The following is a 54,722-nucleotide window of genomic DNA, read 5'->3' as shown; positions in this document are numbered from 1 at the left end:
AGAAGACATTTTTTATGTTTTGATTCTTATGACTATCACCATCCCTAATTTCATTGCTTTATGGCAAGAAGATGTCAAAAGAATGCTCGCTTATAGCTCCATTTCGCATTCTGGGTTCGCTTTAGCATGCGTGTTTATCCACACTGAAGATAGCCAACAAGCGATGTTTGTTTATTGGTTCATGTTCGCCTTCACTTACATTGGGGCTTTTGGCCTTTTATGGCTCTTAAAAAGCCGGGAAAAAACATGGGATGAACGCTACGATCACCCCTATTCTAAATTCAACGGCCTTATCAAAACCCACCCTTTAGTGGCGATCTTGGGTGCTATTTTTGTTTTTGGGCTTGCAGGGATTCCGCCTTTTAGCGTGTTTTGGGGGAAATTTTTAGCCGTTGAAAGCGCTTTAGAGAGCAATCACATTCTTTTAGCGGTGGTGATGTTAGTTAATAGCGCGGTGGCTGCGTTTTATTATTTCCGTTGGCTCGTGGCGATGTTTTTCAATAAGCCCTCACAAAGCTACGCTCAAAGCGATATTTACACCCAAAACGCTACCATGCCCATTTATACGGTCATTATTGCCATGGCGTTAGCGTGCTTGTTCTCTGTTTTTATGATGCGAGGGCTTTTAGAGTTTGTGGCTTAAGTCAAAAATCTTTCTTTTAATGGGCTTGCTCTCCCATTCGCTCAACGCCTTAAGCCTCACGCTCACGCAAGGCAAGGAAGGGGGGGAAGATTTTTCTGTTTTAACCTTACGGCACAACAAGGCGTTTTCTTGTTTTTATGCTAATGAAAAACCGCCAAGTGGGATTGAAGCGTCTTTATCCATTATACACGCTAAACGCCCCATAGAATGTGTGATAGACTCCATCCCTAAGGAGGGTTTTACCCCTTTAGAAAACGCTTTTTTCAATATCACCTATTCTATGCGCCAACAACAATTCATTTTACACATCAAACCCAAAGTGATGCGAAGACTCACCCTTTTTTCTTTTGACAGGGATTATAAAAAAGCGATCCCCCTTTTTGTGGAAAACGATCCTAAAGCCAGAATGTGGCAAATCATAGGCTATGATCAAAATATCCCTTTTTTGAGCGAAAAAGACAACGCTCAAAAAGGCTTGAATTTCCCCATTATCATTAAAGACGCTCAAACCCCTATCATTCAAGAGCTAGACATGAATAACAAACCCCTACTCACCACAAAGGGCTATGATTTAAACGCTTATTTAGAGGCTAAAAAACAAATCAATTCGCAAGCCTATTTTGACGCTTTACGCACGATCAGCCGCGCGTTTAAAAACTACCCTCAAACGATGTTTAAAAAAGATTTGTATTTATTAGAAATTATCGCATTAGGCCAATTAGGCATTAAAAAATCCTTGCTCATAGACATTGGCACTAAGTGGATTAAAAATTACCCGACTGATCCCAATATCCCTGAAGCGCTATACTATGTCGCCAAAGCTTTAGACGAGAACAACAATTACAAACAGGCCATGCGTTATTACAAACGCATTCTTTTAGAATACAAAAATTCCCGCTACGCGCCTTTAGCCCAAATGCGTTTAGCCATTGAAGCGGCTGAAGGCTCTGATTTGAGCAGCGCTAACATGCTTTTTAAAGAAGCTTTTTCCAACGCCAAAGACAAAGAGAGCGCGAGTGAAATCGCGCTTAATTGGGCTGAAGCAGAGATAAACTATCAAAACTTTAATAACGCTAAATACCTCATTGATAAGGTGGTCCAATCCAACCCAGATTATATTTCTACGCATAGCGAATCAGCCCTAGACTTGCTCAAGTTATTGAAAAAAAACCAGATGAATGCAAGTGCGATTGAGATCGCTCACTTGCTCCTCAATCAAGATGATGATGTGAAAGCTAAAGAGCAAGCGCTCTATGATTTAGGGGCGTTGTATGCAAGGATCAAGGACTTTAAGAACGCCCACCTTTACAATCTGCAATATTTGCAAGATCATGCGGAATTGGATAAAGCCTCTGTCGTTAGGGCGCGCGATGAAAAAGCCCTTTTTTCCATGGAGGGGAACACGCAAGAAAAAATCGCCCATTATGATAAAATCATTCAAAATTTCCCTAATTCTAATGAAGCCCTAAAAGCTTTAGAATTGAAAGCCCAACTCTTGTTTGAAAATAAGCGTTATGCTGAAGTGTTAGGCATGCAAAAAAATTTGCCTAAAGATTCTCCTTTGATCCAAAAAACGCTCAATGTCCTTGCTAAAACCCCATTAGAGAACCATCGTTGCGAAGAAGCCTTAAAATACTTATCCCAGATCACCGCCTTTGCATTTACCCCCAAAGAAGAAATCCAAGCCTTTGATTGCTTGTATTTCGCATCGCTCAAAGAAAAAGCGCAAATCATTGCCCTAAACGCTTTAAAAGCGGCTAAAACCCCTAGCGAGAAATTGGTATGGCTTTATCGTTTGGGGCGCAATTACTACCGCTTAGGGGATTTTAAAAATTCCACTCTGGCCTCTAAAGACGCCTTAATCCTCGCTCAAAGTTTAAATAAAAAAGAATTTTATGATATTGCTTTTGTTTTATTTTCAGATTACATGCAAAGCAATGAAAAAGAATTGGCTCTCAATTTGTATGCGTTTTTAGAAAAACATTTCAAAGACGATAAACGCATGGCGTTGGTTTATTTTAAATTGCTAGAGAATGAAAAAGACCCTAAAAGCGTCAAAATTTATGCCACAAGCTTGCTCAAACTCCAAGACGCTTACAAAGACTATTCTTACACGCCCTTTAGTGAATTTGCCCTTATTGACGCTTACAGAACCACCAAAGACTATTCAAAAGCGTTAGAAACGCTAGACAAACTTTTAAACCGCAGGCTTTCTTTAGAAGATCACCAAAAAGCCTTGTATTTACAATCAAGCCTACTGGATTTAACCAATCAAAAAGCGAAATCTAAAGCCAGTTTAGAAAAATGCGTTCAATTAAAGCAAAAAGATCAAACAAACGCATGGCAGAATTTATGCGAACAGGGTTTAAATTTATTCAAAAACAAGGAGTCATGACATGGACATTAGCATTTTTAGAGAATACGACATTAGGGGCATTTACCCCACCACTTTAGATGAAAAGAGTGCGTTTAGTATCGGTGTGGAGTTAGGGAAAATCATGCGAGAATACGATAAAAGCGTGTTTGTAGGGCATGATGCGAGAACGCATGGGCGCTTTTTGTTTGAAGCTTTGAGTGCAGGGCTGCAATCAAGCGGCTTGAAAGTGTATGATTTAGGGCTAATCCCTACACCGGTAGCGTATTTTGCGGCCTTTAATGAAATCAATGGTATTCAATGCCCTAATTCCATCATGATCACTGGCTCTCACAACCCCAAAGAATACAACGGCTTTAAAATCACGCTCAACCAAAACCCGTTTTATGGCAAGGAAATTCAGACTTTAAAAGACACGCTTTTAAACGCCAAGCATGAAATAAAACCCCTAAAAGAAACACCAGAGAAAGCCAATGCCCTAGAAGCGTATCAGCGCTATTTGATCAAGGATTTTAAACATTTAAAAAACCTTAAATACAAAATCGCCCTGGATTTTGGTAATGGCGTGGGAGCGTTAGGATTAGAACCTATTTTAAAGGCTTTAAACATTGATTTTAGTAGCCTTTATAGCGATCCTGATGGGAATTTCCCTAACCACCACCCAGACCCTAGCGAAGCGAAAAACTTAAAAGATCTAGAAAAACACATGCAAGAAAACGCTATTTCTATAGGCTTTGCTTTTGATGGCGATGCGGATAGGATTGCGATGCTAAGCTCTCATCATATTTATGCGGGCGATGAATTAGCGATTTTATTCGCTAAACGCTTGCATGCTCAAGGCATCACCCCCTTTGTGATAGGCGAAGTCAAATGCTCCCAAGTGATGTATAACATGATCAATACTTTTGGCAAGACGCTCATGTATAAAACCGGGCACAGCAATTTAAAAATCAAGCTCAAAGAAACCAACGCGCATTTTGCGGCTGAAATGAGCGGGCATATCTTTTTTAAAGAGCGCTATTTTGGCTATGATGACGCTCTTTATGCATGCTTAAGGGCTTTAGAATTATTGCTTGAACAAACCCCAAGCGATTTGGAAAACACCATTAAAAACCTCCCCTATTCCTACACCACGCCTGAAGAAAAAATCGCCGTGAGCGAAGAAGAAAAATTTGAAATCATTCACAACTTACAAGAAGCGCTTAAAAACCCGCCAAGCCATTTCCCTAAAATCAAAGAAATCATCGGTATTGATGGCGTGAGAGTGGTTTTTGAACATGGTTTTGGGCTTATTCGCGCAAGCAACACCACCCCGTATTTAGTCAGCCGTTTTGAAGGCAAGGATGAAACAACGGCGTTAGAGTATAAAAGGGCGTTGCTTGGGTTATTAGAAAAACTTTAAAATAGAGCTTGGGATAATCTCATTTCATATCCCTTGCTCTTAAAAATATTAGATCAATTAAACAAGTTGCTTTTTAAAACCACACATAAAATCTTAAGATCTCAAATTTTTTGCACTATTTAAGCTAAGCCTAAGCTTATTATAATGAAAAGTTTTAAATCAATCGTAAAGGATTTTTATGAATACAAATAATCATAACAATGAGAAAAAGAATACTATTACTCGTAGGATGAAAATCGCTCACAATAGTCTCCCGGAAACAGACATGAAAGCCCACATGGAACCGAAGTGGCGCAAACTAGCTGACATAAGATCTAAAATGCTTGTAGAAAAGGAAAGACAACTTGAAGAAAGAGGTATTCAACTTGAAATAAAAGAAAAAAGCGAGGCGCAAGGACGAGAATTTTTTACACAAGAATGAGAATCTTTTAAGAGAAAAAAAGAATCTGTTGAAAGAGAAAAGAAACTTATGGAAGAAGAATTTCAAGTTCAAAGAGAACTTCTAGAAATCTATTATGGTTACCCAACACAAAAAAATAAACCTGGAATTAAATATGATGACACAATAGACATAGAACCCGAAGACGAAAAGGACTAAACAATCAATAGTTCTGCGATTTTAAGCCGTTATCAACCACACTACAAGGCTATCTCTTGTTGTTAGGCTTATGGCGGTATTTTCTACGCTAACGCCATAATAACGCGCATGCAATAAAGCTTGATGATTGTTAGTCTGTAATCTTTAATTTTTTGACGCAACAGAGCCTAAAAGCCTTAAAGAAGAAATTAGTGGCATAACAAACCAAACCAGCACCATAAAGAGACAAATTGACAACACAAAAAGAGATTTTGTTGCTATTCTTGGGATCTTTACTGCTATCTTTATGGCGTTTGATAGTGGGCTTAAAATTAATTTGGCTATTTTTGATAAGAAAGGGCTAGATGGTTTAATTGCCTTATGCTTATTCATGTTCGCATCGTTTTTCACTCTCATTTTGTTACACTCTCTCTATCGTTTTGTAAAAGATATTGCAAATAGCAATTAAAATCTCAATAAAACCGACTCAAAAGAATATGAGATCTCCATTGTTTTGCTTATCGTAATTTTTATTGCGGTGGTAGTTGTGGGTGTAAAGACTTATAAGAATTAAACCCGCTTATAAGAATTTTTGATACACCAACACCACCGATTTAGGTGTAGAGCTAAGGCTAAAAAAATGATCTGTAGCTTCATTGAGCGAGCCAGAAAAGAGCGTTTTTAAACGCAAGTTTTTTAAGGGGTATTTGAGGTTTTTAGAAGTGAATTGGGCTTTAAGATCCAGGCTAAAAAGCGAGATTTGTTCCCCTTTAAAACTAGGTAAAGTAAAAGGGGTTTCTAACACCCTAAAAAGACCATAGTCGCTTACGGCTTGGATTTTTTTGCAAAATTTAAAATACTCCAACAATAAAAAAGTGTTCGCTAAAGCGTGATCTTCTCGCTTGCCATTCAACCCTAAAAAAATAAAATCATCACAGCCTTTATTCAAAGCATAAAAAAAGGCTTTGGATAAATCGTTGCTGTTTTGTTCGCTCACGCATATAGGGTGATACAAGGCTTTCAAATGCGAATCAATGCTATCTAGATCGCCTATAACAACGCTGGGTTTGAATTGAAGCGCATGCAATGATATAACAGCCCCATCGCATGCGATTAAAAAGGGGGCGTTTTTTAAAATGTCTAAGCATTTTTGAGATTTAGGAAACTCCCCATTCGCTAAAATCACTGCTTGCATGACTTATTCCAGCGGTTAAAATAATACAAGCCAATAAAAAGGTATAGAATCGTTGTGAAGAGTTGCACCAAGCTCTCTGTAGAAATTTGAAAAATACAAAACCACACGATAATGGACACGACATTCCCCAAAGTTACTAGTGCATAATTCTCCACATAGCGCAAAACCTGTAAAATAAAAGCAATAATAAAAATGACGAAATTAAAACTCTCTGCCCATAAAAAATTCGTTTTAATCTCTTTGAAAAACAAAGCGCTCGCATAAGTTAAAACCCCTATGCCTAAAACGAGTATAAAACGCCAATTTTTGGGAAGTTTTTGAGCCTTAATAGCGCCTTCATGCTGCTCTGTCTTTTTCCATGCGAATAGCCCATAAATCGTTACTGGCATATACAAAAAAAGGCATAAAATCACATCAGCGTTTAATTTCCACTGATAAGCGACATAAGCGTAACTCAAATTATAAACAAGACCAAACACAAAGCAAATCGTTTGCCTTTCTCCGGCAAAAAACGCATACAAAACCCCACTAAGCCCCGCTAAAAGATTGATAAACGAGCCTTTGACAAGGATATTAGTAACGATCAAAAACACACAAGAAAGAATGAGCGTGGCGTAAAATCGTCTGGATAGTTGGGTGGTTATTAACATGCTATTCCTTACGCAAGAATTACCTTGACAAGTTCTACGGGTTTGATCTCAGCCTTTTAAAAACTTGAGCGTTTTAAAAAGCACCCCTTAAATGCTCCTTATTGTAACACAAATCAGTGAGAACGCGCTTTAAAGTTTCTTTAATTTTTTACTCCCCCCTCCATTTAATGACATTTGGGTTAAATCACCACCCCCATTTAGCGCAAAGCCTAGAACAAATCCCAAAACACACAAGAAAGCCAAGCATAACCAAACCCTCTATAAGGAGATTGCTAGGATGCCCGCAATACGCTGAAATTTCATGGATAGCGGCAATAAAGGGCATCGTTAAAAGCGCCACATAAAAATCCCTTAGTCTTGATCCTAACACAGCGTCATGAAACGCACCAAAAAACCTAGCCTTAAAAATGGCTTTGAGAAACCTAGGGTATCTTACTTGGAAAGATTTATAACGATCCCTACCTCGTGGGTCAAATAAAAGGTTAGACAACAAAGCCGCTATTAAGAGTGTTAGCCATGCATAATAACTATCTTTAGGGCTAAAAAGTGGATCGACAGCGCCTAGGCTATGAGGAATTGTGGATATACATCCCGCATAGACTATAGCCACTGCCCATTGATATTCCCAATCGCTCAAACGCTTTTTGATGTTCATGCTCTCTCCTTTCTCCCCCAAAACTACCTATCATACACAAAATGACGATCATAGGTGGGTTCTCTTGGAGCTTGCGGCTCTCTATCAACACCACGGATATAATCTTCTACCCTATCGCCTATTTCACGACCAAATTCTCTCCCTATTTCATGACCAAAACTTCTACCTAATCCAATACCCACTGGACCTCCAGGAACCCCAATTGCTCCTCCAATTTTATCACCAACAAAACCCCCAACACCACCCCCTATAAGTTTGCCTAATTCACCCCTTGCCTCTATTCTAGGACCAGCTATAGCCACATTAGACATTGCACCGCATAAAACCACTACACAAGTTCTTAATCCACTCATAACAAATCCTTTCATAAAATTGAGATTCAAAAATTGAGATTCAAGGCATGTTTGGCACACCTTGATAAGAATATTTATACCACAATCGCATTCAAAGCATTGTTACAAATCAGCTAAATATCACAAAAACTCAATAAGCGTTTTGTTTCTACACAAATTACAGGATTAAGGTAAATCATTGGTTTTATGGTTTTAGTATTTTTTAAGCGTTTTAGAGCGTTAAGTTTCAAGCATTAAAGCCTTTAAGTGCGTTTTTACACCAACCGCTTAAAAATTGAACGCCTATTTTGAATATATTAGACGCTTTTTTATTTTTATGCTAAACTATTTTGAGTTTTGGCCGATATGGCTTCATACAGAGGTTAAACCAATCATAAATGGTAAGGTTAATTCCATCTCGCTCTGTAATAGGTTTGAAACCATGCATCTAAGATTGACTCCTATCTTGTAAGTGCCATACTACAAGTTCCCATAATAAAAACTTCTAAAAATCAAAACCTACAGAGCGAGATGGAATTAACCTTTGTATGATTACAAAGGATAGCCAGTCTTAAACAACCAATACAAGCCCTATAATATCATTAATCGCTATTCAAAATCACAGATATTTTAATACAGCGTTCAATTTTTGAAAACAAGAGCCCACTCACAAATCTTTTTAACAACAAATTTTTATACCATATCACAAGCTTTCGTGTTAGAATGCGTTGAATGGATTTTAGGAGTGTAAAAATGCAAGTTTCACAATATCTGTATCAAAATGCACAATCTATTTGGGGGGATTGTATTTCCCATCCGTTCGTTCAAGGCATAGGGCGTGGGACTTTAGAAAGAGATAAATTTCGTTTTTATATCATTCAGGATTATTTGTTTCTTTTAGAATACGCTAAAGTGTTTGCTTTGGGCGTAGTTAAGGCTTGTGATGAAGCGGTGATGAGGGAGTTTTCTAACGCTATACAAGACATTTTAAATAACGAGATGAGTATCCATAACCATTACATTAGAGAACTTCAAATCACTCAAATGGAATTGCAAAACGCGTGCCCCACTCTAGCGAATAAATCCTATACAAGCTACATGCTCGCTGAAGGGTTTAAGGGTTCTATCAAAGAAGTTGCAGCGGCTGTTCTGGCTTGCGCTTGGAGCTATTTAGTGATCGCACAAAATTTAAGCCAAATCCCCAACGCTTTAGAACATGCCTTTTATGGGCATTGGATTAAGGGCTATAGTTCCAAAGAATTTCAAGCGTGCGTAAATTGGAATATCAATTTGCTTGATTTTCTCACCCTCGCTTCTTCAAAACAAGAAATTGAAAAATTAAAGGAGATTTTTATCACTACAAGCGAATATGAATATCTGTTTTGGGATATGGCGTATCAAAGTTGAATAAAAGTTTTTGTGCCATTAGAAAAACGCAAGAGAAGAAAATATCTATCTCTTGCAAAACGATTATTGAGCGTAAGCTTCTAGTTTGAGCTCAATTTTTACCTCATCTCCAACGACAGCATCGCTAAAGGTTTTACCGATACCAAAATCCTTGCGGTTGATTTTGCCTTCAGCTTGTAGCACCATGAATTCTTTTTTATTCATGGGGTTTTGTAAGGGGGCTTGGATTTTGGCTTCCAATACGACAGGTTTGGTTACGCCACGAAGAGTCAAATCCCCATGGATTTTACCATCTTCGTATTTGGTCATTTTAAAGCTCCCTTTGGGGTATTTCATGGCATCAAAAAACTCTGCTGTTTTTAGGTGGTCGTCTCTTTTTTTGTTCCTGGTGTTAATGCTTTTAATATCAATTTTGCCTTCAAAAACATTGAGAGCCTTGGTATTAGGATCGGCATCAATTTTGCCATCAAAACTATCAAACACGCCTCTTGTTTCATTGAATTTGAAGTGTTTGACCTCAAACCACACGCTAGAGTTTGCCTTATCAATCGTATAAGGTTTTGCAAACGCCAGACTAACGCCCAAAAGGGTGAACATTAACGCTTTTTTCATTGTTTCCTCACTTCATTTTGAATTAAAAACGCCAACTATACAACAAATTGGTTAATGGTAAAACACTCCTAATTATCTGTTTTAAGGTATAATACAAAAAATCCCCATTAGGTAGGTGTTGTTATGATAAAAAAGACCCTTGCATCAGTTTTATTAGGATTGAGTTTGATGAGTGTTTTAAATGCCAAAGAATGCGTTTCGCCCCTAACAAGAAGCGTTAAGTATCATCAGCAAAGCGCTGAGATCAGAGCCTTGCAATTGCAAAGTTACAAAATGGCGAAAATGGCGCTAGACAATAATCTCAAGCTCGTTAAAGACAAAAAGCCAGCCGTCATCTTGGATTTAGATGAAACCGTTTTAAACACTTTTGATTATGCGGGCTATTTAGTCAAAAATTGCATTAAATACACCCCAGAAACTTGGGATAAATTTGAAAAAGAAGGCTCTCTCACGCTCGTTCCTGGAGCGCTAGACTTTTTAGAATACGCTAATTCTAAGGGCGTTAAGATTTTTTACATTTCTAACCGCACGCAAAAAAATAAGGCATTCACTTTAAAAACGCTCAAAAGTTTTAAACTCCCCCAAGTGAGTGAAGAATCCGTTTTATTGAAAGAAAAAGGCAAGCCTAAAGCCGTTAGGCGAGAATTAGTCGCTAAGGATTATGCGATTGTTTTACAAGTGGGCGACACTTTGCATGATTTTGACGCACTTTTTGCTAAAGACGCTAAAAACAGCCAAGAACAACGGGCTAAAGTCTTGCAAAACGCTCAAAAATTCGGCACAGAATGGATCATTTTACCCAACTCTCTCTATGGCACATGGGAAGATGAGCCTATAAAAGCATGGCAGAATAAAAAATAAAATTTATCCATCGCATAAGAACGATTTTTGCTAACATGACAAAAAATTTGATCTCTTAGGCGGAGTTATGGATTTTGTAGGGTTTGAAGATTTAAAATGCAAAGATAAAGAAAACTCTCAAAAAGTTTTTGTGATCCGTAACGACAAGTTAGGCGATTTTATTTTAGCCATACCCGCTTTAATCGCTCTAAAGCATGCTTTTTTAGAAAAAGGCAAGGAAGTGTATTTGGGCGTGGTTGTGCCTAGCTATACCACCCCAATCGCTTTAGAATTCCCTTTCATTGATGAAGTCATTATAGAAGATAACCGTTTGAGCGCCACTCTCAAAAATAAACCCATTGACGCTCTTATCTTTTTATTTTCTAATTTTAAAAACGCCAGACTCGCTTTTAGTTTGAGGAAATTTATTCCTTATATCCTAGCCCCAAAGACTAAAATCTATTCTTGGCTGTATCAAAAGAGCGTGCGCCAAAGCCGATCGCTGTGTTTAAAAACCGAATACGAATACAATTTGGACTTAATCCATGCGTTTTGTAAAGATCACAACCTCCCTAACGCTCAATTTAAAAAAATCGCATGGAAGCTTAAAGACAAATCCAAAGAGCGATCCATCATCGCTTCAAAACTCAACGCTGATGTTGGTTTGTTGTGGATTGGCGTGCATATGCATAGCGGAGGCAGTTCGCCCGTATTGCCTACTTCGCATTTCATTGAGCTGATTGATTTTTTATACAAGAATTTGAGTTGTGAGATCATTCTTATTTGCGGGCCAGGCGAGAGGAAAGCCACAGAAGAACTCTTTAAAAAAGTCCCTTTCGCTCACCTCTATGATACGAGTCATAGTTTAGTGGATTTAGCCAAATTGTGCGCGAATTTAAGCGTCTATATCGGGAACGCTTCAGGCCCTTTGCATGTGAACGCTTTATTTGACAACCAATCTATCGGGTTTTATCCTAACGAACTCAGCGCCTCTATTGCCAGATGGCGGCCTTTCAATGAGCGTTTTTTAGGCATCACCCCACCTAATGGCTCAAACGATATGGGTTTGATTGACATCAAAAAAGAAAGCGAGAATATTATTGAATTTATCGCACCCAATCTTTCTTGCACACAAGAAAGATAACGACAACAAGCACCACACAAGTAGCCTTAACAACGCTCAAAAGTTGAATCTGATTAAAGTGGTTTTTCGCATTCCTAATTAAAATTTCTAATTTCCTCATAAATTGAACCTTGAAAAATCCAATTTGAGTTTAAGTTAGATTAGTCCTTGCAGACTCTATAAGGCTATTAATTTATTGCCCATTTATCTATTTCTTGTAGAATACGAGTTTATTTTTAGCGTAAAGAAATTGATGGTTAGTCTCATAGAAAAAGCCCCTTACATTCCCTATCCCCTAGCTCTTTATGAAAAATTAGAGCGCGAGCACACCTTGCTTTTTGAAAGCGCTGAGATTGAGAGCAAAGTGCACACCAAATCCCTATTAATGGCTAAAGCCTGTTTGAAGCTCATTTGCAACCACAATATCGTAACCATCACTAGCCTAACGCCTAATGGCGGGGCGTTTTTGCAAACATTGAGCGCGTTTTTTAAGACGCCTATACAAGACAACGCCCTAACTTTAACCTACACCAAAAATAAAAAAACGCAAGATGAGTTTTTAAAACTCTTTGAACCTAGCCCTTTTGACGCTTTAAGGGGGCTTTTTAAAAGCGTTAAAACAAAACCCAAACACCCCTTTACGCTTTTAAGCGCGGGCGTTTTTTCTTTTGAAATGCTCAATTTTTTTGAAGATTTACCTAACTTAAAAGCACAAGACAACACCGCACATGACTTTATATTTTATGTCGCGCAAAATTTGATCATCATAGACCATAAAGAAAAAAGCGCTGAAATTTTGGGGGCGTGTTTTGATGAACGCTTTAAAACAGAGATAGCTAAAGAATTACAGGATTTAAAAGAGTTGGCCAAAAACATCAAAAGCGATTTTGTCCCTAAAAAATCCAAGCAAAGCACAGAAATTAGCGTTAATTGCGATGATAGCGAGTTTGAAAAAAGAGTGCTATCCTTACAAGAAGAAATCAAAAAAGGCGAGATCTTTCAAGCGGTGTTGTCGCGCAGCTTTTATATGGAGTGCTTGGAGGGTTTGAGTGCGTATTATCATTTAAAGCTCTCTAACCCTAGCCCCTATATGTTTTATATCAAAGACAGCGATTTTATTCTTTTTGGGGCAAGCCCTGAGAGTGCTTTAAAATACAACGCCCTAATGAATACGGCTGAAATTTATCCCATTGCTGGCACTCGTTTAAGAGGTAAGGACAAACAAGGGAATATTGATTACGATTTGGATAGTAAAATGGAATTTGATTTGCAACACGACTATAAAGAAAGGGCTGAACACATCATGCTAGTGGATTTAGCCAGAAACGACATGGCCAGAGTTTCAAAAAAGCGCTATTGCGATAAGCTTTTAAAGGTGGATAAATATTCCAATGTCATGCATTTAGTCTCAAGGGTTGTGGGGGAATTGAAAAAAGGGTGCGATAGTTTGCATGCTTACAGGAGTTTTATGAACGCCGGCACGCTCAGCGGGGCGCCTAAAATCTCTGCGATCAGGCTCATTTACCAATTAGAAAAGCAAAGGAGAGGCTCTTATGGGGGGAGTGTGGGGTATTTAAACAGCGAGGGTTCTATGGATTCTTGCATCACCATCCGTTCATGTTTTGTCAAAAACAATAGGGCGCTGATCCAAGCAGGAGCCGGTATTGTGTTAGACAGCGTGCCGCAAAACGAAGCGAATGAAACGAGAGCCAAAGCGCAAGCCCTTATTGATGCGATCAGGAAAACAAGCTTATGAAAATCTTTTTTATAGATAATTTTGATTCTTTCTCTTATAATTTGGTGTATGAATTAGAGTGTTTGGGTTATGAAGTGGCTGTTTATCAAAACGATATTGATCCGAGTTATCTTATGGGGTTAATGAATGAAGAAATAAAAACGCCTTTATTGTTCATTTCACCCGGGCCTGGTAACCCTAGCAGTTCAGGCAATCTTTTAAAAATCATTGAAATGGCTAAAAAGAAATTCCCCATTTTAGGGGTTTGTTTAGGCTTGCAAGCTTTAGCACAAAGCTATGGGGCTAAAATCATAAGGAGTAAAGAAATCGTGCATGGCAAAGCGACGACTATTGCACTCAAAAAGCATGCCGTTTTTAAAGGATTAGGGGAGAGCATGGTGGTGGGGCGTTACCATTCTTTAATGGCAAGCGGGTTGCCTAAAAATTTAGAAGTGATCGCTGAGCATGACAATATCCCTATGGCCATTATCAATGAAGAAGATAAAATTTTAGCCTATCAATTCCACCCTGAAAGCATCATGACTTTACAAGGGAGAGCGTTGTTAGAGCAAAGCGTGGGGTTTTTAGAAGGGTTATCATGAAAGAGATTTTAAACGCTCTGTATCATCAAAAAGACTTAAACGATGAAGAAGTCAAAAAATTATTCACCCTTATTGTCAACGAAAAAGTAAGCCCGGTGCAACTTGGGGCGGTTTTATGCGCTTTAAAAATCAAGGGCGAGAGCTTTAAGGAGATTAGCGTTGCTGCAACCACGCTTTTAGAGCATGCCCCTAAGCCTTTTGATAGCGGCTTGGATTTGATAGACAATTGCGGCACAGGGGGCGATGGGTTAAAAACGATTAACATCAGCACGATTGCAGCACTCATTGCCAGCTCTATGGGGTTATCTATGGCCAAACACGGATCAAGAAGCGTGTCTAGTCATAGCGGGAGTGCGGATTTGTTGGAAAATTTGGGCGTGAATATTGAAATGAATCCCACGCAATTAGAAAATTGTTTCAAACAAACGCATTTTGGGTTTTTATTCGCACCTTTATACCATCAAAGTTTTAAAAAATCCGCCCCTTTAAGAAAAGAACTTTTCACTAAAACGATTTTCAATTGCTTAGGGCCTTTAATCAACCCCTTAAGGCCCAAAATCCAGCTTTTAGGCGTGTATGACAAATCCTTGTGCAAGACTATGGCGCTAGCATTAAAGGCTTTAGGCGTTAAAAGGGCGATGGTGGTTAATGGAGGGGGGACGGATGAAATCGTGTTGCATGATATTACGCATGCGTGTGAATTGAAAAATAATGAAATTTTAGAGTATGACTTGAGCGCTAAAGATTTTGATTTACCCCCCTATGATTTGAAAGAATTGCAGATTGAAAACGCACAAGAAAGCGTTCAGGCGTGTTTAGATATTTTAGAAAATAGAGGCAAAAATTCGCATACAATGGTGGTTGTGGCGAATGTGGCGAGTTTGTTGTATTTAAGCCATAAAGCTAAAGATTTAAAAGAGGGCGTGAGCATGACTTTAGAGCATTTAAAAACCAAAGCACCTTATACGCATTTGCAAAAAATCATAAGGCTAAGCCATGCCTAGCGTGTTAGAAAACATCCTTAAAGACAAGCTCCTAGAAGTCTCTGATCTCAAAAAAAACCACGCTTTACCGATAAGCATAAACCCAAGCGACAGGGATTTTAAAAAGGCGTTACTAGAAAAAAAAACCAGCTTTATTTTAGAATGCAAAAAAGCATCGCCCTCTAAAGGCCTGATCAGAAAAGATTTTGATTTGCTAAAAATAGCCAAGACTTATGAAAAATTCGCCTCTTGCATTTCGGTTTTAGCGGATTCTAAACATTTTTTAGGCTCTTATGAAAACATTAAGATCGTTTCGCAGCATTCCACTAAGCCCATTTTGTGTAAAGATTTTATCATTGACGCTTTTCAAATCAAACTCGCTAGGGTTATGGGGGCTAATGCGGTGCTTTTAATGTTAAGCGCGTTAGATGATAAGAATTATTTAGAGCTTTTCAACCTCGCCAAATCCTTAAACATGAGTGTGCTAACTGAAGTTTCCAACCAGCAAGAAATCAAGCGCTTGCTCAAACTCCAATACGACATTATCGGCATCAATAACAGGGATTTACACACCCTGACAACCGACATTAACCACACGCTCAAATTACGCCCCCTTTTGCCTAAAGACGCACTCATTATCAGCGAGTCTGGTATTTATTCGCATGCGCAAATCAAAGCCCTAGCCCCTTATGTGAATGGCTTTTTAGTGGGTAGCTCTTTAATGAAAGAAAAGGATTTGAGAAAAGCGTGTATTAAATTGATTTTAGGCGAAAATAAAGTGTGCGGGCTTACAAGAATTAAAGACGCTAAAGCCGTTTATAAAAACCATTTTATTTATGGAGGTTTGATTTTTGAAAAATCTTCGCCAAGATACATCAAGCCTAAAGAAGCCCTAAAAATCACAAAAGCGGTTAAAAAATTGGATTTTGTGGGCGTGTTTGTGAAAGATAGGATTAAAAAAATTCAAAAAATCGCTAAAAAGCTTGATTTAAAAGCGGTGCAGCTTTATGGCTATTCACAACAAGAAATCGCTCAATTAAAAAAATCGCTCCCTAAAACTTGCGCGATTTGGCAGGTAGTGAGTGTGATGAGCGCTAACGATTTAGCGCCTAAAGTTAAAGAAGCTTCTCTAATCTTATACGACACTAAGGAGGATAAAATGGGAGGCAATGGCGTGAGTTTTGATTGGGGTATTTTAGAAAATGTCAAAACGCCTTTCATGTTAGCTGGTGGGCTTAATTTGGATAATATTCAAAAAGCCTTGAAAGTTAAAGCGTTGGGTTTGGATTTCAATTCAGGTTTAGAAACAAGCCCTGGGATTAAAAATAAGGATAAAATCAAGCGGTTAGCCCGAATTTTAAGAGAGTATTAAAATGAATAAAAAAGCGTATTTTGGGGAGTTTGGAGGGAGTTTTGTTTCGGAGTTATTAGTGCCTGCATTAAGAGAATTAGAACAGGCGTTTGATGCGTGTTTGAAAGATGAAAAATTCCAAAAAGAATATTTTCGTCTTTTAAAGGATTTTGTGGGCCGTCCTAGCCCTTTAACCTTGTGTCAAAACATCGTTTCTAACCCTAAAGTTAAGCTTTATCTAAAACGAGAAGATTTAATCCATGGTGGGGCGCACAAGACTAATCAGGCTTTAGGGCAAGCCCTTTTAGCGAAAAAAATGGGTAAAACAAGGATTATTGCTGAAACAGGCGCTGGGCAGCATGGCGTTGCAACGGCTATCGCTTGCGCGTTATTGAATTTAAAATGCGTGATTTTTATGGGAGAAAAAGACATCAAGCGCCAGGAAATGAATGTTTTTAGAATGCGCTTATTAGGCGCTGAAGTGAGAGAAGTTAATTCAGGGAGTGCGACGCTTAAAGACGCCGTGAATGAAGCCTTAAGAGATTGGGCGAGCAGTTACAAGGACACGCATTATTTGCTAGGCACAGCCGCCGGGCCGCACCCTTACCCCACAATGGTTAAAACCTTTCAAAAAATGATAGGCGATGAGGTTAAAAGCCAAATTTTAGAAAAAGAAAACCGCTTGCCTGATTATGTGATCGCATGCGTTGGAGGAGGGTCTAACGCTATAGGGATATTTAGCGCGTTTTTAAACGATAAAGAGGTTAAACTCATAGGCGTAGAACCTGCCGGTTTAGGGCTAGAGACTAATAAACATGGGGCGACTTTGAATAAAGGGCGTGTGGGGATTTTGCATGGGAATAAAACCTATCTTTTACAAGATGATGAAGGCCAGATTGCAGAAAGCCATAGCATTAGTGCCGGGCTTGATTATCCAGGAGTGGGGCCAGAACACAGCTATTTAAAAAAAAGTGGGCGTGCGGTTTATGAAAGCGCAAGCGATGCTGAAGCGCTAGAAGCCTTTAGCTTGTTGTGCCAAAAAGAAGGCATTATCCCAGCACTAGAAAGCTCACACGCCTTAGCGTATACCTTAAAGCTCGCTCAAAAATGCGAAGAAGAAAGCATCATCGTAGTGAATTTAAGCGGTCGGGGGGATAAGGATTTAAGCACCGTTTATAACGCTTTAAAAGGGGGTTTAAAATGAGGTATCAAAACATGTTTGAAACCTTAAAAAAACACAAAAAAATGGCGTTTATCCCGTTTGTAACCTTGGGCGATCCACATTATGAATTGAGTTTTGAAATCATTAAAACCCTAATTATTAGCGGGGTGAGCGCTTTAGAATTGGGTTTTGCTTTTTCTGATCCTGTAGCGGATGGCGTTACCATACAAGCGAGCCATTTAAGAGCGTTAAAACACGCTAGCATGGCTAAAAATTTCCAGCTTTTAAAAAAGATTAGAGGTTACAACCACAATATTCCCATAGGGCTTTTAGCGTATGCGAATCTCATTTTTTCTTATGGCGTTGATGGCTTTTACGCTCAAATCAAAGAATGTGGCGTGGATAGCGTTTTAATAGCGGACATGCCCCTAATAGAAAAAGAATTAGTCATCAAATCCGCTCAAAAACACCAAATCAAACAAATCTTTATCGCCAGCCCTAATGCGAGCAGTAAAGATTTAGAACAAGTCGCTACGCATTCGCAAGGCTATATCTACACTTTAGCCAGGAGTGGGGTTACAGGGATAAGCCATGCTCTAGAGAACGATGCAAGCACGATCATCAAAACCTTAAAAGCCTTTAGCCCCACCCCCGCCTTACTGGGCTTTGGCATTTCTCAAAAAGAACACATCAAAAACGCTAAAGAAATGGGTGCTGATGGCGTGATTTGCGGCTCAGCGTTAGTCAAAATCATAGAAGAAAATTTAAACAATGAAAACGCCATGCTAGAAAAAATTAAAGGGTTTGTGGGAGGAATGATTTTTTAAGGTTTTTAGGCTTTGTTGCGTCAAAAATTAAAGATCACAGATTAACAATCATCATCAGGTTTTATTGCATGCGCGTTATTATTGGGTGTATTTTTCTAAATCTGTGAAAGGCACTGTTCTTGTTGTATTGGGCTTTCCGATTCTAGGCATACCATTCACCAAATGTGTAGCGTAGGAAATACTGCCATAAGCCTAACAACAATATAAAAGTAGCCTTGTAGTGTGGTTGATAGCGGCTAAAATCGCAGGTATTTTGATAATAAAAAGGCTAATTTTAATATACTATGGCCTTTTTAGGGTGTTAGAAACCCCTTTTACTTTGCCCAGTTTTAAAGGGGAACAATTCTCGCTTTTTAGCCTGGATCTTAAAGCCCAATTCACTTCTAAAAACCTCAAATACCCCTTAAAAAACTTGCGTTTAAAAACGCTCTTTTCTGGCTCGCTCAATGAAGCTACAGATCATTTTTTTAGCCTTAGCTCTACACCTAAATCGGTGGTGTTGGTGTATCAGAAATTCTTATAAGCGGGTTTTGTTAGGCAAGTTTTTGTCTGTATATTGCGACAGGTTAAGGAGCATTTGAGTTAGCAAGTAGAGAAAGATTGATTCAGTTTCGCTTTGCGTGGAGGCGGTAGGTTTAGTGTTTTTAATGTGCATTGTGTGACGGACACAATGATAGGAGTTCATAATTTTTTTAACAAAACCACTACAAAGCGAACAAATCAACCCATCACCTACATCGGCTAAAATCCAAAGCAGTTTAGCATAAAGGAATAACCAATATCTAGCATGTCTAAAAAAACAATCCATCTAACTCAATCTTCAGCAGTTGGATTTCTTAAAATCATCAAACCAATTGGAAATCTCAATAAAAATGCAAGAAATACCGCTCAATTAAAGGGTGGGATAGAAGCGAGTTTTGAGTTTATTTTAATTTTTTAAAAAATAGGGTTTTAGTTACTTTATTTTTGCCGTTTTGAGATTGTCGCTTGACTAAGCTCTTTTATATTTTGATCACAGAAAATGTTTTTTAGCATTTTTTAAATTTCATGATCAATAAAACAAAGTCAAAGCTTTTGAGTGCTTCTTTTAAAAAGACAAAATCAAAGCGATAACCACCAACCAAGACTAAATCTTGGCTAGCAGTTCATCAAATTTCATACAAATTCAATGGTGGCCAGAGTGGAAGCGTCCCCTCTTCTAAAAGTGGTGCGTTGGATTCTGGTGTATCCGCCGTTCCTTTGCGCGTATTTGGGCGCAATTTCGGTTACAAGCTTGTGGGTGGCTTCTTTGTTTTGCAAATACGCAAAAACATGGCGGTGTGCATTAAAATCGCCCACACGAGCCGCTGTCGTTAATTTCTCAATGTAACTGCGCAACTCCTTAGCCTTATAAATCCCTGTTTCAATTTTGTTATGCTCAATCAAAGCGATCGCTAAATTCTTTAATAACGCCTTTCTGTGCGAGCTGGTTCTCCCAAGCTTGCGGTATCCGTGTTTGTGTCTCATCAGTCGTTACCTCCTTTATCTTCTAATTTTTCTAATCTTTTCTTTAAACTCTCTCTTTGTTCATGGCTTAATTCTGTGCCTACCGGATAGCCCAAATCATTCAATTTTTCAGCGATTTCATCATAGGATTTTTTACCCATGTTCTTCACGCCCTTAAGCTCTTCTTCGCTCATCAACACGAGTTCGCCCACATACTTGATGCCGATTTTATCCAAGCAATTAAAACACCTAGCGCTCAAATTCATGCTTTCAATCTTAGCGCTCAAATCTTTAGCGTCATCTCTTTGAGCGTAATCGCCTGAATACTCCGTGTTAGCAATGGGTCTTTCGCCAAAAACGCCTAGTTGCTTGCTCATCACTTTCACCGCTGATAAAAACGCTTTATAAGGGTCAATCTGCCCGTCTGTTTCAATATCAAAAATGATTTTTTCATAGTTGGGATCGCCCTCAACCAAAACGTTTTCAATCTCATAAACGACCTTTTTAATCGGCGTGAAAGAGCCGTCTAATGGCATGTAGCCCTCAGGCATCAATTCCCTTGTGTTTTCGCTTGGGACATACCCCATTCCTTTATAGATAATGAGCGAAAAATTCAATTGAGCGTCTTCGTTGATTGTCGCTAGGGGCATTTCCGGATTGACAATTTCTATATGCTCAGAATTCAAATCCCTAGCCCTAAGCTCCATAGGCCCTTTAAAAGAATAATCCACCACAACCGATTGGTTTTCTAAAGAGCTATCCTGCCCCACTAACGCCTTAGCTATAAAGCGGATATTCTTTAAATTCATGATAAAAAGCGACACATCTTCAGTAACCCCCCTTAATGAGTCAAACTCATGATGCACACCTTCAATCTTTAAACCTACAGGAGCATACCCCACAGAGCTTAAAAGCAAGAGTCTTCTAATAGGATGAGCGAGCGTAACAGCGTAACCAAACTCAAATGGAGCCAGAGAAATCTTAACCCGATTGCCCTCTTTCTCTAGCACCTTAATTTCTGATGGGATCAAAGGTGCTGTTTTGATAACTTTCATGCTCTAACCCCTTACTTAGAATACAATTCTACAATGAGTCTTTCTTCAATAGGGACAACCACTTCTTCTCTTTCAGGGTAGCGGGTGAAGATGCCGTATTTTTTATCTTTTTCCACATCAATCCATGGCACAATCCCTGTTTGAGCTGTCAATTCCATCGCGCGCACCACTTGAGGGTTGCTCTTGGTTTTTTCTTTGATCTCAATTTTTTGCCCTGAACGCACGAAATAAGAAGGAATATCCAAACGCTTACCATCCACAAGCACATGCCCATGCGTTACCAATTGCCTAGCAGAGCTTCTAGTGGTCGCAAACCCCATGCGATAGACAACATTGTCCAATCTTCTTTCAATTAAACGGATAAGGTTTTCACCCGTATTGCCGTCCAAGCGATTGGCTTCCACAAAAATACTCCTAAATTGCTTTTCAGAAATGCCATACATCATTTTAGCTTTTTGCTTTTCCTTCAACTGCAACCCGTAATCAGAAGTCTTAGTGCGTCTTTGCCCATGCTGGCCTGGCCCATAAGCCCTTTTATCTAGCGCGCTCTTCCCGCTCAATCGCCTTTCACCTTTTAAAGCTAAAGAAACCCCAAAACGCCTTTCTAGTCTTTCTACTGCACCTCTATATCTTGCCATAAAGCCTCCTTACACTCTTCTTCTTTTAGGGGGTCTGCAACCATTATGAGGGAGCGGGGTGATGTCTTTAATCCAAAGCACTTTAACGCCCTCTGTCGCGCCCACGCTCTTAATGGCGGTCTCACGCCCACTGCCTGGCCCTTGAACCTTAATGCCCACTTCTTTAACGCCATACTCTTTAGCCTTGCTTAGAGCGCTTTCTACAGCTTGTTGGGCCGCATAAGGAGTGGATTTTTTAGAGCCTTTAAACCCTAAACCGCCCGCCGTGCTCCAGCAAATCACATTGCCCATTTCATCAGTGATAGTGATGTTGGTATTATTAAAGGTCGCTGAAATATAAACAACCCCTCTAGCAATATTCTTTTTGACTACTTTCTTTTTAGCCGTTACATTTCTCTTAGCCATTAAATCATCATCTCCTTATCCGCTACTTGCTACCCACGGTTTTTTTCTTACCCTTACGAGTCCTAGCATTATTTTTAGTGGTTTGGCCTCTTACAGGAAGACCCTTACGATGCCTGATCCCACGATAATTCCCTAAGTCCATTAAAGATTTAATATCCATTTGAACTTTTTTACGCAAATCGCCCTCTACTAGGTAGCTTTGTTGGATTTTTTTAGCGATGCTAGACACTTCATCTTCGCTCAATTCATGCACGCGCTTGTCAAAAGAAATGCCTACCGCTTCTAAAATCTCTCTGGAACTCTTAAGCCCAATCCCATAAATATAGGTAAGGGCATACTCCACTCTCTTCTTTTTTGGTAAATCCACACCAGCAATCCTTGCCATGCTTTATCCTTGTCTTTGTTTGTGTTTAGGGGTAGCGCAGATCACTCTAATAACGCCCCTTCTTTTAATGATTTTGCACTTATCGCACATCTTTTTCACTGATGGCCTGACTTTCATGATTTTTCTCCTTTGAAAAAATTAGGCACTACTAAAAACCTTTATACTAACATATTTTCATTGAAATAACCCTTAAATTCATTTATATCTAAAAGTTATCCGACCCTTGTCTAAGCTATAGGGCGTAAGCTCTAGCTTAACCCTATCGCCTAAAGCAATCCTAATATAGTGCATGCGCATCTTTCCAGAAATACGGCACAACACCACATACTTATTGTCTAACTCCACCTTAAAAGTGGCGTTAGGCAACGCCTCAATCACTTTCCCATCCACTTCTATAACATCATCTCTTGCCATTAACGCTCCGTAAGAATCACTGCTTTATTGCCAACTATGGCGATAGTATGCTCATGGTGGCTTGTGTTAAGCCCATCCACTGAAACCACGCTCCACTTATCCGCTAGTATTTTAGGCTCGCCCTGTTTTTGACACACCATAGGCTCTAAGCAAAATACCATGCCCTCTTTGATTTTAGGGCCGCTATTAGCTTTGACGCCTTTTTCTAGGTAGTTGGGGATTTCTGGCTCTTCATGGGGTTTTTTACCAATGCCATGCCCGCAAAATCCCTTCAAAGGCACAAAACCTCTTTCTACAATAGCACCCTCTAAAATCTGGCTCAACTCTTTAAAATGCATGCCCACTCTAATTGAATTAATGGCATGCATCAAACTCTCTTGAGAGCAAGCGAGCAATTTTTCATCTTGCGGGCTTATCGTGCCTATGGGAAGCGTGAGGGCCGAATCGCCATAATAGCCATCCACCTCCACCCCCAAATCCAAGCCTATAATATCCCCTTCTTGTAAAACATAATCCGTAGGAATACCATGAATAACCACCTCATTTAAGGACATGCACACCGAGTTAGGAAATCCATACAGCCCCTTAAAAGCAGGCCTAGCATGCGAGGATTTGATAAAATCTTCAGCCATTTTATCCAGCTCTAAAAGTGAAACCCCAGGCCTTACTTCTCGCTCTAAAAGGGCTAACGCTTGAGCGGTTAATTCCCCAGCTTTTCTTAGAGCTTTGATTTCCTTTGGGCTTTTAATAGAGATCGCCATTAAAAGCCTACCGCGCTTAAAGTTTTATACTTGCTCATATAAATTTGTGCTTCAATCTTTTTCATGGTGTCAATAGCGACCTGAACCACAATCAGCACCGCCGTGCCTCCAAAGTAAAAAGGCACGCCCATAGCCTTAACCAAAATCCAAGGCACGGTAGAAATGAGCGCTAAATACAATGAACCCCACAAAGTGAGCTTGCTCGCTACAGAATTTAAAAACGATGAAGTCCCATCTCCAGGCCTAAGCCCTGGAATATACCCGCCATTACGCCTTAAATTATCCGCAATATCCTTAGAATTGAACACGATAGAAGAATAAAAGTAAGCGAAAAAGATGATGAGTAAGAACATCAAAATATTATACGCATACCCTTGCGGGCTTAAAAAATCCGCAACCGCTTGCAAGGTTTTGTTGCTTGTGGCTTGTTGTAAAATCGTAGAAGGGAACACAAGCAAAGCTGAAGCGAAAATAGGGGGGATCACCCCGCTTAAATTCAACTTAATAGGAATGTAATTCATGATGCGCTTGTTTTGGTTTTGCATCACCACTTTACGCGCATAAGAAATAGGGATTCTGCGCTCGGCTAATTCCACATAGATAATCGCAAAAATAGTCGCCAAAACAATCAGCACAATACCAATGAGCATTAAGATATTAATAACGCCTGTATTGACCAAATTGAATGTGCCTGAAATAGCTGATGGGATCCCTGAAACAATCCCGGCAAAAATAATGAGGCTAATCCCATTCCCCACGCCCCTTTGCGTGATTTGCTCCCCTATCCACATGAGCAGCATCGTCCCTGTAAGCATAGAAAACGCTGAAACGATCATAAAGACTTGCATATCAATCATGATCGCTCCATTGGCTCCTCCGCTAATGCTCCTTAAGCCCACTGAAACGCTCACCGCTTGGATTAGGGTGATTAAAATGGTCAAATAGCGCACGATTTGCATGTATTTTTGCATGCCGTCTCGCTCTTTTTTCATTTTAGCCAGGTTGGGGAAAGTCGCGCTCAAAAGCTCCATGATAATGGAAGAAGTGATATAGGGCATGATGCCCAAAGAGATGATGCTCAAGCGAGAAACCGCATTCCCGCTAAACATGTTAAACAACCCCAAAGCGTTGTTGGAATTGCTGTCAAAAAAAGCCTTGATCGCTGCTAAATCTACGCCAGGAATGGGGATATAAGCTAAGACTCTGTAGAGAAATAAAAAACCCAAAGTGATGAGTATCTTACTAGCAATGGCTTTATTCATAACCTATTCCTCTTAAATCAAGCTGATACAATAGGGGCATTACTTCTGCCCGCTTGTTTTGATTCTCTCATCTTTAATTTTAGAAGCTAGGTTTTTAGCGTCTTTACCGATCAATTTCACGCCTTCAATATAAAGGGGGAAATGGTGTAAAGCGCGCAAGCTTGAAAAAGTGATTTCTTCTAAATTTTTAATCGCTTCATTCTTTTCTACATTGATAGAATAGATATGAGAGTCTTTAGTCCTAAAACCTATTTTAGGCAAACGGCGTTGTAAGGGTTGCTGCCCTCCTTCAAAGCCTCTTTTAGCCTTATAGCCTGTCCTTGCGGTTTGGCCTTTACCACCTCTTGTGGCCGTCTTTCCCATGCCGCTTCCTTGACCACGGCCCACTCGTTTGATTTTTTTAACGCTACCTTTAGCCGGTTTTAAATTTTCTAATCCCATTATCATATCTCCTTTTTAACTACGCCTTGATTTTCGCTAAAGCGTCAAAAGTCGCACGCACCACATTATAGGGGTTGTTGGAGCCTAAAGATTTGGTTAGAATATCCTTAATGCCTGCTAATTCCACGATAGGGCGCGTTGAACCCCCAGCAATCACTCCCGTTCCCTCACTTGCTGGTTTGAGTAAAATACGGCTCGCGTTGTATTTATGCTCAATATCATGAGCGATAGTCGTGCCTTTAATCGTTACATGGATCAGGTTTTTAAACGCATCATCTACCGCTTTTTTGATCGCATCAGGGACTTCCTTAGCCTTGCCCAAGCCAAAGCCTACAAGCCCATTTTTATTGCCCACAACCACTAAAGCGTTAAAACGAAACCGCCTACCGCCCTTAACCACTTTGGTTACACGGCCAATATTCACAACGACTTCTTGAAACTCTTCTCTGTTAATCTCTTCCATACCTTTCCTTTCTGTCATAGAGCGATCCCATTCTCTCTCAAACTTTCAGCAAACGCTGCCACCACGCCATGATAGAGGTAACCATTCCTGTCATAAACCGCTCGCTCAATCCCTGCTTTTTTCAATTCTTCAGCAAAGAGAGCGCCTAATTTTTTAGCGTCTTCTTGCGTGTTTGTAAAGCCCATTTTCCTGCCGTCAATATGCGTTATAGTGCTTTGTTTAACATCATCAATCGCTTGCGCATAGAAATAGCGGTTGGAACGAAAAACGCTCACCCTAGGCCTTAACGCATCGCCTGCGAGTTTGCTTTTAATCCTTAATTTTCGGCGATCTCTTAAGGCTTTCTTTTTATACAATGCTTTTGCGTTCATCACTTCACCTTATTTATTTTTTAGCTGTTTTACCAGCTTTTCTAATAATGACTTCATCGCTGTATTTCACACCCTTGCCCTTGTATGGCTCTGGGGGTCTGAAGCTCCTGATTTCAGCGGCGACTTGCCCTACTTTTTGCTTATCGCTCCCTTTGATCGTGATCGTGTTTTTTTCCACCACCATCTCAATCCCCGCTGGAATAGGGTATTTCACCGGGTGGCTAAAACCCAAACTCAAATCCAAAGTTTTATTGCCCAAAGCCACCTTATAGCCCACACCATTGACTTCTAAAGTCTTAGTGAAACCGGTGCTTAAACCTATTACAATGTTGTTGGCTAACGCCCCATAAGTCCCCCAATAAGCCCTAGATTGCGCATCTTCGCCCACAGGCTGGAAGCTCAATTGGTTGTTTTCAAGCGTGATTTTCACTCGGTTGTGAGTTTCTAACTCATGCTTTTCTTTGCTGTTTTTAAAAAGAAGCTTGCTCCCTTCAACGCTCGCTTGCACAGAGCTTGGAATTTCAATGATTCTTTTCCCAATTCTTGACATTTTCAATCCTTTACCAAATGCTGCAAAGCACTTCGCCACCGACATTTTGTCTGTAAGCTTCTTCGTTGGTGATCACCCCTTTAGAAGTGCTTACCACAATCACGCCATAGCCATTTTTAAAGCGCTTCAACTCGTTTTTTTGTTTATACACACGACGACCGGGCTTGCTTAAGCGCTTCACTTCGCTGATTTTTGAATGCCCTTTTTCATCATAAGCCAATTGCACATAAACCGATTGTTTCTTGTCTTTATCCTTGACATTGAAATCTTTAATGAAACCTTTTTCTTTAAAAATCTCTAAAATAGAAACCACGATCTTTGCGTAATAAAGCTGTGTGAATTCTAAGCGGCGCATAGAAGCGTTTCTCAAACGAGTTAATGAATCTGCAATTATATCATTTACCATATCTTATCCTTACCAACTAGCTTTTCTCAAGCCCGGGATGAGTCCCTCACTGCCCATTTTTCTTAAGCACACCCTACAAAGTCCAAAATCCCTATACACCGAATGAGGTCTCCCACAAATGCGGCATCTGGTATAGGCTCTTACTTGAAATTTTGGTTTCCTTTGAGCCTTTGCTATCATTGATTTTTTAGCCATATTAACCCCTTATCTCACTTTTGCAAAAGGCAATCCAAGCAATTCTAACAACTTGAACGCTTCTTTATCGTTGTCTGTAGAAGTTACCATAGTGATGTTCATGCCATGACTGACCATAATATCATCATAAACCACTTCCGGGAAAATCAACTGCTCATTGATCCCAAAGGTGTAATTCCCACGCCCATCAAAACCATTCCGTGAAATCCCTCTAAAGTCTTTCACTCTGGGTAAAGAAATCACAATCAGCTTTTCTAAGAAATTATACATGCGTTTATTCCTTAAGGTAACTTTCGCCCCTACCGCCATGCCTTCTCTGATCTTAAAGCCTGCAACGGATTTTTTCGCTTTAGTGATAACCGCTTTTTGCCCTACAATCAAAGAAATCGTTTGCGCGATATTTTGCATGATTTTCATGTCTTTTGCATGAGCCCCAGCGCCCACGCTGATAACGATTTTTTCTAGCTTGGGTAAAAGCATGGGGTTTTTGATGTCTAATTCTTGAGCGAGTTTTGCCCTCACTTCATTTTGATAAAATTGTTTCAAACCAAACATGTATCCAACTCCTTAAGCTTTCTTCACATTGGAAATGTGCATGGGCTTTTCTTTATGGATAAAGCCCCCTTTAGGGTTATCATCAGTAGGTTTAATCGCTTTTTTCACCACTTTACACCCTTCAACAACCACTTGAGAAGTCTTAGGCAACACCGCCAAAACCTTAGCGACCTTACCCTTATCGTCTCCTGCAATGACTTTCACCATGTCATTTTTTTTGATTTCGCTTTTCATTATACAACCTCCGGCGCTAGAGAAATAATTTTCATGAAATTAGCGTAACGCACTTCTCGACTCACTGGCCCAAAAATCCTTGTGCCAACCGGATCTTTTTTAGCGTCCAAAATCACTGCTGCATTGTCATCAAAACGCACCAAAGAGCCATTTTTCCTTTGGATTTCTTTTTTCGTTCTCACCACAACGGCTTTGACTACTTGACCGCGCTTCACCTTACCATTAGGGATAGCTTTTTTCACGGAAGCCACGATCACGCTGCCCACGCTCGCATAGCGTTTATGGCTGCCTCCTAACACCTTAATACACATGATTTCTTTAGCGCCGCTATTGTCAGCGACATTCAATCTTGTAAAACTCTGTATCATGTTATACTCCCACTACTAAAATTTCTTTAAGCGTGAAAGACTTGGTTTTAGAAAGCGGTCTGCACTCAATCGCGCTCACAAAATCTCCTACTTTCACCTGATTGTTTTCATCATGGATGGTGTATTTTTTAAACTTTTTAACAATCTTGCGGTATTTTTCATGCACCACTTTTCTTTCCACAAGAATCACAGCGCTTTTTTCAGCAAACTTGCTGATAACCTTGCCTTGCACCAGCCTTTTATGCGGCTTTTTCGTATTCATTGCTTACCCTTTTTTTACTCAACGCTAGAAGAATAATACGCATTAATGGCCGTGTTAATGCGAGCGATATTTCTTCTAGTTTTCTTAATCTCGTTAGGATTACTCAATTGCATGGTCTTTAACTTAACGCGCAACTCAAAAAGCTCCGCTTTTTTAGCATGCAACAACTCTTCTAATTCCTTGATACTCTTATCTTTCAATTCAGTATATTTCATTTTCGCTCTCACAAGTTACAATTTTGGTTTTAAAAGGAAGTTTGCTCTGAGCTAACGCTAAAGCTTCTCTCGCTAGTCCTTCTTCAATGCCTAGCATTTCATAAACGATTCTGCCCGGCTTGATATTCATCACCCATTTTTCCACAGAGCCTTTACCTTTACCCATCCTGGTTTCTAAAGGTTTAGCGGTCAAAGGCTTATCAGGGAACACTCTAATCCACACCTTGCCCGCTCTTTTAATGTGCCTTGTCATGGCCACCCTTGCGGATTCAATCTGGCGTGAATCGATCCTCCCATGCTCTATGGCTTTAATCGCAATATCCCCAAACGCAATAGAGTTACCACGATGGGCTTTCCCACGATTGCGCCCTTTCATTTGCTTTCTGTATTTTGTTCTTTTTGGCATTAACATGATTATTGCCTCCCTCTTCTGCTTCTTCTAGGCTCTCTTTCTTCTTTAGCCTCTTCTTTTTTCTCAAATTGGATACCTTTTTGCAAAACTTCCCCTTTGAAAATCCACACTTTCACGCCAATAATACCATATACCGTCATCGCTTCAGCAAAGCCATAATCAATCTTAGCCCTTAAGGTGTGTAAAGGCACACGCCCTTCCATGTACCATTCGGTGCGAGCGATTTCAGCCCCTGCTAAACGGCCAGAAACACGCACCTTGATCCCTTTAGCGCCGGATTTTAACGCCGCTTGCATGACTTTTTTCATCGCGCGGCGGAAAGCGACCCTTTTTTCTAGCTGGGTGGCTACATTTTCTGCGGCTAATTGGGAGTCAGCTTGGGGGCGTTTGACTTCTTTAATATTAATGGAAACTTCTTTTTTGATGAGCGTTTTTAAGCCTTCTTTAACTTTTTCAATATCCACGCCTTTTTTACCAATGATAAGCCCTGGGCGAGCCGCTACGACCGTAACGCGCAGTTTTTTAGCCGCTCTTTCAATCACAATCTCGCTCACGCCGGCATAATAAAGCTCTTTTTTAAGGAATTTCCTAATCTTATTGTCTTCATCAATATTGCTTGGAGCGGTGCGAGCGCTAGGGAACCATCTGGAAGTCCAATTCCTATTAATACCTAATCTTAAACCTACCGGATTAACTTTTTGTCCCATGCCCTACTTACCTTCTGCTTGATTTTTTTTATGGCTTTTAGAAGATTTCATTTCTTTCCCTTCTGCTACTTCTACGAATACATGAGATGTTGGCTTTCTAATGGCTGTGGCTCTGCCTTTAGCCCTTGGAATGGAGCGCTTAAGCACAGGGCCAGCATCCACTCTGCAAGAAACAATCAGAGCGCTCTTGGCGTCTAAAGAGCCGTTAGCGACCGCAGAAGCCACCACTTTTGAAAGCACTCTAGCCGCTTTATTGGGCGTAAATTCCAAACTAGCGATCGCTAATTCAGCACTCATGCCTTGAATCTGTCTTGCAATCAATCTGGCTTTAGTAGGAGATAACCGCACAAATCTTAATAACGCTTTACTCATTTTACCCCCTTACTTGCCAATCTTTTTTTGGACACTGCCTTTGTGCCCTTTAAAAGTTCTTGTAGGAGCGAATTCCCCTAACTTATAACCCACATGGTTTTCTGTGATATACACAGGGACAAAAACCCTTCCGTTATGCACATTATAAGTAAAACCAATCATTTCAGGCAAAATGGTGCTTCTTCTAGACCATGTTTTAATCGGACGGTTATCCTTGCCCTCTTTTGCCTTGAGCGTTTTTTTCATCAAGTGGTCGTCTATAAAAGGACCCTTTTTAATTGACCTAGACATTCTTTAACCCTTTATTTATGTTTCTTTCTGGAAATGATGAGCTTGTCGCTAGCTTTTTTCTTTCTAGTCTTATAGCCCTTAGCTGGAGTGCCCCAAGGCGATACAGGATGACCGCTTGTCCCTGTTTTACCCTCACCCCCACCATGCGGGTGATCCACTGGGTTCATAGCGCTACCACGAGTTTGTGGGCGAATCCCTCTGTGGCGGTTACGCCCTGCCTTACCGATAGAGACATTGATAAAATCCTCATTCCCTACCACGCCAATACTTGCCATGCATTCGCTTAAAATGTAGCGCATTTCAGAGCTTGGCATCCTAAGAATGGTGTATTTATTTTCTCTACCCATGATTTGAGCGCTCATCCCAGCACTTCTGGCTAATTGCCCGCCAGCCCCTGGATGCATTTCAATATTATGCACCACCGTTCCTATAGGGATATTTTTTAACTTCATCGCAAAGCCCACTTTAATATCCAAACCGCCTTCAGCAGCGATAACGCTATCGCCTACTTTCAAGCCGCTTGGCTGTAAAATGTAGCGTTTGTCCCCATCAGGATAGACTACAAGAGCGATGCGTGCGTTTCTGTAAGGATCATACTCAATCGCAGCCACTTTCCCTTCAATGTTGTATTTGTTGCGTTTGAAATCAATAATGCGGTAGAGTTTTTTAGCCCCTCTCTCTTTGTGGCGGCTGGTGATGCGCCCGTTATTGTTTCTCCCTGCTGTTGCTTTAAGCTTAGTGAGTAAGCCTTTGACACTGCTTTTTGCGGTAATGTCTTTAGAGTCCAACACCGACATGAAGCGTCTGCTTGGGGTGTAGGGCTTATAAGTTTTAATCGCCATAACGCTTTCTCCTTTCTTAAGCGCCAAGGGCGGCAATGCTAGCGCCCTCTGGAACTTTCACATAAAATTTCTTAAACGACTTTCTTTGTCCAAGCTTCCCTCTAAAGCGTTTCACCTTACCTTCTTGTTTCAAAGAATTGATTTTCAAAGGCTCAAAGCCAAAGTAAGTTTTAAACACTTCTTTGAGCTGGTTTTTAGTTACATTTTGAGCCGTTTGGACCACTAAAACGCCTTTTTCTTGCAATCCTAATGACTTTTCAGTGTAAAGAATTGACTTTATATCCATGATGTCTGCCATTTTTTACTCCTCTGTCTTATCTTGCACCACATGCTGAAACGCTGCTTCTTCCATCACTACAGAGCTAAACGCTGCTAAAAGATAAGCGTTTAACTCGCTCACATCAATAATGAGGCATTTTTTAAGGTTACTAAAGGCTAACTCAGTGTATTCGTCCATGTTCATGCACACAAACAAAGTGTCTCGTTGCTCTAAAGCCTGGAACATTTGGTTGGCTTCTTTAGTCAAATGCTTTCTTTTATTGTCTTCAACCACGCCTTCTATAGCGATTTTTTCCACCACAAAAAGCTTATTCGCTTGCGCTTTTTCTTCTAAAGCGTATTCTAAAGCCAAGCGTTTTTGTTTTTTATTGATTTTAAGGTTGTAGTTGCGGTTGTTAGTGGCCCCATGAGAGACACCCCCACCCACAAACACAGGCGAAGTGATGCTCCCTGCTCTGGCCCTTCCGCCCCCTTTTTGCGCCCAAGGCTTCCTACCGCCCCCGCTCACTTCAGCACGGTTTTTACTTTTAGCGGTATTAGCGCGCGCAGAAGATAAATAATGTTTCACATAAAGATAGAGGTTATGGCTGTTGATGCCCTCATATCTTTTAGGTAACTCCACGCTACCCTTTTCTTTCAAATGGCTGTCTAAAACGATGGCCTTACTCATATCAAACCCTTTATATTATATTCAGCGTATGGTTTTATACCGCTCTAACGCGTCCATAAGCCCCAGAAAAGCCGACCACTGAACCCTTTAGCACTAACACCATACTTTCTTTATCAAAAGAGAGCACCTCGTTTTGGCAAGTAACTAGCTCATTGCCATAATGCCCTGCCATTTTCCTACCCTTTTGCACTCTTCCTGGCCATTCTCTGTTACCAATAGAACCAGGACGGCGGTGGAAACGGCTCCCATGAGCGGCAGGCCCGCCTTGGAAATTCCAACGCTTCATCACCCCCGCAAAGCCTCTTCCCTTAGTTTTAAAGCTCGCTTTAACCCTTTTAAGCGTTTCTAAAACGCTCAAATCCAAATCGCCCAACTCTTGTTGTTGGGAAGCTTTTAAGGTAGCGAAATGGTTAAACTCTTTACTGAGTTGGTATTTCTTTTGCTGGCCTTCAATCGCCTTATTGTGTTTTTTATGCATCGCATAGGCCACTAAAGCTCTCCCGTTTTCTAGCTGGCACACTTTCGCTTGCAAAACTTTAAGCAAGGTTACAGGCGTGCTGTTAGCATCAATGGTGCGGCTCATGCCTATCTTTTGAACTAAAAATTCCATATCTAACCCTTATTTTATGATCTCAATGCGTTAGGACTACTTCGTTTCCATAGAGGTTACTTCTACATCCACTTCAGGAGCTAAGTCCAACTTCATCAAGCTATCCACGGTTTCTGGGGTGGCCGAAATAATATCAATCAATCGGCTATAAACCCTAATCTCAAACTGCTCTCTTGAATCCTTATTGACATGCGGGGAGCGTAAAACGGTGTAACGCTTATTCTTAGTCGGTAAAGGGATAGGCCCTCTAATTTCAGAACCTGAGCGCTTTACGGCTTCCACGATAGCCACAACAGAGCGATCCAACACTCTATGGTCATAAGCTTTGAGCTTCAACCTGATTTTTTCCATAAACTCTCCTAAAAGAACTCGTTTCATCCGTTACTAAAAAACAGAATAAAACAATAAAATAAAAACTGAAATACTACTCAAAATGCGCCATTTAGTCAATAACTTTTGCTATTTTTAGGGCTTTTTAGAGATTTTTACTTCCTTTTTATAAGGAAATATAAAAAATGCACTACGATTGCCTTAATCCAATCCCATTTGTAAGGAAGTTCATGCCCCTTTCTTGCTTGCACCCTTTTGGGCCTTTTGAAACCCCTAAAGAGCCGTCTTTAAGCAACCCGCTTTTAAAGGCACCTTCAAGCGATAAAATCTGTCTTTTAGGGCCGATGAAATCCGGTAAAACCACTTTCGCCCTGAAACTAGCGAAGGATTTTAAAAACCCTGTGTATATCAATTACAATGACATGCGTTTGAACCAAAACATTCTAAGCTCATGGCTTTTAAAATGGCATTTAGAAAAGAAAATGGATTTGCTCATTTTAGATCGTATTGATCGCTTGGATTTCAGCCTGCCTAAGCTTCCTAAAATCGTTCTTATCCCTAATTATTTAAGCCCCATAACAGCGCCAGATTGCAGCTTGTGCTATGCGTTAGGGTTGAATTTTAAAGAATATATTAGCTTTTTCAAACCCAACACCCCTAAAAACACCCTGTTTAACCGCTTTTTAAGAGATGGCAACGCTTTAGATTCGCTTTTTATAGAAAATGAGCAAGAAAAAATCCTAAAAAAACAAGAAAATATCCAATTAATCTTTCAAGCTTACGCCCCCTTAATGGCTAAAATCTGCACGCATCAATCTAAGTTTGTGAGCGCTTTTTATCTTTATACGCAACTCAAAAAAGAGCTTAAGATCTCTAAAGACACTCTTTATAAATTGTTACACGCGCTAGAAAACCAGCGCATCATTTTTTTAGTCCCCAGTTTTGAAAACCATAAAACCAAATTGTATCTGTGCGATTTTGCCTTGCCTTATAGCCTGACTCCTAGCCCTTCGCTTTTAAACGTTTTTGAAAACATGGTTTTTTTAGAGCTTTACAAGCAATTCCCAAAATATGAGCTTTACTCCCATGATAATGGGATTTTTATCTTGCGTAAAAATTCTACCAACAAGCTCGCCCTCATCGCCCACGCTTTCCCCACGCCCCATTTTTTAGAAAAGCAGCTTTTATGGTGCCATCAACATGGGTTTTTAAAAATTGCAGTCGTTTCTATCAACGCCCCCATTTCAGCAACCAATACCCCCTACAAACACCTTAATTTCATTGATTTTTCTTTGGATATTCAATCTATTTTGGTATAATAGTTATTATGTATTTATGTATTTATGTATTTATGTATTTATGTATTTATGTATTTATGTATTTATGTATTTATGTATTTATGTATTTATGTATTTATGTATTTAATATTATTACTAAAATTTTTAATTGATTATTTAATATTTTTTATTTTTTCTTAAGCTAATTCACTATAAGCTATCCCAGTATTTCGCCTTTTTGAGAAATACCACCTACCCTAAAAGCGTAGGGCGTTTTCAATATTCTTTTATGGAAAGGAAGTTATAATGAATGCATTGAAAAAATTAAGTTTCTGTGCCTTGTTATCCCTAGGCCTCTTCGCTCAAACAGCGCATGCTGAGAGTTTAAAGGACACGATTAACTGTCCCAATTGGCTTAAAATCAATCTTTTTGACCAAAAGAACCCGCTCAATCAATATGTCGGATCGGCTTCAATTTCTGGTAAAAGGAACGATTTTTACGCCAATTACATCCCCTATGATGACAAATTGTCCTCTGAAGAAAACACTGAAAAAGTGGCTTTTTTAAGGGCTAAAATGAACGCTTACAACACGTTAGAAAGAGTTTTATTCACTAAAATGCACAAATCTATTGCTAAAGCGCTTCAAGTTAAAAATAATGTTATCAGCTATTTATTCGGGTTGGTTGATTTTTTAACGTCTAAATCCATTTTGGCTAAAAGGTTCGTGGATACCACTAACCATCGTGTGTATGTCATGGTGCAATTCCCTTTCATTCAGCCTGAAGACTTAATCGCTTACTTTAAAGCAAAACGCATCGACCTTTCTTCAACGAGTGCTACCAATCTCAGCACCCTTTTAAATAAGGCGTTGTTCCACATCTAAGAGTTTGGGATTTAAGATGCGGTTTTTAAGCGTGAAGCTATGCCGATGAAAAGGCGTAGCCCCTAGCTTAATGATCGCTTCTATATGCTGTTTAGTCCCATACCCGCAATTCTTATCCCAGCCGTATTCCTTAAACAAAGCGTGCAATTGCCGCATTTCTCTATCCTTAAAGGCTTTCGCCAAAACAGACGCCATAGCGATTTGAACGATCTTCTCATCGCCCTTGATGATGGTTTGTATATTGGGGTAGCGTTTATTCAAGCCAAACGCCGTGTTGCCGTCTATTTTTATTTTATTAGCTAAAGAGCAACCATTTTCTAAAATTTCTTGAATAGCGAGTTTCAAACACGCCCCCAAACCTAAGCTATCAATTTCATTCGCGCTTTTTTTAACCACCCAAAACTTGACCTCGCCATGCGTTTTGATCTTATCTTCTAAGAAAAAGCGCTTTTTTGGGCTGAGCTTCTTGCTGTCTTTTAAGCCCATTTCTAAAAACTCTAAGGCCGTTTTTTCATTACACGCCACCCCAGCCACAAAAAGCGACCCAGCCAAACACCCCCTCCCCGCTTCATCAATACCTAGAGTCATTTGCTTGATAAATTTTTTGAGAGATTAGGTTTTTCAGGATTAGGCAAATACTTTTCAAACACTTTCTCACACCCCCTAATAATCTTTTGTTTATACCATGAACCTTGCCCACAAAAATTACAAAACTTTCCATGATGGTCCGCCAAAACTTTCTGAATATCTTCTTGCTTATTTTTTCCAAAATGCAAAAAATGTTTTTCTAAAAATTCCCAAAAACTTTCAATAATGCTGTATTTATATTCATCTTCTTTTCTACGCTCTTCTAGTAACTCAACAGCTTTTTTAAAAAAGCTGAACGTATCCTCTTTGTCTTCAGCATTAGTTCCTTGATAAATGTATAAGCGAGCTTGCTGGTTATCAATATAATCCACATCATAGCTATCTTTTTGATTCGCCTTACCATATGCTTGATCTAAATAATCTTGCGCCTCTTTAAACTTGCCTATTGATATATGACATATTGCATACTGTAACCAAAACTGAGGATTCTCTATAAGAATTGGAATCTCTCTTTTAGCGTCATCATAATAGTTACGCAAAAATGTAAACTTCTTATCCTTATCTCCATCTTTTTCTTTGCCAAATACACGACTCATAGTGCGATAATTCAATAACTTAAGATATGCTTGATAACTTAAATTATGGTAGCTTTTCTCTGTGTTTCTCACCCTTTTTAATATCTCAAAAGCATATCCTGTGATTTCATCATATGAGAACATGTGGTGCAAAATAAATAAAGCTAGAATACTGGAACCAGAATCGTCGTCAATCCATAAGTTTAAAGCTCTGAGCTGTTTGATATGTTGCGATTTAAGATTCCCTAATCCATCATCTCCTAATAAATATGAAAAAAGCGCAATGTCTTTGCTAGTGATATTCGCTACATGCAAAAAACAAATAACAAATAATATCTTTTTTATTTTTTTATCGTTTAAAACATTATTTAAGCTCTTAACTAGCTCGTTATAAATATGTTCAGAATTAAATATATCTAGCAAAATAAGCAACATTTGAGCGTTGCAATTTTTTTGAAGATACTTTTTTTGTTCCTTAAAAGATCTTTCACTCAAGCTCCTTGACCACAAACCAAGATGACTGATAATCTGTACAAAAATACCTAAATCTAAATCGCTCAACTGTCCTATCTCTACTGATGAGTCTTCTGAAATAGACTTGCAACCCTCATCGCCATGCCCATCAACAGCTCTTGTTGCCAATATCAATTTGACACAGCGAGTTTCTCTAACTTTATTAGCAATGTATTGAGAAATTTTTAATTGATTCAAGTAAGAATCTATAAAGATTATAGCTTTCTCATTTCCATCTTTAAGTTGTTTTAGTAGGGTATCTATTTCTTCTTTTTGAGAAATAAAATCCCCATGCCTAACAAAATATACTGATTTACCACTTTCAACAAGCGTTACTGCTAATTGTCTTAAAAATATCGTTTTCCCACTCCCTAATTCGCCAAACACCCCTAAAATCCCTACGCTATCTCGTGCTAATTCGCGTTTAGCTTCATCAATTTCTTCTTTTCTAGGAATTAGTTTAGGAACATAATCTGACTGAATAGGACTTTTCAAGCTATATTTATCCTTTATCCCTTCTGTTATCTTATCTCCTAGAGTGAATCCCTTACCTGAAAAACTTTTTCTAATCTGATGCCCATTTTTTAAATACTGCAAAACCTCATTTCGTAACCATCCATCTTCAAACTTACCTTGCTCAAAAAATAATTTTAAGTCATTGTCTCTAATATTGACATCCAATGAATTAGAAATGATTATTTGTTCTAAATAGTTAAAACCTAAATTAGTATCCTGTGGCCAACATTCTTGTATCTTGTTTACAAAAGACTCCATACCAATTTTAAGCAATTTCCCATACCCTTCAAATTTGTTATCGCCAATAGGATCATCATCGGAATTTTTAGGATCTGCAACCACAAAGATAGTTTTCTTCCGCATACTTTCAGTTTTTGCAAATAAGATTCTCTCAATAGGCATATCCGCTAAAGAATATCCCATAAACACCACCAATGCAGAGTATTGCAAATCATTCATAAATTTATCTTTCCACTTTGAAGAGTTTGCAAAAACATCACTATTAACATAAGAAGAACGACTCAATTTGAAAGAGTTATCTAAATGTTCTGGTTCTAATCTATCCACACAACCATTAATATGCAAACAAAAATTTCTAGATTTACTTGGCAACATGCTTTCAAGCGTTAAAATATCAATATTTTTATTAACCTGCTTGCCAGCATAACAAACCAAGTCATCGTAATTTGTCGTGTAAATGCTCTTCCATGGCCATCCTACAACAACTTTTTGTTCATCCTTTGATTGTTTGACCCTAAAAATATCTTTTAATTTTTCTACAATTTTTTGATGATCTTGTTTTTTTAAGCAATATTCAGCCACATCTTTCAGATCTTTTGTCTCATAATACTTTCTCTCAAGTCCACAAAATTCACCTAATTTATCTCTTAGCTGATTGCCCAAGGGCAATTCGCCATCAAACCCTGTAGCGCCAGCTGAAAAGCCAGCCCCAAAAAACACTACAGCACTCCCTCTCACAATTTCTCTTGCCCACATTTCATAATCTTGATCCTTGATCTTAGCCATGTTTCAAGCCTTAGGCCCGATCATCTTTTCAGGCACCACGAATTGGTCAAAATCTTCAGCGCTCAAGAGTTTCAGTTCCAGCGCGCTTTCTTTTAAAGAAATGCCTTTTTTGTGGGCGTTTTTAGCGATTTTAGCGGCGTTTTCATAGCCTACATGCGGGTTTAGGGCGGTTACTAGCATTAAAGAATGGTGCAAGTAATAATCAATTTTTTCTTTATTAGGCTCAATACCGCTCGCACAATGGGTATTAAAACTTTCCATGCTGTCGCTCAATAGCCTCAAACTCTGCAAGAAATTATAAATGATCACCGGCTTGAACACATTCAATTCAAAATTACCCTGACTGGCCGCAATGCCAATAGCGGTATCATTCCCCATCACTTGCACGGCCACCATTGTCATCGCTTCGCATTGCGTGGGGTTCACTTTACCAGGCATAATAGAACTGCCCGGCTCGTTTTCAGGGATATTAAGCTCGCCCAGACCACAGCGCGGCCCGCTCGCAAGCCATCTAATATCGTTAGCGATTTTCATTAAATTCGCCGCTAAAGCCTTAAAAGCCCCATGTGCATAAGCGATAGCGTCATGGCTAGTGAGTGCATGGAATTTATTGGGCGCAGAAATGAATTTCACGCCGCTAAACTCGCTCAATTCTTCAGCCACTTTTTCACTCAATTCTTTATGAGCGTTTAGACCTGTGCCTACGGCCGTCCCGCCTATGGCTAATTCTCTTAAATGCTCCAAACTCTCTAAAATTTGTTGTTTAGAATGCTCTAGCATGCTCGCATACCCGCTAAATTCTTGCCCCAAAGTTAAAGGCGTAGCGTCTTGCAAATGCGTGCGCCCGATTTTGACAATCTCTTTAAATTGTTGGCTTTTTTCTTTAAAGGTTTTTAACAGATTCTCTAAACTGGGCAGTAGTTTGTGCGTGATTTCTAGCACGCTCACAATGTGCATTGCGGTAGGGAAAGTGTCGTTGGAGCTTTGAGACATGTTCACATCATCGTTAGGGTGGATGAGTTTTTTCTCCCTAAAATTACCCCCTAAAATTTCTGTAGCCTTATTGGCAATGACTTCATTGAGATTCATGTTCGTTTGAGTCCCGCTCCCTGTTTGCCATATCGCTAGGGGAAATTCGCCGCACAACTCGCCTTTTAAAATGCAATCGCACGCTTTGATAATGGCTTGCGATTTTTCCAGGCTTAATTTCCCCAACTTGTGGTTAACTACCGCCAGACTCCTTTTGAGTTTGGCAAACGCGCCAATGAGTTCTTTAGGCATTTTTTCAGTGCCGATCTTAAAGTTTTCAAGACTGCGTTGCGTTTGAGCCCCCCAGTATTGGCTATCATTTACTTTGATTTCGCCCATCGTGTCATGTTCGATTCTAAATTGCATGCTAATCCTTTGAAATTTGATTTTAAAACCTTAAAAAAATAGCATAAACTCTTATACCTTCTACTTAAAAACCCTAATTTTTTAAACACCATTTCCACAATTTTTACACAAAAGAGGGTTATCATTCGTCCGCAACAAGAATTTTCTTGTTATCTTAATGTAAAGGTCAAAACGATGAAAAAGTTAGCCGCTTTATTTTTAGTAAGCGCATTGGGGGTTATGGGTTTAAACGCATGGGAACAAACCCTAAAAGCGAATGACTTGGAAGTGAAAATCAAATCCGTGGGTAACCCCATTAAAGGCGATAACACTTTCATTCTTAGCCCCACTTTAAAAGGTAAGGCTTTAGAAAAAGCTATCGTTAGGGTGCAGTTTATGATGCCTGAAATGTCCGGCATGCCAGCGATGAAAGAAATGGCGCAAGTGAGTGAAAAAAACGGCATTTATGAAGCTAAAACCAATCTTTCTATGAACGGGACATGGCAGGTGAGGGTGGATATTAAATCTAAAGAGGGCCAGGTTTATCGCGCTAAAACAAGCCTGGATTTATAAGAGCATGCTATCTTTTATAAGTGCGTTTTATAAAAGGGGTGTTTCAATACGCCTTCTAAGCGCTTTTTTACTGCTTTTTAGTTTGGGTTTTGCTAAAGATTTAGAGATCCAATCTTTTGTGGCTAAATACCTTTCTAAAAATCAAAAAATACAAGCCTTACAAGAGCAAATTGACGCTTTAAGTTCTCAAGAAAAAGCCGTTAGCAAGTGGGATAACCCTGTTTTGTATTTAGGCTATAACAACGCTAATGTGAGCGATTTTTTCAGGCTGGATAGCACCTTAATGCAAAACATGAGCTTGGGTTTGTCTCAAAAAGTGGATTTAAATGGTAAAAAACTCACGCAATCTCAAATGATTAATTTAGAAAAGCAAAAAAAGATATTAGAGCTTAAAAAAACCAAGCAGCAATTAGTGATTAGTTTAATGATAAGCGGCATTGAAAACTATAAAAACCAACAAGAAATAGAGCTTTTAAACACAGCGATTAAAAATTTAGAAAACACCCTCTATCAAGCCAACCATTCCAGTTCGCCCGATTTAATAGCGATCGCCAAGCTAGAAATTTTAAAATCGCAATTAGAAATCAAAAAAAACAATTTAGAAGAAGCGCTATCTAGCAGCCATTATTCCATGGGTGAATTGACTTTTAAAGAAAACGAACTTTTAAGCATTGCCCCTAAAAATTTTGAATTTAATAAGGAGCAAGAGTTATACAACATTAGCGCCACTAATTACGATATTGCGATCGCTAGGCTTGATGAAGAAAAATCGCAAAAAGACATCACTTTGGCTAAAAAAAGCTTTTTAGAAGACGTGAATGTTACCGGGGTGTATTATTTCCGCTCCAAACAATACTATAACTACGATATGTTTAGTATCGCTTTGTCCATCCCTTTACCCATTTATGGCAAGCAAGCCAAATTAGTGGAGCAAAAGAAAAAAGAAAGCTTGGTGTTTAAAAGCGAAGTGGAAAACACCAAAAACAAAACCCACCACCTGGCCCTAAAACTCCTTAAAAAATTAGAAACCTTGCAAAAAAACCTAGAATCGATCAATAAAATCATCAAGCAGAATGAAAAAATCGCGCAAATTTATGCGCTCGATTTGAAATCTAATGGCGATTACAACGCTTATTACAACGCTTTTAATGACAAAATCACTACCCAAATCACCCAGCTTGAAACCTTAAGCGCTCTCAATAGCGCTTATTTGTCTTTACAAAACCTTAAAGGATTAGAATGAAACGGATTTTATGGTTAGCCTTGATTTTGTTTTTTAGCCCCTTATTCGCTAACGCTCAAGAAACTCAAGAAACTAAAGAAACTAAAAGCCAAACCCGTTTCAATATTTCCACCACTAAGGTTATAGAAAAAGAATTTTCTCAAAGCCGGCGCTATTATGCGCTTTTAGAGCCTAATGAAGCGCTGATTTTTTCTCAAACCCTGCGTTTTGATGGCTATGTGGAAAAGCTTTATGCGAATAAAACCTATACCCCCATTAAAAAGGGCGATAGGTTATTGAGCGTGTATTCCCCTGAATTAGTGAGCGTTCAAAGCGAATTGCTATCATCATTGGAATTCAACCAACAAGTGGGAGCGATTAAAGAAAAACTCAAACTATTAGGGCTAGAAAACTCCAGCATTGAAAAAACCATCAGCGCTCATAAAGTCCAAAATGAAATGACTATTTACTCTCGTTTTAACGGCGTTATTTTTAAAAAAAGCCCGGATCTCAATGAGGGGAGCTTCATTAAAAAAGGGCAAGAGTTGTTTCAAATCATAGATTTAAGCCAATTGTGGGCGCTTGTTAAAGTCAATCAAGAGGATTTAGAGTTTTTAAAAAACACGCATAAAGCGATCTTGTTCGTAGAAGGGATTAAAGGCGAGCAAGAAATCACGCTTGAAAATATCAACCCCATCATCAACAAAGGAGATAAAATGCTAGAAGCGCGCTTCAATGTGCCTAATGCTAAACAACTTTATTACCCTAACATGTTCGCTCAAGTGGAAATCTTTCAAAAACCACAAAAAATGAAGATCCTGCCTAAAGAAGCGGTTTTGATTAAAGGGGGGAAAGCTATCGTGTTTAAAAAAGATGATTTTGGCTTAAGCCCGTTAGAAATTAAAGCCGTTCGCTTGAGCGATGGGAGTTATGAAATTTTAGAGGGTTTAAAAGCGGGCGAAGAAGTCGCTAATAACGCTTTATTCGTGCTAGACGCTGACGCTCAAAACAATGGGGATTATTGAATGATAGAAAAAATCATTGATTTAAGCGTTAAAAACAAACTCCTTACCACTTTAATCACTCTACTCATTTTTTTAGCCTCTTTGTGGGCGATAAAAAGCGTTCGTTTAGACGCTTTGCCGGATTTAAGCCCCGCTCAAGTGGTCGTGCAAATCACTTACCCCAACCAAAGCCCTAAAATCGTGCAAGAGCAGGTTACTTACCCGTTGGTTTCTACTTTCATGAGTATCGCTAACATTGACACGGTTAGAGGGATTTCTAGCTATGAAAGCGGCTTGATTTACATCATTTTTAAAGACGGCGTCAATTTGTATTGGGCTAGGGATAGGGTTTTAGAGCAATTAAACAGAGTAAGCAATCTACCCAAGGACGCTAAAGTGGAAATAGGGAGCGATTCCACTTCTATTGGCTGGGCGTATCAATACGCTCTATCTAGCGATAGCAAGAATTTAAGCGATTTGAAAGTCTTGCAAGATTTTTATTACCGCTATGCACTTTTGGGGGTTGATGGGGTGAGTGAGGTCGCAAGCGTGGGGGGCTTTGTAAAGGATTATGAAGTAACGCTTCAAAACGATTCTTTGATCCGTTATAACTTGAGTTTAGAGCAAGTCGCTAACGCGATTAAAAATTCCAATAACGATACCGGTGGGGGGGTTATTTTAGAAAACGGGTTTGAAAAAATCATAAGATCGCATGGCTATATCCAATCTTTGAAGGATTTAGAAGAAATTGTGGTTAAAAAAGAAGGGGCTATCCCTTTAAAAATCAAAGATATAGCCAGCGTTAGGCTAGCGCCAAAACCACGCCGAGGGGCTGCCAACCTGAATGGCGATAAAGAAGTGGTGGGCGGGATTGTTATGGTGCGCTATCACGCTGACACTTATAAGGTGCTTAAAGCCATTAAAGAAAAAATCGCCACCCTACAAGCGAGTAACCCTGATGTGAAAATCACCAGCGTGTATGACAGGAGCGAATTGATTGAAAAAGGCATTGACAATTTAATCCACACGCTCATAGAAGAAAGCGTCATTGTGCTAGTCATTATTGCGATTTTTTTATTGCATTTTAGGAGCGCTTTAGTGGTGATTATCACTCTGCCTTTAAGCGTGTGCATTAGTTTCTTGCTCATGCGTTATTTCAATATTGAAGCGAGTATTATGAGTTTGGGGGGCATTGCGATCGCTATAGGGGCGATGGTGGATGCGGCTATTGTGATGGTGGAGAACGCTCACAAGCACTTGCAACACATTGATACAAAAGATGATATCCAAAGGGTTAATGCCATCATGCAAGGGGTTAAGCATGTGGGGGGCGCGATATTTTTTGCTTTAATGATCATCGTGGTTTCTTTCTTGCCAATTTTTGCGCTCACCGGCCAAGAAGAAAAGCTTTTTGCCCCTTTAGCTTACACCAAAACCTTTGCCATGTTAGTAGGAGCGCTGCTTTCTATCACCATGGTCCCTATTTTAATGGTATGGCTCATTAAAGGGCGGATTTTAGAAGAGTCTAAAAACCCCATTAACGCTTTTTTCATGAAAATTTATGGCGTAAGCTTGAAGGTTGTGCTTAAGTTCAAATACGCTTTTTTAATAGCGAGCGTTGTGGGTTTAGGAGGTTTGTATGTAGCGTATCAAAAACTCAACTGGGAATTTATCCCCCAAATCAATGAAGGGGTAGTGATGTATATGCCAGTAACGCTTAATGGCGTGGGCATTGACACCGCTTTAGAATATTTGAAAAAAAGTAATAGCGCTATCAAGCGATTGGATTTTGTCAAACAAGTTTTTGGTAAAGTGGGGCGCGCTAACACCAGCACTGATGCTGCCGGTTTGAGCATGATAGAAACCTACATTGAATTAAAGCCGCAAAACGAATGGAAAGAAAAGCTCAGTTATAAAGAAGTTAGGGATAAATTAGAAAAGACCCTGCAATTAAAAGGCTTGACCAATTCATGGACTTACCCCATTCGTGGGAGAACGGACATGCTCTTAACCGGGATTAGAACGCCCCTAGGAATCAAGCTCTATGGTAATGACACGGATAAATTACAAGAATTAGCGATCCTTATGGAACAACAGCTCAAAACCCTAAAAGAGAGTTTGTCCGTCTTTGCGGAGCGATCCAATAATGGCTACTACATCACGCTGGATTTGAACGATGAAAATCTGGCTCGTTATGGCATCAATAAAAACGCCGTGTTAGACACGATTAAATTCGCTCTTGGAGGAGCCACGCTCACTACCATGATTAAGGGCGTAGAAAGTTACCCCATTTCTTTACGCTTAGAAGACACAGAAAGAAACACCATTGAAAAATTACAAAACCTCTACATCAAAACCGCTTACAATTACATGCCCTTAAGGGAGTTAGCCCGCATCTATTACGACAACTCGCCGGCGGTGTTAAAAAGCGAAAAGGGCTTGAATGTGAATTTTATTTATATTGTGCCGCAAGCCAATATCAGCTCTGATACCTACAGACAACTGGCTCAAAAAGCGCTAGAAAAAATCAAATTGCCTAACGGGTATTATTATGAATTTAGCGGCGAGAGCCAGTATTTAGAAGAAGCGTTTAAAACCTTAAAATACATCGTGCCGGTGAGCGTGTTTATCATTTTTATTTTAATTGTCTTTGCCTTAAAGAACCTCACCAATTCCTTACTATGCTTTTTCACTCTGCCTTTTGCGTTTTTGGGGGGGTTAATTTTTATGAATATCATGGGCTTTAACATGAGCGTGGCGGCGTTAGTGGGCTTTTTAGCCCTTTTAGGGGTAGCAAGTGAAACGGCTATTGTGATGATTATTTATTTAGAAGACGCGTTTCAAAAATTCATCAAAACCCCTTTAAAAGAGCAAAATAGCGCCACTTTAAAAGAAGCTATCATGCATGGGGCGGTGCTTAGGGTGAGGCCCAAGCTTATGACCTTTTTTAGTATTTTAGCTTCACTCATTCCGATCATGTATAGCCATGGCACAGGGAGTGAAATCATGAAATCCATCGCTGCACCCATGCTAGGGGGCATGATAAGCAGCGTTGTTTTAACGCTTTTTATTATCCCTACGGCGTATTTTGTGATTAAAAACGCTAGGGTTAAAAGCAGTCAAACATCATTTTAGGAATTAAAAAAAGCCTTTTCTAACGCATGGCTTTGGACTAAAACCATATAAAGAATGGTAGGGAGCGTGATGCTTAAAACAAACGCCTTAAAAATGCGGTGCAAAAGGATAACGGATAAAAAAGCGATGATTTCATTGATCCCATAAGGGGGTTTTAAAATTTGAATGTCTTTAAAACAATAGATCACGAGCATGCCTATCACTGAACATGATAAAGCCCTACCCAAATAACGCACAAAGTCGTTGGGCGGGTTTTTAGCGTTAAACACCATAAAAGGCCAGATGCGCGTGAAATAAGTCGTTAATATGATGACTAAAATAATGAGTATAGAATGCATTAACATTCTAACTGCTTTCTAAACAAAATAAGAGCAAGCACCATTAAAACTAAAGCGATAAGCAAAAAGTATTCAGTCCCAAAGAGCGCTAAACAAACAACCGCAATAAAAATCCCAAGCCATGCGTTTTTGTGGTTTGTGTTTCGTTTGTATTGCTCCATAAACAGCACGATAAAAATCGCTGTCATCACAAATTCCATGCCTTGAGTGTCAAAAGAAAAATGCACTCCCACTAACGAACCCACCAACGAGCCAAAAATCCAATAAGAGTGGTTGAGTAAGGAAATGCTAAAAATAAAGTCTTTTTCACTAACCCCCTCTTTAGGAGCGTATAAATTCAACAGAGCAAAGGTTTCATCCGTGAGCGCATGCGCTAAATAGGGCAAACGCCATTTGGTGTTTTTAAATCTCTCTAGCATAGAAAGCGCATAACAAGTCTGCCTCGCATTCACCAACAAGCTCACAATAACGACATTCATCAAGCTCGCTTGCGCACTTAAAAGTGTGATCGCTACAAATTGCACCGCCCCAGCGTAGATGAATAACGACATGAACATGGCTACTTTATAATCATACCCTTGCTGGGCTAAAAGCATTCCAAAAGTCATTCCCATAAGCAAATACCCTAAAAAGATAGAAATGGTATGAGGGAAAGCGTCTTTAAAGGCTTTTAGAAAATCATGCATCAACAACCTTTCATTTAAACCAGTCTTTAATTTTAGAAATACAGGTTTCTAAAACGCTTTTATGCGGCTCGCCCTCATAGCCAAAACTCGCATGCAACTTTTCCAATAACCCTTGCTGCTCCTTATTCAAACTTTTAGGGTAAATCACTTGCAATTCCACGATCAAACTCCCTCTATAAGAGCTTTCAGGGTGTTTCACGCCCTCGTTTCTAAACGCAAAAGTCTGCCTGTCTTTAGCGTTTCTAGGGATTTTTAATTCCAGTTCGTCCCCTTTTAAAGACGGCACTTTAATCGTATGCCCTAAAGCGATAGTGGTGAAAAACACCGGCGCTTTAATAAACAAATCACAGCCTTCGCGCTTGAAATGCTCATCTTCTTTGACTCGTGCCTCTAAATACAAATCCCCTCTTTTTCCCTTCTCGTATTCATTGCCTTTATTTTTAAGCACCATGCGGTTTTGATCATCAATGCCCTCAGGGATTGTCGCATCAATTTCTTCATCTTTAAGGATGTAGGTTTTACCCTTACACGCTTGGCATGGGGTTTTAATGATCTTGCCCTTGCCTTTACACGCCCCACAAGTTTGCGCAAAACTCATAAAACCTTGACGCATAAACACTTGCCCCTGCCCGTTGCATTGCTTGCAATTCTCTAGGGCTTTATCTTTAGCGCCTGTGCCATCGCAACTTTCACAAACGCTCTGGTACTGGACTTTAATGGTTTTTTTACAGCCAAAAACCGCTTCTTTAAAACTCAATTCAATCATTTGCAAATAATCCGGTGCGATAGAGCTTTTTTGCCTTTTACTCCCTCTAGCGCCAAAGCCAAAAGCGTCTTCAAAAAACGAGCCTAAATCTTCAAAAAAGTCAGAAAAATCGCTCTGGCTCGCACCGGCTTGGTTTAAGCCTTTTTTACCATACCTATCGTATAAGGCCCGTTTCTTTTCATCGCTTAACACCCCATAGGCTTCATTGATGAGCTTGAACTTTTCTTCGGCTTCTTTATCGCCGGCGTTTCTGTCTGGGTGGTATTTTAAAGCCAGCTTTCTGTAAGACTTTTTAATGGTCTCTTGGTTGCTGTGTTTTTCCACTTCTAAAATTTCATAATAATTCAATTCCACGATCGCTCCAAAAATGGCATCAAAACGCTTATTTTATCTTAAAAGCGGTGGGTTTGTGTGTTTTTATGCATGCCAAAACTTAGATAAAATAACACGATGAAACTATAGTAATAAAGATAACCCCATGAGATTTTTTTGCTTTTTCTTATTTTTTCTAACCTTTTCAAACGCACAGATAATGATGACTTTTGATTCTCAAACTAACGCTAAGCTCTCGCGCTCTAACGAACAGCTCTCAGACATGCTTTATAAACTCAATGAAAGTTTAAGAATCTATCAAAATGTGCTTTCCAACAACCAAGATCAGCTTAAAGAAATCAAAAAGGCTAACAGCACCCTAAATAGCCAGAGGCGTTTTTTTAACGCCAGCCAAATCCGCCTTATGGACACTGATGCGTTATTGAAACAAAGCGCTTTGGAATTAGAAAAATTACAAGCTTTAGAAAAACGCTTAAAAGAGGGCATGGAACAAGAACGCTTAATCAAAGAATCCCAAACGCTTTTTTTACAAGAGCATTGCCCTTATTTGAGCGGCGTTAAAAACTTAGAAGAGGCCTCAAACGCTTTAGAAGTCCAAGAACAAAACAACGCCCTTTTCTTACTCAAAGAGCCTAAACTCGCCCATTTGCTCTCGCAATTGGATTTGATGAGTGCTTTAAACGCCTTGTGCGATCAAGTTTTAGAAAACCAAACCCATAACCAACAATCCCATAACAAAACCCTAGAATACAACGCTCTCATAAACCATGATTTTCAAGCCTATAAAGCCATGCGTTTGAAAAAATTTAAAAACAAGCTTCAAAACCAAATCCAAGCTAAAGAAGACGCCCTAAAAACCTTTTTACCCTTAGAAAAACGCCTAGAAACTTTAAAAACGCATTTTTTATGCGATAAAGAAAATCTCAAATCATGCGCTAAAGAATTGCGCCAACGCTACCAAAACGCCCTAATAGAGCGAGACAAAGAATTAAAAGACGCTAAAAACAATAAAGAAAAGCATGCGCTAATCTTAGCCAATTACGAGCATACTTTAAAAACCTTGAATATAGAATTTTTAAGCGAATTAAATAAGCAAATGGCGTTTTTGAATGAAACCATGGCGTTAAACGCCCGAGTTTTAGCCCTTTTAGCCAAACAACAGACTAAAAAGCCCTCCAATTTGAGCGGTGATTTGAGCAATGGAAAAACTCTTATTAAAAATATCCGCTTAGATCCGCATGGATTCCCTAGCTTTGAAAATTTTAAGCGAGAGTGAACTTTTAAAAAAGCGATCAACTAGGCTATAAGTGCAAAAGCCCTAAACAATCACGCCCCCACCCAGCAAGATGTCATCTTGATAAACGACCAAGGCTTGCCCTTTAGCCACGCCATAAAAAGGCTCTTTAAATTCCACTTCAATCACCTCATCTTTCAAGCTCACAAACGCTTTAGTAGGCACGCTCCTGTAACGGGCCTTGATAAAATATTCGCCATCTTTAAAATCTTTCATTAAAGATTTGTTTTTAGCCTTAAGCGAATGCGTAGCGAGATCTTCTTTTTTGCCCACAATCAACTCGTTCTTTTTAGCGTCAATCCCCACCACAAAATGCGGCTCTAACGCGCCTTTAATGTTAAAGCCTTTGCGTTTGCCAATCGTGTATTGCATATAGCCCTTATGCGTGCCAATGACTTCGCCTTGTAGGTTTTTCACCACGCCCTCTTTTTCCACTTCAACATGCTTTTTTAAAGTGTCAATGTAGCTTTTTTCCACAAAGCAGATTTCTTGAGATTCCTTATAAGTCTCTAAAGTGCCTAAAAAAGGCATCGCATTCAAGGCTAAAGGCTTAATATCCTTTTTTAACAAGTCCCCTAAAGGGAACACCAATTTAGCGATAACTTCATGCTCTAAAGCGTATAAAAAATAGCTCTGATCTTTAGTTTTATCCAAAGCCTCTTGAATATAACTTACCTTGTCAATTTCTTTGACTCTCGCATAATGCCCGGTAGCGATCTTTTCACACCCTAATTTTAAAGCATGATCTAAAGCTAGCCCAAACTTCATTAAAGGGTTGCACAACGCGCAAGGGTTTGGGGTTTGCCCTTCTTCATAAGCGTTGATAAATTCATCATAAACCGCGCTTTTAAAATCCTTTTGAAAATCCAACACCTCTAAAGGAATGCCTAAAAACTCGCACGCTTTTTGAGCGTTTTTAATGTATAAATCATGCTTTTTCTCACTCGCATGGAGTTTTAAATAAATCCCCACTAATTCATGCCCTTGCTCTTTTAAGCTATAAGCGCTATAAGAGCTATCCACCCCCCCACTGAGTAATACCGCTATTTTCATTTTTATTCTTTCATTAAATGAGTTATAGCTCGTAGTCTAGCGCAAAAACCACTCATAACCACCTTTTTTAACCATTGGCATGCTAAAATACCTAAAGATTTTTAAAAATCGCATCAAAACGCATGGAGAAAATAAAGGCAATGGCCAAAATTGAATTGTTAGCCAAATTCACGCAAATCGCGCTCCCTAACAGCCACCCTTTGTTGAAAAAAGTTTTAAACTACGCTAAAAAACATTTCAGCCAGTGCCACATGCTCTCTTCATCGTTACTCATCTTAAACGACACGGAATGTTTTAAAAAAAACTACTTGCTTAATTGGGTTTATTATGCCCTTGAATGCGTGCATGAAAAAGATATTAGCACGCATTCTTTAGAAGAGGTTTTACAAAAAAGCCACCTGCCCATACGCATCAAAATCATGGCTCAAAACACGCTTTTAGAAAAAATAGAAGTGAAAGTTTTAACCTTTGGGGCGGAATATGCGCTTTTTATCACCAAGCACCCTATCGCCAAGCGGTTTTTACGCCAAAAATTCAGCGGCTGTGTGTTTTTAGAAACCCAAGATGAATTGCATATAAGAGGCGATTCAGAGCGTTTTTGGGAACTCATTGTAACGCTCAATGAAAATAGAATCGTCCATAACGCATGCTTACATTTCATCTATCCTAATGGCTTTGGTAAGGACAGCTACACCACTATGGCTGAGCGCAAATTAAGGGAATGCTATAAAGCGTTAGGTTTCATCAAGCATGAAAATTTCAGCGAAGTCAAAAAGCGCTATTTGGAGTTGGCTAAAACCTACCACCCTGATTTATGCGATCTTAAAGAAAAAAAGGCTCTTTACGCCAAACGCTTCGCTATCATTCAAGAAGCCTACCGCCACATTAAAAAACACGCTTAAACCCCCAAACTAGCCCTAATCGCGCTAGAAGAAATCGGTGCGTCAATGCCCTTTAAAGGGTGGTAGTGTCCCTTAAACTGAATCTCTTCATAGCCAATCCTTTCAAAAACCACTAATTCCACCCTTTTTAAAAGCTCTTTAGCGTTAGTCCAAGAAGAAAGATGCCTTAAGCAATCCGCTCCTATGACTAAATAAAGCGTTTTAGGGCGGTAGAGTTTTTGAAAATGAATCACGCTTTCTATCGTAGGCACAGCCCTTTCTTGCTTGATTTCAAAATCGCTCAACAGCACCCTATCCATTCCCTTTAAAGCTCTTTCTAATTCCTTAAAACGGGTTTTTGCGTCCAAAAAACATGGCTTTTTGAAAGGGTTTTGATAAGCGGGTAAAACAATGAGCTTAGCAAATGGCAATAATTCTAAAGTTTGATCAATGATGGCTAAATGAGCCTTGTGCAAGGGGTCAAAACTCCCTCCATAGAGCGCTAATTCTTTGTATTTTAAGACGCTATTCATTGTGTTCAAAGCTAGACGCCTTAGTCAATTTAGCGAATTTAACCCCCCTAAGCCCCCCAATTTCTAATTGCAAGCGTTGGATTTTAAGCGAATTGCCTTGTAAAATAATCGTTTCTAAACAATTATGCGCGTCCATATGAATGTGCGTGGTGCATAAAACATGCGTCCCGCTGGCATGCTGAATGTCTATCATGCGCTGGTTTAATTCCCTTTGGTGGTGATCATAAATCACCACAAGCACAGCGATTTTACTCCCATCATTAGGGTTATCTTCTGCCCAATTGTCTTCTACTAATTTTTCTCTAATCATGTCGCGCACTAATTCTGAGCGAGAAGAATAGCCGTTTTTAATGATGCGGTTGTCTAATTCGTCCAATAAATTTTGTTGCAAAGAAACCGAAAAGCGGATGATTGAATCGTCTTTATTGGGTGTATCCATTGAGAAAAATCCTTTTTTGGCATGAGTCTGTTAAAAGTCGCTCATGCTAGTGTTATTGAATTAATTTAAAATTAACCATTATAATACAAATTGGATTTAAATGGTTGACCATAAGAACATTTGAATTTGATTTCAATTACTAGCTTAATTATTTATTGACTTGTTATTATTAAAACAATATAATCAACAATCCAACATTCTTTTATCATTTTGGAGCATTTATGCGAATGAATGCTTCTTAAAGAGCACATGCTCTTAGAATGGCTGTGTTGCATGTTGCTTTAATCTTAAGGGAATTGTTTTATCATAGACAAGGAGTTTTTATGGGCGGTTTTTCAATGGCAATGTTGAAAGATTATGTGGATGTATTCGTTTTTGCGGTGCTTGGCGTGGCGAGTTTTTTAGCTTTGTGGTTTGTGATTGAAAGGGTTATTTTTTATTCCAAAGTCAATTTGAAAGCTTATGATGATATAGACGCCCTCAATTTGGATTTAACCAAAAATCTAACCATTCTCTATGTGATTTATTCTAACGCACCTTATGTGGGTTTATTAGGGACGGTTTTAGGGATTATGGTGATTTTCTATGACATGGGCGTGAGCGGCGGGATGGACGCTAAAACGATCATGGTAGGTTTGTCTTTAGCTTTAAAAGCGACCGCTCTAGGGCTTGCTGTGGCGATTCCCACTTTGATCGCTTATAATAGCTTGTTGAGAAAATCCGATGTTTTGAGTGAAAAATTTAGGATCATGAAAAAATGAAAAGCATCAGAAGAGGCGATGGGCTGAATATTGTCCCTTTCATTGATATTATGCTCGTTTTGCTAGCGATTGTGTTAAGCATTTCTACTTTTATCGCGCAAGGTAAGATTAAAGTCAATCTCCCTAACGCTAAAAATGCGGAAAAATCCCAGCCAAACGATCAAAAAGTGGTGGTCATCTCCGTAGATGAGCATGACAATATTTTCGTAGATGACAAACCGACGAATTTAGAAGCTTTGAGCGCTGTAGTCAAACAAACAGACCCTAAAACCCTTATAGACTTAAAAAGCGACAAAAGCTCTCGTTTTGAAACTTTTATCAGCATTATGGATATTTTAAAAGAGCATAATCATGAAAATTTCTCCATCTCCACAGAAGCTAAGTAAAGTCTCAACGAGTGTTAGCTTTTTAATCTCTTTTGCCCTATACGCTATAGGGTTTGGCTATTTTTTGCTGCACGAAGAAGCCCCAGAGCCTTTAGCGCAAGCTGGGACCACTAAGGTTACCATGAGTTTAGCCAGCATTAACACCAATTCCAATACAAAGACCAATGCTGAGTCGGCTAAACCCAAAGAAGAACCTAAAGAAAAACCCAAGAAAGAAGAGCCCAAAAAAGAAGAACCCAAAAAAGAGACAAAGCCTAAGCCTAAACCCAAACCCAAGCCAAAACCTAGGCCTGAACCAAAACCCAAACCTGAGCCTAAGCCAAAACCTGAGCCTAAGCCCGAGCCTAAAGTTGAAGAGGTTAAAAAAGAAGAGCCTAAAGAAGAACCCAAAAAAGAAGAAGCTAAAGAGGAAGCTAAAGAAAAAAGCGCTCCTAAACAAGTAACGACTAAAGACATAGTCAAAGAAAAAGACAAGCAAGAAGAATCCAACAAAACCTCTGAGGGCGCGACTTCTGAAGCTCAAGCTTATAACCCAGGGGTGAGCAACGAATTTTTAATGAAGATCCAAACCGCTATTTCTTCTAAAAACCGCTACCCTAAAATGGCGCAGATTAGGGGCATTGAGGGCGAAGTGTTAGTGAGCTTTGTGATCAATGCTGATGGGAGCGTTACGGACATTAAAGTGGTCAAAAGTAACACAACGGATATTTTAAACCATGCGGCTTTAGAGGCCATTAAAAACGCGGCGTATTTATTCCCTAAACCAGAAGAAACCGTGCATCTAAAAATCCCTATCGCTTATAGCTTGAAAGAAGACTAACTAGTCTTTCTTTTAAAGGCGGTTTTTAAGCCTCAAAAGTTAGGCCAAAACCCCTATTTTTCGCAATTTACAAAAAAAAAAAAAAAACAAAATCTCTAAAATTTAGATCTAAAATTAGCCATAAAATTCCATTTATTGCTTATAATATGAAGTTTCTTTGTATCAAAGAAAAATCTAATAAAAGGAGAAAACATGAAAAAATCTCTCTTTGCTCTCTCTTTCTCTCTCATAGCTTCATTATCAAGGGCTGAAGATGACGGGTTTTATATGAGCGTGGGCTATCAGATCGGTGAAGC

Annotated in this window: 67 protein-coding genes and 2 pseudogenes (1 of these 69 running past the window's edge); 25 read left to right on the top strand and 44 right to left on the bottom strand. The window is 39.4% G+C overall.

Translation table 11 applies throughout. The features are described from left to right. The 4 genes and pseudogenes from nuoN to KX581_RS05305 form a co-directional block, all read left to right on the top strand. Positions 1-643: the 3' portion of an NADH-quinone oxidoreductase subunit NuoN gene (nuoN, locus tag KX581_RS05320; protein WP_231175778.1), read on the top strand. The gene continues 830 nt to the left of window position 1, outside the view; the window shows 643 of its 1,473 coding nt (coding positions 831-1,473); its start codon lies beyond the left edge, outside the window; its stop codon occupies positions 641-643. Continuing rightward, the gene (locus tag KX581_RS05315; RefSeq protein ID WP_231175777.1) at positions 633-3,038 is read left to right on the top strand and encodes a DUF7494 domain-containing protein; all 2,406 of its coding nucleotides are present in this window, start codon (positions 633-635) and stop codon (positions 3,036-3,038) included. Before nuoN ends, KX581_RS05315 begins: the two co-directional genes overlap by 11 nt. A 1-nt stretch (position 3,039) precedes the next feature. Then, positions 3,040-4,419, top strand: coding sequence for a phosphomannomutase/phosphoglucomutase (locus KX581_RS05310; RefSeq protein ID WP_231175776.1), 1,380 nt, complete (start codon positions 3,040-3,042; stop codon positions 4,417-4,419). A 178-nt stretch (positions 4,420-4,597) separates the two neighbouring features. Next, a pseudogene (locus KX581_RS05305) lies at positions 4,598-5,017 on the top strand (hypothetical protein). Between the two features lie 144 nt (positions 5,018-5,161). On the opposite strand, the gene KX581_RS05300 reads toward KX581_RS05305, so the two are convergent. The 5 genes from KX581_RS05300 to KX581_RS05280 all read right to left on the bottom strand — a co-directional run bounded on the left by KX581_RS05300 (position 5,162) and on the right by KX581_RS05280 (position 7,849). Next, a complete protein-coding gene (locus KX581_RS05300; RefSeq protein WP_231175775.1) occupies positions 5,162-5,389 on the bottom strand; it encodes a hypothetical protein in 228 nt (75 codons plus the stop codon). A 187-nt stretch (positions 5,390-5,576) separates the two neighbouring features. Beyond that, on the bottom strand, positions 5,577-6,191 hold the full coding sequence (locus tag KX581_RS05295; protein WP_220965594.1) for a thiamine diphosphokinase: 615 nt from the start codon (positions 6,189-6,191) through the stop codon (positions 5,577-5,579). After that, positions 6,179-6,841, bottom strand: a complete 663-nt coding sequence (pnuC, locus tag KX581_RS05290; protein WP_180630149.1) for a nicotinamide riboside transporter PnuC — start codon at positions 6,839-6,841, stop codon at positions 6,179-6,181. Before pnuC ends, KX581_RS05295 begins: the two co-directional genes overlap by 13 nt. 184 nt (positions 6,842-7,025) lie before the next feature. Then, positions 7,026-7,496: a hypothetical protein gene (locus KX581_RS05285; protein ID WP_231175774.1), complete on the bottom strand. Its 471-nt coding sequence runs from the start codon at positions 7,494-7,496 to the stop codon at positions 7,026-7,028. 23 nt (positions 7,497-7,519) lie between these two features. After that, entirely contained in the window at positions 7,520-7,849 is a 330-nt protein-coding gene (locus tag KX581_RS05280) for a pantothenate kinase (RefSeq protein WP_180629551.1), read from the bottom strand. A 732-nt stretch (positions 7,850-8,581) separates the two neighbouring features. Between KX581_RS05280 and tenA the strand changes: the two genes are divergently transcribed. Further along, positions 8,582-9,235 (top strand): thiaminase II, encoded by a 654-nt coding sequence (tenA, locus tag KX581_RS05275; protein WP_120872798.1) that lies wholly within the window; start codon positions 8,582-8,584, stop codon positions 9,233-9,235. A 63-nt stretch (positions 9,236-9,298) separates the two neighbouring features. On the opposite strand, the gene KX581_RS05270 is transcribed toward tenA, so the two are convergent. Then, positions 9,299-9,847: a YceI family protein gene (locus KX581_RS05270; RefSeq protein ID WP_000709818.1), complete on the bottom strand. Its 549-nt coding sequence runs from the start codon at positions 9,845-9,847 to the stop codon at positions 9,299-9,301. Positions 9,848-9,970: 123 nt separating this feature from the next. Between KX581_RS05270 and KX581_RS05265 the strand changes: the two genes are divergently transcribed. The 9 genes and pseudogenes from KX581_RS05265 to KX581_RS05225 form a co-directional block, all read left to right on the top strand. Further along, positions 9,971-10,708: a 5'-nucleotidase, lipoprotein e(P4) family gene (locus KX581_RS05265; protein WP_120863722.1), complete on the top strand. Its 738-nt coding sequence runs from the start codon at positions 9,971-9,973 to the stop codon at positions 10,706-10,708. 67 nt (positions 10,709-10,775) lie between these two features. After that, the gene (locus KX581_RS05260; RefSeq protein WP_231175773.1) at positions 10,776-11,831 is read left to right on the top strand and encodes a glycosyltransferase family 9 protein; all 1,056 of its coding nucleotides are present in this window, start codon (positions 10,776-10,778) and stop codon (positions 11,829-11,831) included. 232 nt (positions 11,832-12,063) lie between these two features. Beyond that, entirely contained in the window at positions 12,064-13,566 is a 1,503-nt protein-coding gene (gene trpE, locus KX581_RS05255; protein WP_231175792.1) for an anthranilate synthase component I, read from the top strand. Next, positions 13,563-14,147 (top strand): aminodeoxychorismate/anthranilate synthase component II, encoded by a 585-nt coding sequence (locus KX581_RS05250; protein ID WP_180403586.1) that lies wholly within the window; start codon positions 13,563-13,565, stop codon positions 14,145-14,147. Before trpE ends, KX581_RS05250 begins: the two co-directional genes overlap by 4 nt. Beyond that, entirely contained in the window at positions 14,144-15,151 is a 1,008-nt protein-coding gene (trpD, locus tag KX581_RS05245; RefSeq protein ID WP_231175772.1) for an anthranilate phosphoribosyltransferase, read from the top strand. The genes KX581_RS05250 and trpD overlap by 4 nt, the downstream gene beginning before the upstream one ends. Beyond that, on the top strand, positions 15,144-16,502 hold the full coding sequence (gene trpCF, locus KX581_RS05240) for a bifunctional indole-3-glycerol-phosphate synthase TrpC/phosphoribosylanthranilate isomerase TrpF (RefSeq protein ID WP_231175771.1): 1,359 nt from the start codon (positions 15,144-15,146) through the stop codon (positions 16,500-16,502). The genes trpD and trpCF overlap by 8 nt, the downstream gene beginning before the upstream one ends. 1 nt (position 16,503) lies before the next feature. Next, positions 16,504-17,685, top strand: coding sequence for a tryptophan synthase subunit beta (gene trpB / locus KX581_RS05235; protein WP_231175770.1), 1,182 nt, complete (start codon positions 16,504-16,506; stop codon positions 17,683-17,685). Next, positions 17,682-18,470 (top strand): tryptophan synthase subunit alpha, encoded by a 789-nt coding sequence (gene trpA / locus KX581_RS05230; protein WP_231175769.1) that lies wholly within the window; start codon positions 17,682-17,684, stop codon positions 18,468-18,470. The genes trpB and trpA overlap by 4 nt, the downstream gene beginning before the upstream one ends. 283 nt (positions 18,471-18,753) lie before the next feature. After that, a pseudogene (locus KX581_RS05225) lies at positions 18,754-18,993 on the top strand (hypothetical protein); the annotation flags it as partial. Positions 18,994-19,625: 632 nt separating this feature from the next. On the opposite strand, the gene rplQ reads toward KX581_RS05225, so the two are convergent. From rplQ to rpsJ, 29 genes are all read right to left on the bottom strand, one after another. Next, the gene (rplQ, locus tag KX581_RS05220; protein ID WP_001216119.1) at positions 19,626-19,976 is read right to left on the bottom strand and encodes a 50S ribosomal protein L17; all 351 of its coding nucleotides are present in this window, start codon (positions 19,974-19,976) and stop codon (positions 19,626-19,628) included. Beyond that, positions 19,976-21,010, bottom strand: a complete 1,035-nt coding sequence (locus KX581_RS05215) for a DNA-directed RNA polymerase subunit alpha (RefSeq protein ID WP_000864525.1) — start codon at positions 21,008-21,010, stop codon at positions 19,976-19,978. Before KX581_RS05215 ends, rplQ begins: the two co-directional genes overlap by 1 nt. A gap of 11 nt (positions 21,011-21,021) precedes the next feature. Then, positions 21,022-21,648, bottom strand: a complete 627-nt coding sequence (rpsD, locus tag KX581_RS05210) for a 30S ribosomal protein S4 (protein WP_000135258.1) — start codon at positions 21,646-21,648, stop codon at positions 21,022-21,024. 9 nt (positions 21,649-21,657) lie between these two features. Continuing rightward, positions 21,658-22,053 carry a 30S ribosomal protein S11 gene (gene rpsK, locus KX581_RS05205; protein WP_180510579.1) on the bottom strand — a complete coding sequence of 132 codons (396 nt, stop codon included), beginning with the start codon at positions 22,051-22,053 and terminating at the stop codon, positions 21,658-21,660. A gap of 22 nt (positions 22,054-22,075) precedes the next feature. Next, positions 22,076-22,438 (bottom strand): 30S ribosomal protein S13, encoded by a 363-nt coding sequence (rpsM, locus tag KX581_RS05200; RefSeq protein ID WP_000090809.1) that lies wholly within the window; start codon positions 22,436-22,438, stop codon positions 22,076-22,078. Between the two features lie 3 nt (positions 22,439-22,441). After that, positions 22,442-22,555, bottom strand: coding sequence for a 50S ribosomal protein L36 (gene rpmJ / locus KX581_RS05195; protein WP_000868339.1), 114 nt, complete (start codon positions 22,553-22,555; stop codon positions 22,442-22,444). A gap of 78 nt (positions 22,556-22,633) precedes the next feature. Continuing rightward, entirely contained in the window at positions 22,634-22,852 is a 219-nt protein-coding gene (gene infA, locus KX581_RS05190) for a translation initiation factor IF-1 (protein ID WP_024115714.1), read from the bottom strand. Beyond that, positions 22,852-23,613 (bottom strand): type I methionyl aminopeptidase, encoded by a 762-nt coding sequence (gene map / locus KX581_RS05185; protein WP_047418351.1) that lies wholly within the window; start codon positions 23,611-23,613, stop codon positions 22,852-22,854. The genes infA and map overlap by 1 nt, the downstream gene beginning before the upstream one ends. Continuing rightward, positions 23,613-24,875 (bottom strand): preprotein translocase subunit SecY, encoded by a 1,263-nt coding sequence (gene secY, locus KX581_RS05180; protein ID WP_180629567.1) that lies wholly within the window; start codon positions 24,873-24,875, stop codon positions 23,613-23,615. Before secY ends, map begins: the two co-directional genes overlap by 1 nt. 39 nt (positions 24,876-24,914) lie before the next feature. Further along, positions 24,915-25,316 carry a 50S ribosomal protein L15 gene (rplO, locus tag KX581_RS05175; protein ID WP_000522167.1) on the bottom strand — a complete coding sequence of 134 codons (402 nt, stop codon included), beginning with the start codon at positions 25,314-25,316 and terminating at the stop codon, positions 24,915-24,917. 19 nt (positions 25,317-25,335) lie between these two features. Next, positions 25,336-25,779 (bottom strand): 30S ribosomal protein S5, encoded by a 444-nt coding sequence (rpsE, locus tag KX581_RS05170; protein ID WP_001860543.1) that lies wholly within the window; start codon positions 25,777-25,779, stop codon positions 25,336-25,338. A 14-nt stretch (positions 25,780-25,793) separates the two neighbouring features. Next, positions 25,794-26,150, bottom strand: coding sequence for a 50S ribosomal protein L18 (gene rplR / locus KX581_RS05165; protein ID WP_231175768.1), 357 nt, complete (start codon positions 26,148-26,150; stop codon positions 25,794-25,796). 13 nt (positions 26,151-26,163) lie between these two features. After that, positions 26,164-26,700: a 50S ribosomal protein L6 gene (gene rplF, locus KX581_RS05160; RefSeq protein ID WP_000086596.1), complete on the bottom strand. Its 537-nt coding sequence runs from the start codon at positions 26,698-26,700 to the stop codon at positions 26,164-26,166. Positions 26,701-26,710: 10 nt separating this feature from the next. Beyond that, positions 26,711-27,106, bottom strand: a complete 396-nt coding sequence (gene rpsH, locus KX581_RS05155; protein ID WP_000245805.1) for a 30S ribosomal protein S8 — start codon at positions 27,104-27,106, stop codon at positions 26,711-26,713. A 9-nt stretch (positions 27,107-27,115) separates the two neighbouring features. Continuing rightward, on the bottom strand, positions 27,116-27,301 hold the full coding sequence (locus KX581_RS05150; RefSeq protein WP_001085694.1) for a type Z 30S ribosomal protein S14: 186 nt from the start codon (positions 27,299-27,301) through the stop codon (positions 27,116-27,118). A 9-nt stretch (positions 27,302-27,310) separates the two neighbouring features. Further along, positions 27,311-27,856: a 50S ribosomal protein L5 gene (rplE, locus tag KX581_RS05145; protein WP_075646386.1), complete on the bottom strand. Its 546-nt coding sequence runs from the start codon at positions 27,854-27,856 to the stop codon at positions 27,311-27,313. Between the two features lie 12 nt (positions 27,857-27,868). Further along, positions 27,869-28,090 (bottom strand): 50S ribosomal protein L24, encoded by a 222-nt coding sequence (rplX, locus tag KX581_RS05140; RefSeq protein WP_000834238.1) that lies wholly within the window; start codon positions 28,088-28,090, stop codon positions 27,869-27,871. Further along, the gene (gene rplN, locus KX581_RS05135; protein ID WP_000616110.1) at positions 28,090-28,458 is read right to left on the bottom strand and encodes a 50S ribosomal protein L14; all 369 of its coding nucleotides are present in this window, start codon (positions 28,456-28,458) and stop codon (positions 28,090-28,092) included. Before rplN ends, rplX begins: the two co-directional genes overlap by 1 nt. 1 nt (position 28,459) lies before the next feature. Then, positions 28,460-28,720 (bottom strand): 30S ribosomal protein S17, encoded by a 261-nt coding sequence (gene rpsQ, locus KX581_RS05130; RefSeq protein ID WP_001093079.1) that lies wholly within the window; start codon positions 28,718-28,720, stop codon positions 28,460-28,462. A 14-nt stretch (positions 28,721-28,734) separates the two neighbouring features. Beyond that, the gene (gene rpmC, locus KX581_RS05125; protein ID WP_000877899.1) at positions 28,735-28,935 is read right to left on the bottom strand and encodes a 50S ribosomal protein L29; all 201 of its coding nucleotides are present in this window, start codon (positions 28,933-28,935) and stop codon (positions 28,735-28,737) included. Continuing rightward, positions 28,922-29,347 carry a 50S ribosomal protein L16 gene (gene rplP, locus KX581_RS05120; protein WP_000928961.1) on the bottom strand — a complete coding sequence of 142 codons (426 nt, stop codon included), beginning with the start codon at positions 29,345-29,347 and terminating at the stop codon, positions 28,922-28,924. The genes rpmC and rplP overlap by 14 nt, the downstream gene beginning before the upstream one ends. A gap of 2 nt (positions 29,348-29,349) precedes the next feature. Continuing rightward, positions 29,350-30,054 (bottom strand): 30S ribosomal protein S3, encoded by a 705-nt coding sequence (gene rpsC, locus KX581_RS05115; RefSeq protein WP_000529978.1) that lies wholly within the window; start codon positions 30,052-30,054, stop codon positions 29,350-29,352. A gap of 3 nt (positions 30,055-30,057) precedes the next feature. Then, positions 30,058-30,426 carry a 50S ribosomal protein L22 gene (rplV, locus tag KX581_RS05110; protein ID WP_231175767.1) on the bottom strand — a complete coding sequence of 123 codons (369 nt, stop codon included), beginning with the start codon at positions 30,424-30,426 and terminating at the stop codon, positions 30,058-30,060. A 9-nt stretch (positions 30,427-30,435) separates the two neighbouring features. Further along, the gene (gene rpsS, locus KX581_RS05105) at positions 30,436-30,717 is read right to left on the bottom strand and encodes a 30S ribosomal protein S19 (RefSeq protein ID WP_000091385.1); all 282 of its coding nucleotides are present in this window, start codon (positions 30,715-30,717) and stop codon (positions 30,436-30,438) included. 11 nt (positions 30,718-30,728) lie between these two features. Next, the gene (gene rplB, locus KX581_RS05100) at positions 30,729-31,559 is read right to left on the bottom strand and encodes a 50S ribosomal protein L2 (RefSeq protein ID WP_000985809.1); all 831 of its coding nucleotides are present in this window, start codon (positions 31,557-31,559) and stop codon (positions 30,729-30,731) included. A gap of 16 nt (positions 31,560-31,575) precedes the next feature. Then, a complete protein-coding gene (locus KX581_RS05095) occupies positions 31,576-31,857 on the bottom strand; it encodes a 50S ribosomal protein L23 (protein ID WP_000763613.1) in 282 nt (93 codons plus the stop codon). A gap of 3 nt (positions 31,858-31,860) precedes the next feature. Then, positions 31,861-32,508 carry a 50S ribosomal protein L4 gene (gene rplD / locus KX581_RS05090; protein ID WP_231175766.1) on the bottom strand — a complete coding sequence of 216 codons (648 nt, stop codon included), beginning with the start codon at positions 32,506-32,508 and terminating at the stop codon, positions 31,861-31,863. A 34-nt stretch (positions 32,509-32,542) separates the two neighbouring features. Further along, positions 32,543-33,118 carry a 50S ribosomal protein L3 gene (rplC, locus tag KX581_RS05085; RefSeq protein ID WP_231175765.1) on the bottom strand — a complete coding sequence of 192 codons (576 nt, stop codon included), beginning with the start codon at positions 33,116-33,118 and terminating at the stop codon, positions 32,543-32,545. A 36-nt stretch (positions 33,119-33,154) separates the two neighbouring features. Beyond that, positions 33,155-33,469 carry a 30S ribosomal protein S10 gene (rpsJ, locus tag KX581_RS05080; RefSeq protein ID WP_000411561.1) on the bottom strand — a complete coding sequence of 105 codons (315 nt, stop codon included), beginning with the start codon at positions 33,467-33,469 and terminating at the stop codon, positions 33,155-33,157. 209 nt (positions 33,470-33,678) lie between these two features. On the opposite strand from rpsJ, the gene KX581_RS05075 reads away from it, so the two are divergent. Together KX581_RS05075 and KX581_RS05070 are read left to right on the top strand one after the other, a co-directional pair. Then, on the top strand, positions 33,679-34,767 hold the full coding sequence (locus tag KX581_RS05075; protein ID WP_231175764.1) for an ATP-binding protein: 1,089 nt from the start codon (positions 33,679-33,681) through the stop codon (positions 34,765-34,767). A 264-nt stretch (positions 34,768-35,031) separates the two neighbouring features. Next, the gene (locus KX581_RS05070; protein ID WP_231175763.1) at positions 35,032-35,610 is read left to right on the top strand and encodes a hypothetical protein; all 579 of its coding nucleotides are present in this window, start codon (positions 35,032-35,034) and stop codon (positions 35,608-35,610) included. On the opposite strand, the gene KX581_RS05065 is transcribed toward KX581_RS05070, so the two are convergent. From KX581_RS05065 to fumC, 3 genes are read right to left on the bottom strand one after another with little or no spacing between them, the layout of a single operon-like run. Beyond that, complete coding sequence (locus tag KX581_RS05065) at positions 35,584-36,198, bottom strand: ribonuclease HII (protein WP_231175762.1); 615 nt, start codon at positions 36,196-36,198, stop codon at positions 35,584-35,586. The genes KX581_RS05070 and KX581_RS05065 overlap by 27 nt on opposite strands. Continuing rightward, a complete protein-coding gene (locus KX581_RS05060; RefSeq protein WP_231175761.1) occupies positions 36,195-38,828 on the bottom strand; it encodes an SIR2 family protein in 2,634 nt (877 codons plus the stop codon). Before KX581_RS05060 ends, KX581_RS05065 begins: the two co-directional genes overlap by 4 nt. A 3-nt stretch (positions 38,829-38,831) precedes the next feature. Further along, on the bottom strand, positions 38,832-40,223 hold the full coding sequence (fumC, locus tag KX581_RS05055; RefSeq protein WP_231175760.1) for a class II fumarate hydratase: 1,392 nt from the start codon (positions 40,221-40,223) through the stop codon (positions 38,832-38,834). A gap of 174 nt (positions 40,224-40,397) precedes the next feature. On the opposite strand from fumC, the gene crdA reads away from it, so the two are divergent. From crdA to KX581_RS05035, 4 genes are read left to right on the top strand one after another with little or no spacing between them, the layout of a single operon-like run. Continuing rightward, the gene (gene crdA / locus KX581_RS05050; protein ID WP_231175759.1) at positions 40,398-40,775 is read left to right on the top strand and encodes a copper resistance determinant CrdA; all 378 of its coding nucleotides are present in this window, start codon (positions 40,398-40,400) and stop codon (positions 40,773-40,775) included. A gap of 4 nt (positions 40,776-40,779) precedes the next feature. Further along, positions 40,780-42,018: a copper resistance outer membrane protein CrdB gene (crdB, locus tag KX581_RS05045; RefSeq protein ID WP_231175758.1), complete on the top strand. Its 1,239-nt coding sequence runs from the start codon at positions 40,780-40,782 to the stop codon at positions 42,016-42,018. Beyond that, positions 42,015-43,022: an efflux RND transporter periplasmic adaptor subunit gene (locus KX581_RS05040; RefSeq protein ID WP_231175757.1), complete on the top strand. Its 1,008-nt coding sequence runs from the start codon at positions 42,015-42,017 to the stop codon at positions 43,020-43,022. Before crdB ends, KX581_RS05040 begins: the two co-directional genes overlap by 4 nt. Beyond that, positions 43,023-46,136, top strand: coding sequence for an efflux RND transporter permease subunit (locus tag KX581_RS05035; protein ID WP_231175756.1), 3,114 nt, complete (start codon positions 43,023-43,025; stop codon positions 46,134-46,136). Here the strand turns inward: KX581_RS05035 and KX581_RS05030 are convergent. From KX581_RS05030 to dnaJ, 3 genes are read right to left on the bottom strand one after another with little or no spacing between them, the layout of a single operon-like run. Continuing rightward, positions 46,133-46,480, bottom strand: a complete 348-nt coding sequence (locus KX581_RS05030; RefSeq protein ID WP_124732828.1) for a branched-chain amino acid transporter permease — start codon at positions 46,478-46,480, stop codon at positions 46,133-46,135. The genes KX581_RS05035 and KX581_RS05030 overlap by 4 nt on opposite strands. Continuing rightward, entirely contained in the window at positions 46,474-47,160 is a 687-nt protein-coding gene (gene azlC / locus KX581_RS05025) for an azaleucine resistance protein AzlC (RefSeq protein WP_129074048.1), read from the bottom strand. Before azlC ends, KX581_RS05030 begins: the two co-directional genes overlap by 7 nt. A 10-nt stretch (positions 47,161-47,170) precedes the next feature. Beyond that, entirely contained in the window at positions 47,171-48,280 is a 1,110-nt protein-coding gene (gene dnaJ, locus KX581_RS05020) for a molecular chaperone DnaJ (protein ID WP_231175755.1), read from the bottom strand. A 124-nt stretch (positions 48,281-48,404) separates the two neighbouring features. Between dnaJ and KX581_RS05015 the strand changes: the two genes are divergently transcribed. After that, entirely contained in the window at positions 48,405-49,535 is a 1,131-nt protein-coding gene (locus tag KX581_RS05015; protein WP_231175754.1) for a hypothetical protein, read from the top strand. A 42-nt stretch (positions 49,536-49,577) separates the two neighbouring features. Here the strand turns inward: KX581_RS05015 and mnmA are convergent, their stop codons facing one another. Further along, the gene (mnmA, locus tag KX581_RS05010) at positions 49,578-50,606 is read right to left on the bottom strand and encodes a tRNA 2-thiouridine(34) synthase MnmA (RefSeq protein ID WP_231175753.1); all 1,029 of its coding nucleotides are present in this window, start codon (positions 50,604-50,606) and stop codon (positions 49,578-49,580) included. A gap of 140 nt (positions 50,607-50,746) precedes the next feature. Between mnmA and KX581_RS05005 the strand changes: the two genes are divergently transcribed. Further along, on the top strand, positions 50,747-51,508 hold the full coding sequence (locus KX581_RS05005) for a J domain-containing protein (protein ID WP_231175752.1): 762 nt from the start codon (positions 50,747-50,749) through the stop codon (positions 51,506-51,508). Here the strand turns inward: KX581_RS05005 and nadD are convergent. After that, the gene (gene nadD / locus KX581_RS05000) at positions 51,505-52,020 is read right to left on the bottom strand and encodes a nicotinate (nicotinamide) nucleotide adenylyltransferase (RefSeq protein ID WP_180476283.1); all 516 of its coding nucleotides are present in this window, start codon (positions 52,018-52,020) and stop codon (positions 51,505-51,507) included. The genes KX581_RS05005 and nadD overlap by 4 nt on opposite strands. Further along, positions 52,013-52,459, bottom strand: a complete 447-nt coding sequence (nikR, locus tag KX581_RS04995; protein ID WP_231175751.1) for a nickel-responsive transcriptional regulator NikR — start codon at positions 52,457-52,459, stop codon at positions 52,013-52,015. The genes nadD and nikR overlap by 8 nt, the downstream gene beginning before the upstream one ends. A gap of 323 nt (positions 52,460-52,782) precedes the next feature. Here nikR and exbB point away from each other — a divergent pair, with 323 nt between their 5' ends. The 3 genes from exbB to KX581_RS04980 are packed head-to-tail and all read left to right on the top strand — an operon-like array spanning position 52,783 to position 54,426. Further along, the gene (gene exbB / locus KX581_RS04990; RefSeq protein ID WP_000508557.1) at positions 52,783-53,220 is read left to right on the top strand and encodes a TonB-system energizer ExbB; all 438 of its coding nucleotides are present in this window, start codon (positions 52,783-52,785) and stop codon (positions 53,218-53,220) included. Continuing rightward, on the top strand, positions 53,217-53,606 hold the full coding sequence (exbD, locus tag KX581_RS04985) for a TonB system transport protein ExbD (protein ID WP_115043657.1): 390 nt from the start codon (positions 53,217-53,219) through the stop codon (positions 53,604-53,606). The genes exbB and exbD overlap by 4 nt, the downstream gene beginning before the upstream one ends. Continuing rightward, positions 53,572-54,426, top strand: coding sequence for an energy transducer TonB family protein (locus KX581_RS04980; RefSeq protein WP_231175750.1), 855 nt, complete (start codon positions 53,572-53,574; stop codon positions 54,424-54,426). The genes exbD and KX581_RS04980 overlap by 35 nt, the downstream gene beginning before the upstream one ends. Positions 54,427-54,722: the final 296 nt, after the last annotated feature.

Origin of the sequence: Helicobacter pylori (assembly GCF_021062735.1) — a bacterium.
Taxonomy (GTDB): Bacteria; Campylobacterota; Campylobacteria; order Campylobacterales; family Helicobacteraceae; genus Helicobacter; species Helicobacter pylori_DN.
This window is presented reverse-complemented; position numbering and strand designations above follow the sequence as displayed.

Bases quoted from the DNA above. Each gene is read 5' to 3' on its own strand.
- KX581_RS05060 (WP_231175761.1), bottom strand. From the start codon at position 38,828: ATGGCTAAGATCAAGGATCAAGATTATGAAATGTGGGCAAGAGAAATT.
- KX581_RS05095 (WP_000763613.1), bottom strand. From the start codon at position 31,857: ATGGCAGACATCATGGATATAAAGTCAATTCTTTACACTGAAAAGTCA.
- rplV (WP_231175767.1), bottom strand. From the start codon at position 30,426: ATGAGTAAAGCGTTATTAAGATTTGTGCGGTTATCTCCTACTAAAGCC.
- KX581_RS05030 (WP_124732828.1), bottom strand. From the start codon at position 46,480: ATGTTAATGCATTCTATACTCATTATTTTAGTCATCATATTAACGACT.
- crdA (WP_231175759.1), top strand. From the start codon at position 40,398: ATGAAAAAGTTAGCCGCTTTATTTTTAGTAAGCGCATTGGGGGTTATG.
- KX581_RS05310 (WP_231175776.1), top strand. From the start codon at position 3,040: ATGGACATTAGCATTTTTAGAGAATACGACATTAGGGGCATTTACCCC.
- secY (WP_180629567.1), bottom strand. From the start codon at position 24,875: ATGAATAAAGCCATTGCTAGTAAGATACTCATCACTTTGGGTTTTTTA.
- KX581_RS05015 (WP_231175754.1), top strand. From the start codon at position 48,405: ATGAGATTTTTTTGCTTTTTCTTATTTTTTCTAACCTTTTCAAACGCA.
- KX581_RS05065 (WP_231175762.1), bottom strand. From the start codon at position 36,198: ATGACTCTAGGTATTGATGAAGCGGGGAGGGGGTGTTTGGCTGGGTCG.
- trpD (WP_231175772.1), top strand. From the start codon at position 14,144: ATGAAAGAGATTTTAAACGCTCTGTATCATCAAAAAGACTTAAACGAT.
- KX581_RS05295 (WP_220965594.1), bottom strand. From the start codon at position 6,191: ATGCAAGCAGTGATTTTAGCGAATGGGGAGTTTCCTAAATCTCAAAAA.
- exbB (WP_000508557.1), top strand. From the start codon at position 52,783: ATGGGCGGTTTTTCAATGGCAATGTTGAAAGATTATGTGGATGTATTC.
- rpsK (WP_180510579.1), bottom strand. From the start codon at position 22,053: ATGGCTAAGAGAAATGTAACGGCTAAAAAGAAAGTAGTCAAAAAGAAT.
- rpsE (WP_001860543.1), bottom strand. From the start codon at position 25,779: ATGGAAGAGATTAACAGAGAAGAGTTTCAAGAAGTCGTTGTGAATATT.
- KX581_RS05270 (WP_000709818.1), bottom strand. From the start codon at position 9,847: ATGAAAAAAGCGTTAATGTTCACCCTTTTGGGCGTTAGTCTGGCGTTT.
- infA (WP_024115714.1), bottom strand. From the start codon at position 22,852: ATGGCAAGAGATGATGTTATAGAAGTGGATGGGAAAGTGATTGAGGCG.
- KX581_RS05280 (WP_180629551.1), bottom strand. From the start codon at position 7,849: ATGAGTGGATTAAGAACTTGTGTAGTGGTTTTATGCGGTGCAATGTCT.
- KX581_RS05070 (WP_231175763.1), top strand. From the start codon at position 35,032: ATGAATGCATTGAAAAAATTAAGTTTCTGTGCCTTGTTATCCCTAGGC.
- rpmJ (WP_000868339.1), bottom strand. From the start codon at position 22,555: ATGAAAGTCAGGCCATCAGTGAAAAAGATGTGCGATAAGTGCAAAATC.
- trpA (WP_231175769.1), top strand. From the start codon at position 17,682: ATGAGGTATCAAAACATGTTTGAAACCTTAAAAAAACACAAAAAAATG.
- KX581_RS05075 (WP_231175764.1), top strand. From the start codon at position 33,679: ATGCCCCTTTCTTGCTTGCACCCTTTTGGGCCTTTTGAAACCCCTAAA.
- rpsM (WP_000090809.1), bottom strand. From the start codon at position 22,438: ATGGCAAGGATTGCTGGTGTGGATTTACCAAAAAAGAAGAGAGTGGAG.
- rpsH (WP_000245805.1), bottom strand. From the start codon at position 27,106: ATGGTAAATGATATAATTGCAGATTCATTAACTCGTTTGAGAAACGCT.
- rplN (WP_000616110.1), bottom strand. From the start codon at position 28,458: ATGATACAGAGTTTTACAAGATTGAATGTCGCTGACAATAGCGGCGCT.
- KX581_RS05260 (WP_231175773.1), top strand. From the start codon at position 10,776: ATGGATTTTGTAGGGTTTGAAGATTTAAAATGCAAAGATAAAGAAAAC.
- KX581_RS04980 (WP_231175750.1), top strand. From the start codon at position 53,572: ATGAAAATTTCTCCATCTCCACAGAAGCTAAGTAAAGTCTCAACGAGT.
- rplP (WP_000928961.1), bottom strand. From the start codon at position 29,347: ATGTTAATGCCAAAAAGAACAAAATACAGAAAGCAAATGAAAGGGCGC.
- rplF (WP_000086596.1), bottom strand. From the start codon at position 26,700: ATGTCAAGAATTGGGAAAAGAATCATTGAAATTCCAAGCTCTGTGCAA.
- rpsC (WP_000529978.1), bottom strand. From the start codon at position 30,054: ATGGGACAAAAAGTTAATCCGGTAGGTTTAAGATTAGGTATTAATAGG.
- KX581_RS05150 (WP_001085694.1), bottom strand. From the start codon at position 27,301: ATGGCTAAAAAATCAATGATAGCAAAGGCTCAAAGGAAACCAAAATTT.
- rplC (WP_231175765.1), bottom strand. From the start codon at position 33,118: ATGGAATTTTTAGTTCAAAAGATAGGCATGAGCCGCACCATTGATGCT.
- trpE (WP_231175792.1), top strand. From the start codon at position 12,064: ATGGTTAGTCTCATAGAAAAAGCCCCTTACATTCCCTATCCCCTAGCT.
- exbD (WP_115043657.1), top strand. From the start codon at position 53,217: ATGAAAAGCATCAGAAGAGGCGATGGGCTGAATATTGTCCCTTTCATT.
- rplX (WP_000834238.1), bottom strand. From the start codon at position 28,090: ATGAAAAGCGAAATCAAAAAAAATGACATGGTGAAAGTCATTGCAGGA.
- rplE (WP_075646386.1), bottom strand. From the start codon at position 27,856: ATGTTTGGTTTGAAACAATTTTATCAAAATGAAGTGAGGGCAAAACTC.
- KX581_RS05300 (WP_231175775.1), bottom strand. From the start codon at position 5,389: ATGAATAAGCATAAGGCAATTAAACCATCTAGCCCTTTCTTATCAAAA.
- rpsS (WP_000091385.1), bottom strand. From the start codon at position 30,717: ATGTCTAGGTCAATTAAAAAGGGTCCTTTTATAGACGACCACTTGATG.
- trpB (WP_231175770.1), top strand. From the start codon at position 16,504: ATGAATAAAAAAGCGTATTTTGGGGAGTTTGGAGGGAGTTTTGTTTCG.
- fumC (WP_231175760.1), bottom strand. From the start codon at position 40,223: ATGCAATTTAGAATCGAACATGACACGATGGGCGAAATCAAAGTAAAT.
- KX581_RS05005 (WP_231175752.1), top strand. From the start codon at position 50,747: ATGGCCAAAATTGAATTGTTAGCCAAATTCACGCAAATCGCGCTCCCT.
- KX581_RS05040 (WP_231175757.1), top strand. From the start codon at position 42,015: ATGAAACGGATTTTATGGTTAGCCTTGATTTTGTTTTTTAGCCCCTTA.
- KX581_RS05250 (WP_180403586.1), top strand. From the start codon at position 13,563: ATGAAAATCTTTTTTATAGATAATTTTGATTCTTTCTCTTATAATTTG.
- rplO (WP_000522167.1), bottom strand. From the start codon at position 25,316: ATGGGATTAGAAAATTTAAAACCGGCTAAAGGTAGCGTTAAAAAAATC.
- nadD (WP_180476283.1), bottom strand. From the start codon at position 52,020: ATGAATAGCGTCTTAAAATACAAAGAATTAGCGCTCTATGGAGGGAGT.
- nikR (WP_231175751.1), bottom strand. From the start codon at position 52,459: ATGGATACACCCAATAAAGACGATTCAATCATCCGCTTTTCGGTTTCT.
- crdB (WP_231175758.1), top strand. From the start codon at position 40,780: ATGCTATCTTTTATAAGTGCGTTTTATAAAAGGGGTGTTTCAATACGC.
- rpsJ (WP_000411561.1), bottom strand. From the start codon at position 33,469: ATGGAAAAAATCAGGTTGAAGCTCAAAGCTTATGACCATAGAGTGTTG.
- azlC (WP_129074048.1), bottom strand. From the start codon at position 47,160: ATGCATGATTTTCTAAAAGCCTTTAAAGACGCTTTCCCTCATACCATT.
- tenA (WP_120872798.1), top strand. From the start codon at position 8,582: ATGCAAGTTTCACAATATCTGTATCAAAATGCACAATCTATTTGGGGG.
- KX581_RS05035 (WP_231175756.1), top strand. From the start codon at position 43,023: ATGATAGAAAAAATCATTGATTTAAGCGTTAAAAACAAACTCCTTACC.
- rpsD (WP_000135258.1), bottom strand. From the start codon at position 21,648: ATGGCAAGATATAGAGGTGCAGTAGAAAGACTAGAAAGGCGTTTTGGG.
- KX581_RS05265 (WP_120863722.1), top strand. From the start codon at position 9,971: ATGATAAAAAAGACCCTTGCATCAGTTTTATTAGGATTGAGTTTGATG.
- mnmA (WP_231175753.1), bottom strand. From the start codon at position 50,606: ATGAAAATAGCGGTATTACTCAGTGGGGGGGTGGATAGCTCTTATAGC.
- rplD (WP_231175766.1), bottom strand. From the start codon at position 32,508: ATGAGTAAGGCCATCGTTTTAGACAGCCATTTGAAAGAAAAGGGTAGC.
- rplB (WP_000985809.1), bottom strand. From the start codon at position 31,559: ATGGCGATTAAAACTTATAAGCCCTACACCCCAAGCAGACGCTTCATG.
- rpsQ (WP_001093079.1), bottom strand. From the start codon at position 28,720: ATGAATACGAAAAAGCCGCATAAAAGGCTGGTGCAAGGCAAGGTTATC.
- rpmC (WP_000877899.1), bottom strand. From the start codon at position 28,935: ATGAAATATACTGAATTGAAAGATAAGAGTATCAAGGAATTAGAAGAG.
- trpCF (WP_231175771.1), top strand. From the start codon at position 15,144: ATGCCTAGCGTGTTAGAAAACATCCTTAAAGACAAGCTCCTAGAAGTC.
- rplR (WP_231175768.1), bottom strand. From the start codon at position 26,150: ATGAACGCAAAAGCATTGTATAAAAAGAAAGCCTTAAGAGATCGCCGA.
- map (WP_047418351.1), bottom strand. From the start codon at position 23,613: ATGGCGATCTCTATTAAAAGCCCAAAGGAAATCAAAGCTCTAAGAAAA.
- KX581_RS05215 (WP_000864525.1), bottom strand. From the start codon at position 21,010: ATGAAAGTTATCAAAACAGCACCTTTGATCCCATCAGAAATTAAGGTG.
- KX581_RS05285 (WP_231175774.1), bottom strand. From the start codon at position 7,496: ATGAACATCAAAAAGCGTTTGAGCGATTGGGAATATCAATGGGCAGTG.
- pnuC (WP_180630149.1), bottom strand. From the start codon at position 6,841: ATGTTAATAACCACCCAACTATCCAGACGATTTTACGCCACGCTCATT.
- rplQ (WP_001216119.1), bottom strand. From the start codon at position 19,976: ATGAGACACAAACACGGATACCGCAAGCTTGGGAGAACCAGCTCGCAC.